Source organism: Intrasporangium sp., from assembly GCF_032907665.1.
Lineage (GTDB): Bacteria > Actinomycetota > Actinomycetes > Actinomycetales > Dermatophilaceae > Intrasporangium.
The window spans coordinates 1-53,708 of sequence record NZ_JAJJPG010000001.1 but is presented as its reverse complement, the minus strand read 5'-3'; the positions used below and the strand labels follow the sequence as shown (position 1 = coordinate 53,708).

Here is a 53,708-nt window from a genome sequence, read left to right as displayed (position 1 = left end):
CAACGCGGTCTATCTCGTCGCGGGGATCTCCCTCATCGTGGCCGCCGTGCTGCCCTCGGCGCTCACCAGGTACGCGGTGTCCGCCCCGATGGTCCTGCTCGCCCTGGGGATGGTGATCGGTCTGGCCCCGCTGCCTGACGGGCTCACCCTCGACCCGATCGACGTGCGGCCGGTCGTCCAGCGGGTCACGGAGATCACGGTGCTCGTCGCCCTCATGGGAGTGGGCCTCGCACTGGACCGGCCCCTCTCCCTCCGCGACCGGTCGTCGTGGTCGGCCTGGTCGGCGACGTGGCGCCTCCTCGCCTTCGCGATGCCGCTGACGATCGCCGGCGTGGCGCTGCTCGGCTGGGGGCTCGGCCTCGCGCCCGCGGCGGCGCTCCTCCTCGGGGCGGCGCTGGCGCCCACCGACCCGGTCCTCGCCGGCGACGTCCAGGTCGCCGGGCCCCAGGTGCTCGCGGAGGACGCCGACGCCACGGACCCCGAGACCGTCGAGGAGATCGACGAGCAGGACGAGGTCCGCTTCGCGCTGACGTCCGAGGCGGGCCTCAACGACGGTCTCGCCTTCCCCTTCGTCTATGCCGCGATCTTCCTGGCGGTCGAGGGACCGCCCTCCGAGTGGCTCCCTCGATGGGTTGCGTGGGAGCTCGTCGGGAAGGTCGTCCTCGGGGTGGGCGTCGGGGTCGTCGTCGGCACGGCCCTGGCACGAGTGGCGTTCCGTGCCCCGAGACGCACCCTCCGGCTCGCCGAGCAGGGCGAGCCCCTCCTCGTCCTCGCCGCCCTCGTCACGACGTACGGGCTGAGCGAGCTCGTCGGCGGCTACGGCTTCCTGGCCGTCTTCGCATGCGGAATGACGCTGCGAGGCGCGGAGCGGGCGCACGAGTACCACCGCACGATGCACGAGGTCGTGCAGAGTTTTGAGCGTCTCCTCGTGCTGCTCGTGCTCCTCCTGCTCGGCATGGCCATGACGAACGGGCTGCTCGCCCCTCTCGACTGGCGGGGGGCCCTGCTCGCCGTCGCCCTCGTCGTCGCGGTGCGTCCCCTCGCCGGCGTGGTGAGCCTCGGGCTCTGGAGGCGCAGGAATCGCGAGCCCGGCGGGATGACGAGGGCTGAGGGCCTGGCCACGGCGTTCTTCGGGGTGCGGGGCGTCGGCTCGCTCTACTACCTCGCCTATGGTGCGGGCCTGTACGCGTTCCCCGAGGAGCGCTGGCTCTGGGCCGTCACCGCGGTGGCCATCGCCCTGTCGGTCTTCGTCCACGGGGCACTCGCGACCCCGGTGATGCGCCACCTCGAGGCCAAGCGGGGGCAGTCGGCGGCTCGAACCCGCCCCACCTGAGGCCGAATGCGGGTATGCCTGACTCATGACACCTGCCACGGGGCTGCGATGAGTCTGGTGCTCGGGCCGATGCTGCGCTACTGCGACGAGACGAGCGCGACGGTGTGGGCCGAGACGGACCGGAGTGCGACGGTCAGCGTGGCGTGCGGCGAGCGCAGCTGGCACGCGCCGACGTTCGCCGTCGGCGGCCACCACTACGCCCTCGTCATCGTGGAGGGACTGGACCCGGCCTCATCGCAGGACTACACCCTGTCCCTCGACGGACGGGCCGTGTGGCCGCCACCCGAGAGTCCCTATCCACCGCCGCGGATCCGGACGATCGACAGGTCGCAGCCGACCCGGCTCGCCTACGGCTCCTGTCGCACCTCCGTGCCGCACGACCGCGAGGGCAACGCGACGAACGGCGTGGACGCCCTGCGTGCCCTGGCCCTCGCCGTGGCCGACGGAGTCGCCGAAACACCCGATCTCCTGGCCTTCCTCGGCGACCAGGTGTATGCGGACCTGACCTCCGAGGCGATGCGTGAGTACATCATGGCCCGCCGCAGCCTCGGCGAGCCGCCGGGCGAGGAGATCAAGGACTATGAGGAGTACACCCATCTCTACTGGCTCGCCTGGACCGATCCCGCGAACCGCTGGCTGCTGTCCACGGTGCCGTCGTGCATGATCTTCGACGACCACGACATCCGCGACGACTGGAACACCTCGTGGACCTGGCACGAGGAGATGAACCGGACGTCGTGGTGGCATGAGCGCCTCATGGGAGGGCTCGCGTCGTACTGGGTCTACCAGCACCTCGGCAACCTCTCCCCGGACGAGCTGCGCCAGGACGAGGTCTACGCCATGGTGCTCGCCCACGAGCGGACGCCCGGGGGCGACGAGCTCGACCTCACGGACGTGGTCCGTGACCTTGCCCGCCGATCGGACCGGCACCCCGAGGCCTACCGCTGGAGCTATGCCCGGGACTTCGGGGACAGCAGACTGGTGGTCGTCGACTCGCGAGCCGCCCGGGTCCTCGAGCCGAGTCGACGCTCGATGCTCGATCCCGCCGAGCTGGCCTGGCTCGACGACCAGCTCAGGGGGGACGTCGACCACCTGCTCATCGGCACGTCCCTGCCGTTTCTCCTCCCGCCCGGCCTGCACGACCTCGAGGCCATCGACGAGGTCCTCGCCACCGGTGCCTTCTCGTCAGAGATGCTGTCCCGACCCGTCTCGCGGGTGGCGGAGCGCCTTCGACAGAAGGTCGACCTCGAGCACTGGGCTGCCTTCAACGAGGGCTTCGACGAGGTCTTCGAGCTCGTCATGGCGGTGGCACGGGGCGAGCGGGGCCGCGCACCCGCGACGGTCACGTTCCTCTCCGGCGACGTGCACAACTCCTACGTCGCCCGGGTCGAGGACGCCGCCCGGCGCCACGGTGCGCGCTCCCTCATCGTCCAGGCGGTGTGCTCGCCGATCCGGAACCCCATGCCGCGGGGGCTGCGCATCCTCATGTCGGCCTCTGCCAAGAGCCTCGTGCGTCCGATGCGCTGGATCGCGAGTCGCTCCCGACGTGTCCCCGACCCCACCTACCCATGGACGGTCACCGACGGGCCATGGTTCGACAACTGCATCGGGGAGCTGCGGGTGGCCGGTGCCGACCTCGAGCTGACGTGGCGGAGAGGCGAGGTGCCGGCCGGCGAGGACGACCCGGTCCTCGCGACGGTCGCCACGGTCCACCTGCAGGGCGCTGAGCAGCCGGTATCGTGACGGCGTGACCGACCCAGCACGCCGATTGGTGATCGCCTACGCCTTCCCGCCGTACTCAGACACGTCGGCGACCGTGGCCGCCAAGCGCGTCTTCGAGCGTGGCGAGCGGGTTGATGTCATCCAGAACGCCATGGACGAGATGCGGTCCGTCGACGAACACCTGGAGGACATTGCCGGTGATCTCGTGGCTCGTCGCAGCATCCTCGAGACGACCGCGCGATTCTCCGGGTGGCAGTCCATCGAGGAGTGGTGTGAGGAGGGACGCGCACAGGTCGAGACGTGGATCGCGGAGTCGGCAGCACAGGGTGAGCTGGTCACCGGACCGGCCTTGCCCTGGACGAGCCTCTACTCGAGGGCCCACTTCGTCGCATCGCATGTGCTCGCGGGGTTGATCAAACTGGATCACCCGGACCTGCACTGGGAGGTGGAGTTCTCCGACCCCTGCTCCCGGGACGTCACCGGCGCCGAGCGGTACTCGCCGGCTGCGCCCGGCGAGCTATTCGACCAGGTCCGCCGTGCGGTGTCCGGCGCGGGATTCATGCCTCCAGACACCGACAACGCCTACGTGTGGGTCGAGTACCTCGGCTACAGCCTCGGGGACGAGATCCACTTCACCAACCAGAACCAAGCGGACTACATGATCGGGCTCATCGAGGATCCTGCGCTCGCGGAGCGGGTGAGGCAGCGGGCACACATTTCGCCACACCCGACACTGCCCCCGGCCTTCTACCACCTGAGCGATGCGCGGATCGCGATCGACCCTGAGCGCATCAACATCGGCTACTTCGGGAACGTCTACGGCACCCGAAGCCTCAGCCCGCTGCTCGACGGTCTCGCCGTCCTTCCCCTGCAGGACCGTGCGCGCCTCATGGTGCACATCTTCACGTCCAATCCGGAGGAGATCGTGGACATCGTCGAAGACAAGGGAGTCGCTGATTCGGTGCGGGTGGGCCCCTACGTGCCCTACTTCGACTTCCTTGCCTTGACCACCCAGTTCGACCTGCTCCTGGCCGTGGACGCGGCACTGCCGGCCACCGCCGAGCGCAATCCGTTCCTCGTCTCGAAGTGGAGTGACTACAAGGGCAGCGGCCGGGCGGTGTGGCTCATGGAGGATCGGACGAGCCCGCTTGGCCAGAGCGAGGATCCCGCGCTGGTCCTCAGGACGCCTGCAGGCCACACCTCGGCCGCTGCGCAAGCGCTCGCCCGGCTTGCCCGGCAGGGGCTTCCGGCCGTCGATCCCGTGGCCGTCAGGGCAGGATGACGTCGACCGTCAGCGCAGGATGACGTCGAGGATCTGTCTGGTGGCGTTGCGTCCGTCGAGGACGGAGCGCATCGACCCCTGGGTGCTGAGCAGTGCGGAGTGGCGGGCGTCGGGGTCGCGCAGCGACCAGATGATGTCGACAGCGTCGTCGACTGTCTCGAAGATGGCCGACTTCGGGAAGAGACCCGAGGCGCCCTGGTACCGGGCGAAGGCCGGCCACTCACGGACGACCGGGACCGCGCCGGCGACGATCCCCTCCATCGCGCCGATGTGGAACGACTCGCGAAGACTGGTGCTCAGGATGAACGCGCTGCCGGCCAGTGCACCGGGAACATCGCTCGTCTGACCCACGTAGTCGATCGCGTCGAGCAGGTCGGGTTCAACGGACCGGCGACGGAATGCCCTGATGTAGTCGTTGACCAACGCACTGGAGCTGGGCCCGAAGTCCGACCCGATGAGACGCAGACGCCACCCGGGCTCACGTTCGAGCAGGCTGGCGAGGATGTCGAGGGCCATGATCGGGTCCTTGACCTTCTGCGCCCATCCGACCATGGCGAGGGTGCGTCCGCCGACCGCGACGGCTGCCCTTGACGGCGTGGCGTTCGAGTCCTCTGCCGGGAAGGGCGCCAGCAGGTTCGGGACCACGTGGACGTTCAGGTGCTGGGCCCGGTCGCCGAGCAGCGCGAGGACGATCTGCCTCAGGTGTTCGCTGACGCAGATGAGATCGTCGACGCGAGACCAGTCGACCAGATGGATGCCCGCGCTGAGGACGTCAGCGCTGTGGACCCGGAGCACCAGCCGTGCCCCAGGGGGGAGATTGACTGACGCCCAGAGGGCGCCCTTGTCGGCCCAGTCGGCGACGACAACGTCGGCGCGTGCCAGCTCGGCGAGCTCCTCGGGACTTGCCGGCTCCCGGAGGTCCCCGCCGACGGCACGCCGGAGCCGGTAGGAGACGAAGAACTCCCCGAGCGCCATGGCCTGGAAGGCCGGCTCCTTGAGCTGGAGCACGGACAGGTCGACCCTGGGATCGGCATCGAGTGCGGAGATCACCCGAGACGCATGCCACGGATACGAACCTGGTAGGTACGTCACCTTGACGGCACGGCCCTCACCCACGGGCGGCGGTGTGTCGTGGACGGCGACATTGCTGCCGGTCGGGGAGGTGAGCAGCTCACCGACGCGGGACTGGCGCAGCGGCGCCGTGAAACGCTGAGGGGACTCGACCAAGGGAGTGCTGGGCACGTCCGTGTGAAGACGGGGGTGGAACATGAGGTCGATCGCGATGGAGGCTCGGCCCGCGCAGTCTCGCATCGCCCGCGCCTCGAGCGCAGCGTCGGCCGAGGAGAAGACAGTCGTCAGGAGCTCGTCGAGCTCTCCAGGCTCGACGAGCTCGTCGTGGAGTCGCAGGTGCATCTCCACTGCCCGGAAGGTGGCCTCCTCGTCACCGACCGGGACATCACGCTCGGCTCGTCGGCACAGCTCCAGGATCTCGCGCGCATCGTCGAGTCGACCTCGGAGGGTCAGGCGGTGCATCGCGCTGCGGGCGTGCCTGTGCAGGTCGCTGGGGGGCGGAAGGAGCCATGGCTCGCGGTGGCCGAGCCAGCGGACGGCCTCCATGAGGCCGTTCGTCCTCAAGGGTCTGAGCAGATTCGTCGACATCTGGTGCAGGCGATGGTCCAGATAACGCCACCAGCGCTCCTCCTCGAGCACGGCGGCCACCTCGCTCGGGCCCCACAGGCGCGCCGAGGGGTTGTGCGCCCGTAGTGATCGCTGGGCGCCCTTCGCCACCTCGTCGAGGAGGAGTACTCGCTCGGCTCCGCTGACCGCGGCGACGAACCAGCTGTCGCGACGCGAGACGAGCTGCATCCGCAGACCGTCGGGAAGAAGGGCTTCCAGGGCACCGGCGGCGCGCCGGGCGCGGCGCGGGACATCGCGCGAGAGGGTGGCGCGTCGACGGCGCACGGGCGAGTCCACGCCGGACGCCTGGCCCTCGAGGTAGGCGAATCGAACGCGGTGGCCCGCTGTCGCCAGCTTGGTCACCCACGGAGCGACGGTCTCGATGGCCTCGGCCCGTCCAGCCACGAACAGCCAGGTGGCCCGGTGGACGGCTCGCCCGTCGAGTGCCGCGAACTCCGGCTTGGTGTACATGCGGTTCCTTCCGCGTCCCTCAAGGTCTCGGCAGACCCTATCCGCAGGGCCGCACGCGCGGCAGTCCCGGCCACCTCGGATCGTCAGAGCCTCGCTCAGCCCACCTCGGGCGCCTGCTCGGGGGGCGGGTTCGAGGCGGGCCGCGTCACGTCGGCGTGTCGCAGCTGCGAGCGGAAGACGACCTGGGTGAGGTACGGCCGCTGCCGACGTCGCCGCCGACCCACCGGCTCGTCATCGGTGCCGTCCCAGTCCACCCGGACGGTGGCGGCCGGGCGGCCGGTGACTCGGTGGATGAGGCGCTCGATGGCATTGCGGGTGTCGTCGCCCCGCACGACGGTGCCCAAACTGCCGTGCACGGCCGCCATGCGAGTCTGGGCGTCGCGGTCGCGCTGTGCTGCATCCTCGCCCAGTGGCTCGAGGAGTGGCGACAAGTCGAGCATCACGCGGTCGCCCCGGTTGAATCGTGGGACGTCCGGGAAGTCCTCCAGCTCCATGCCTCCAGTCTCGCAGGCCGAGGGGCCTGCCCGGGTCGCCGGCCGCACCGTCCGACCCGGGCCTATCGGGATGGGGCCTTCAGGAACTGACGGCTTCCCCCAGGGCCGCTGACCAGTCGTGTTCCTCGGCCCAGCCGCGCAGACTGTGCCACCGCACCTCGGGGTAGGCGGCGCGCAGCCCTTCCACGTCGACCGAGTATCCGCCGGCGCGGAAGAACTCCAGCATGCGCGCCATGTCCTCGTTGCCGGAGTCCCGGAACATCGCGACGCTCAGCTCGACGTACTCGACCGGCCGGCCCAAGGTCTGCGAGAGCTGCTCGACGATCTGCCTTCCGGTCGTCTCCACCGAAGCGAGCTCGACCCGCTTGCCGACGAGGCGCTCGGGCTGCTCCACGGCAAGCGCCACGAAGGACGCCAGATCCGCGAGGGCGACCTGCTGGACCGGCAGGTCGATGGGCACGCCGAAGGGATAGCGGCCCTGCTGGAGCTCGGGAGCGATCCAGGGCATGTCGACGTTCTCGAGGAAGGCCACCGGGGCCACGATGGTGTGCGGGACGCCCAGCCCGCCGAGGTACTTCTCCGCGCGAGCCTTGCTCTCGAAGTGCGGGATCCCGGTCCCGTCGAGGGCGCTGGCGACCGACGAGTAGACGATGTGGCCGATCCCGGCGTCACGGAGCGCGTCGAGGAGCGAGATGACCTGGCGCGCCTCGGTCTCGGAGTCGACCTCGAAGGGGGTGCCGATCGCGAAGGCGGCGTCGAGGCCGTGCGCTGCCTCGCGGATCGAGGCGGGCTGGTCGAAGTCGCCGACGACGACCTCGGCGCCGAGGTCGCGGAGTGCTCTGGCGGCGGGGGAGTCCGGCCGACGGGTGAGTGCGCGGACGGAGTGTCCGCGGGACAGGAGCTCGCGGGCGACTGCCCCTCCCTGTGCCCCGGTGGCGCCGGTGACGAGAACTGAACGGTTCATGGAAGTGTCCTTCGTGGAGGTCGGTTGTGATTGCAAATGTTGCTAACGCAACAATTGCTTGGGCAATTCCCTTGATACGGTCGGAGCGTGCAAGACAGACCTGAGGTCACGTTGGCCTGGCTGGAGCTCCAGCAGGCGGCGTCCCTGTTGCGCACGGCGCTCAGCGCTCGGCTCGAGGAGGCCGCCGGCCTGACCGCAGCCGACTACGACGTGCTGTGGTATCTCGCCAACGCCGTCGACCGGCGCATGACGATGTCCGAGCTCGCCGCACGTGTGCTCCTGTCCCCCAGTGGCACGACGCGGCTGGTCGACCGCCTGGTCCGCCGCGGCTGGGTCACCCGGGAGATCGCACCCGACAACCGGCGACTCACCTTCGCCGTGCTCACCCCCGAGGGGGCGGGCGCGGCCAGGCGCGGCTTCGGAACCGTCCGTGCCACCCGGGACGAGCTGCTCGGCGATCGGCTCTCGGCCTCCGAGCTGGCTGACCTGCGGCGGGTCCTCGGCAAGCTCCTGCGGCGGCTCGACCTCTCGCCCTGAGGTGCCGACCCCGCAGAAGGTGAGACGCTGGGGGCGACGAGTGGAAGGAGGAGCCCAAGGATGTCCCGCAACCGCATCTCCCGCAGGATCGGGGGCGCGCTCGCCCTCGCCACGGCAGGCTGGGGGCTCTGGACAGCCCGCTACTCCCTGCTCCACTGGGGTGCCACCTACCCCGAGCTCCAGGAGCCGCTGCCGGGTGACGACCTGCTGCCGGACGCCCGGCGCGTCGCCACCCGGGGCATCACCATCGGTGCACCGCCCGATGAGGTGTGGCCGTGGATCGCCCAGCTCGGCCAGGGGCGAGGCGGCCTCTACAGCTACGACTGGCTGGAGAACCTCGTCGGGTGCGAGATCCACAGTGTCGACCACCTCGTGCCGGAGTGGCAGGACGTCGGCGTCGGGGACCACGTGCGGTTGCACCCCGATACCGCACTCACGGTCGTTGCGGTCGAGCCCGGCGCGCATCTCGTGCTCCGACCGAGGCCCGTGGAGCGGCACGGGGGGGTGGACCGGTTCCCGTTCGACTACACCTGGGCCTTCGTCCTCCGCAGGCACCCAGGCCGCCGGACTCGGCTCATCGTCCGGGAGCGCTACGCCATCCGGAGCCCGGCCGCCATCGCGATCGTCGAACCCCTCGCCGTCGTCAGCGCCGTGATGGGCATCAAGCAGCTGCGGGGCATTCGGGACCGCGCGACTCGCGTGTCCCGGCGCGGCTGAACCGGAGCGCGGAAGCGGCGCGGGAGCCGTTTCGGAGGTCTGCACAGGGGTATCGGTCGAGCGTCCGAGACGTCCAACCGGAAGGAGATCGCCATGTCGACGACATTTTCCGAGACCGGCACCATCACCGGGACCAGGGACAAGGACTACAACCTGATCTGGTTCGTGCAGAGCTGCCTCGACAATGCCCTGCGGATGGAGCAGTACCAGGCAGACGCGCAACGCGACGGCGACACCGAGGTTGCCGAGCTGTTCGCGAAGGCGCAGGCTGACAGCCGCAAGGGCGCCGAGCTGGGCAAGACCCTGCTCCGCCAGCGTCTGGGCAGCTCCTGAGCACCCGACACGTGGACGTGCCCCCGAGCCGCGAGGCCGGGGGCACGTCCTTTCGTGGTGCCGCCCGCTGGTCGACCGCCGTCTTTCGGGCCGGCGTCCGATATGTGGTGCCCCGTGCACCGGGATCCCGCCGCCTTTCGCGCCAGGGCCCGATAGGTGATGATTCCGCCCGACAGGGGCGACGACGCAGGTGCCAGCCGGTGCGCGGATCCTGGAACAAACCGGAGCGGGGTAAAGTTGAGTCCAGTAGACGCAAGATTTGCGAGCGCGGTTTTGACAAGAGCATGCCGCGACCCGCAGATTGAGCGGGAAGAACGACCAACCCGGCCCGAGCGCGACTGAGCCTTCCCCTGGGAGCGAGCCCAGCAGCATACGGCCACGACTGGAAACCCAAGGAGATCACTCATGGCACGTGCGGTCGGAATCGACCTCGGTACCACCAACTCGGCCGTCGCCGTCCTCGAGGGCGGCGAGCCGACCATCATCGCGAACGCTGAGGGCGGCCGCACCACACCGTCGGTCGTCGCGTTCAGCAAGAGCGGCGAGGTGCTCGTCGGCGAGGTCGCCAAGCGTCAGGCCGTCACCAACGTCGACCGGACGATCCGGTCGGTCAAGCGTCACATGGGCACCGACTGGACGTCGCCCGAGATCGACGGCAAGAGCTACACGGCGCAGGAGATCAGCGCGCGCATCCTCCAGAAGCTCAAGCGCGACGCCGAGTCCTATCTCGGCGAGACGGTGACGGACGCCGTCATCACCGTCCCCGCGTACTTCGAGGACCACCAGCGCCAGGCCACCAAGGAGGCCGGTGAGATCGCCGGCCTCAACGTCCTGCGCATCGTCAACGAGCCCACCGCGGCGGCCCTCGCCTACGGCCTCGACAAGGGCAAGGAGGACGAGCTCATCCTCGTCTTCGACCTCGGTGGCGGCACCTTCGACGTGTCCCTCCTCGAGGTCGGCAAGGACGCCGAGGACGGCTTCGCGACGATCCAGGTCCGCGCCACCAACGGCGACAACCACCTCGGTGGTGACGACTGGGACGAGGTCATCGTCCAGCACCTCATCACGCAGGTGAAGAACAAGACGGGTCAGGACCTCTCGAAGGACAAGATCGCGATGCAGCGTCTCCGCGACGAGGCCGAGCGCGCCAAGAAGGAGCTCTCGACGGCCACGTCGACGAACATCTCGGCGCAGTACATCTCGATGACGCCCGAGGGCCCGATCCACCTCGACGAGAGCCTCACCCGGGCCCAGTTCGAGCAGATGACCAAGCACCTCCTCGAGCGGACGAAGGCCCCCTTCCACCGCGTCATCGAGGACGCCGGCATCAAGGTGTCCGACATCGACCACGTCGTCCTCGTCGGTGGCTCGACCCGCATGCCCGCCGTGACCAACCTCGTCAAGGAGCTCGCGGACCAGGAGCCCAACAAGGGCGTCAACCCCGACGAGGTCGTGGCGGTCGGCGCGTCCCTGCAGGCAGGCGTCCTCAAGGGCGAGCGCAAGGACGTCCTGCTCATCGATGTCACTCCGCTCTCGCTCGGCATCGAGACCAAGGGTGGCCTGTTCACCAAGCTCATCGAGCGCAACACGGCCATCCCGACCAAGCGCTCGGAGATCTTCACGACGGCCGACGACAACCAGCCTTCCGTCCTCATCCAGGTCTTCCAGGGTGAGCGCGAGATCGCCCAGCACAACAAGTCGCTCGGCACCTTCGAGCTGACCGGCATCGCGCCGGCTCCTCGCGGTGTGCCGAAGATCGAGGTCACCTTCGACATCGACGCCAACGGCATCGTCAACGTCTCCGCCAAGGACCAGGGCACCGGCAAGGAGCAGAAGATGACGATCACCGGTGGCTCGGCGCTGTCCAAGGAGGAGATCGACCGCATGGTCAAGGACGCCGAGGCACACGCCGAGGAGGACCGGAAGCGTCGCGAGCAGGCCGAGGTGCACAACCGGGCCGAGCAGCTCGTCTTCTCGACCGAGACCTTCCTCAAGGAGTCCGGCGAGAAGGTCCCGGCCGACGTCAAGACGCCGGTCGAGGAGGCCCTCGCCGACCTCAAGGCCGCCATCGCCGAGGGCTCCGAGGCGAGCGTCGACGACATCGAGGCCAAGATCGACGCGCTCAATGAGAAGTCCCAGGCCATGGGCCAGGCGGTGTATGCCGCTGAGTCGGCTTCCGCTGCGAGCGCCGGTTCCGCTGGTGCCGACGGGGACTCGGCCGGCCCGGGTGCCTCGGCATCGGGTGCGCCTGAGGACGACGTCGTCGACGCGGAGGTCATCGACGACGACACCGCCGAGGACGTGAAGGACGCGAAGTGACCACGACCAACCCCGAGGGTGTGACCCCCGAGGGCGGCGGCCCCGCGCGGGCCGACGCCGGTCAGGGTGCGAAGGGTGCCGGCGGCGACGCCGCCGGCACCCCGCCCCGGGGCGGGGCACCCAAGCACACGTACGTCGAGGGCGGAGCGGGCGCGTCGGCCGAGCCCGGCGGCGAGGACGAGTACGACCACGCACCGGAGCCGGACGAGGAACCGACCGGGCAGTCCGCAGGCAACGCGCGCGCTCAATCGATGGGCGCGTCGGGGGGCGAGTCGGAGGGCGAGTCGGAGGGCGAGTCGGAGGGCGATGCCCTCGCAGAGGAGGAGACGATGGCTGCCACGCTGCTCGCCGACCTCCAGCGGCTGCAGGCCGAATACGTCAACTACAAGAAGCGCGTCGACCGGGACCGCGAGGTCATCCGGCACTCGGCCGTGGGCGGCGTCGTCGAGTCGCTCCTGCCGGTGCTCGACGACATCCACTCGGCCCGCGAGGCGGGGGCCCTCGACGACGGTCCCTTCGCGGCGATTGCGGACAAGCTCGAGGCGACCCTCGGCAAGTTCGGCGTCGAGCGGCTCGGTGCCGCGGGCGAGGAGTTCGACCCGAACATCCACGAGGCCCTCATGCACGTCGAGGCCGAGCTTCCCGAGAGCGCGACCGCGACGACCGTCGTGCAGGTCATCCAACCCGGCTACCGGATCGGTGACCGGCTCGTCCGGGCCGCCCGCGTGTCCGTGGCGGACCCGTCCTGACGCTCACGTGACGGGCAGGATGAGAGAGACGGAGGTGCGCCATGGCTAGTCAGGACTGGTTCGAGAAGGACTTCTACGCGATCCTCGGCGTGCCCCAGGACGCAGACGCCGCGACGATCAAGAAGGCCTACCGCAAGCTCGCCCGCGACCTGCACCCCGACCACAACGTCGGGGATGCCAAGGCCGAGGAGCGCTTCAAGGAGATCGGTGAGGCGTATGCCGTCCTGTCCGACCCTGAGCAGCGCAAGGAGTACGACGCGATCCGGGCCATGTCCCACGGCGGCGCTCGCTTCGCCCCCGGAGGTGGCGGCTTCGAGGACATCTTCGCGAACTTCGGCGGAGGTGGGGAGCGGGTGCGGTTCACCACCGGCGGCGCCCAGCCCAACATCGAGGACATCCTCGGCCAGATGTTCGGCGGCGGGGCGGGCTTCCCCGGCGGTGCAGGCGCCGGCTATCCCGGTGGCTTCGGGTCGACGGGCGGACCGCGTGCCGGGGCCGACGTCGCGGCGTCGACGCGGATCGGCTTCCGGGAGGCCGTCGAGGGCTCGACCGTCACCCTGACCTCGCCGGAACTCGGTCGCATCACGGCGCGGATCCCGCCAGGCGTCAAGGACGGCCAGAAGATCAAGCTGCGCGGCAAGGGACGCAAGGGCGACCCCGGCGCCCCGGCCGGCGACCTGATCCTCACCGTCTCGGTCGACCAGCACCCCGTCTTCGGCCGTGACGGCGACAACCTCACGGTCGACCTCCCGGTGACGTTCGCCGAAGCCGCCCTCGGCGCGACCGTGCCGGTGCCGACCCTCGACGGGGGGTCGGTCAAGGTCAGGATCGCCGCCGGGACGCCGAGCGGCCGCGTGCTCCGCGTCCGGGGCCGCGGCGTCAAGCGCGGCGACAAGGCAGGTGACCTGCTCGCCCGGGTGCAGGTCGTCGTGCCGCAGCGGCTGACCGACGAGGCGCGCGAGGCGATCGAGAAGATGGCGGCCGCGGAGGGCGCCCATGACCCACGAGCGGACCTCTTCCAGCGGGCCAGGCTCTGACGCGGGTCGCGAACCGAGCGCGAAAGGAAGGTGGTGACGGTGGCACGGACGCACCAGCGAACCCCGATGGGGCACGACGACGACACCCCGGTCTTCGTCATCTCCGTCGCGGCCGAGCTCGCCGGGATGCACGCCCAGACCCTCCGACAGTACGACCGGCTGGGACTGGTCTCCCCTTCGCGCACGCGAGGTGGCGGGCGCCGCTACAGCGGGCGCGACGTGTCGATGCTCCGTGAGATCCAGCGCCTGTCCCAGGAAGGCGTCTCGCTCGCGGGGATCCAACGCATCCTCGACCTCGAGAATCACGTCTCGGCGCTCCAGTCGCGTGTCGAGGAGCTGTCGGCCGAGCTGGCGGCGACGAGGGCCGCGCTCGCCCGCTCACGCCCCGGCGAGCGGGTCTTCGCCGCCGGTCCGCACGGTGACGTCGTCGCGGTCCGTCCGGGGCAGCGCCCCCAGCGGACCTTCGCCTCCCAGGCCCTCGTCCTCTGGCGCCCTCACCGTCCCGCCTGATCGAGGACCGAGCCAGCGCGCAGCGAACCACCGAGGATCTCCCGATACACGCCGTCGACGATTCCCACGAGCGATGACCAGTCCCGCTCGGCGCGAACCCACTCGCGGGCGTTGTGGCCGAGGCGGCGGCGAAGCTCGGGGTCATCCAGGAGCCTCGCCAACGTCTGCGCGAGCGAGGACGCCGAGCCCTTCTCGAAGACGAGACCCGTGCGCTCGTGGTCGACGATCTCGGTCAAGGCCGCCACGGACGACACGACGGGCGGCAGTCCAGCCGCCATCGACTCGAACGGCTTGATGGGCGAGATCATCTCGCACACAGGAAGTGGCAGCCGGGGGAAGGGCACCACATCGAAGAGGGACAGGTAGCGGGCGACTTTCTCGTGCGGAACCCGCCCCGTGAACGTCACGACGTCGTCGAGGCGAAGCCGAGCCGAGGTCCGCCGGACCTCATTCGCGTGTGCCCCGTCTCCGACGATGACGACGCGCAGGTCCTCACGGGAACCCGTGAGGACCGCGACCGCCTCGAGGAGCAGGTCGAGGCCCTCGTAGTCGACGAGCGAACCCGCGTAGCCGATGACGGTCTTGCCCCGCAGCCCGAGGTCGGCTTCGAGCGCCCGGTCGCGACCCCGCGGCTGGAACTGCGAGGTGTGCACCCCATTGGGCAGCACGACCAGCTTCTCCTCGGCCACGCCCCGGCTGACCATCTCGCGTTTCAAGGCCTCGGTGATGACGAGCACCCGCTCGGCCCCTGCGCACGACGCGAGCTCCACCTCCCGGAGGAACCGGTCGGAGTCAGTGCCCCGGAAGGCCTCGTCGCGGGAGACCCGGAGCAGGTCCTCGAGTCCTCGCATCTCGTAGATGTAGGGAATGCCGAGGCGCAGCGAAACCTCGCGCGCGGCGAGGCCGTTGACGTGAAAGCTCGAGGCGTGCAGGAGGGCCGCATGGTGGCGCCTGGCGTGACCCTCGAGAGCGTTCGCGTAGCGCCGAACGTAGTCGTCCAACGGGTTCTGGGGATAGGCGCGCCGGCCCGGCTCGAGCACCCGGTGGTAGCGGATGCCGTCAATGGTGTCGTGGGGAGGGACCGTCCGCGACTCCCCGATGGGCCACTGGTCGTAGGGAAAGCCGAGCCGCGTCACCCCCTCGACCGCCCAGCCCCGCTCGAGCAGGCCGGTGAGGATCCCGTGGCTGCGCGTCGCATAACCACCCGTGCGGATCGGCAGCGACTGGGCCAGCACGGAAAGGACGGCACCGGGCCGAACCTGGTGGGCAGGAGAGCCCGGGCCCTGGGCAAGCGGCTGCCACCCGCGGGTCGCCACCGCCACCTGGTCATCGGCACGGGTCAGCGTCTCGCGGGCGAAGCGGTCGTCCGGGGTCAGTTCGAGGGAACGCCGCGCCAGCGCGGCCGCCTCGCCGGCCCGGCCGGCCTTGAGTGCCACCGCGGCGGCCCGACGGATCTCGAGTGCGGCGGCCGACATGCCCCGCCCCGGATCCCCGGCCGCGATCCGAACGAGCCGCTCCCAATCACGCCGCGTGGACAGGGCCCGGACGACGACGGGAAGGGGGTCGGCCAACCCCTCCATCGCCTGGGCGACGGCGTCCTCGACCGCGTCGGGAGCGGCGCGGGCGATCGAGATCTCGGCCCTGAGCCGGGCCACGCCCGACTCCCAGCCCTGGGCACCCCCGTCGCGGAGCCGCCGGTCGAGTTCCGTGACAGTGGCCTCGTCACCGGTCCGCAGGGCGTCGAGGACGCTGTCGAGCTTGTCCGCGGCCGAGGGCGCCGTCGCGACGAGCCGTCGTTCCACGTCGGCGATCTCGTCCGGCTCGCCGTACCTCCCGGCGAGACGGTGGTGGACGAGGAGCGGGTCGACTCGGTCCGACGACTGTGTCGCTCTCCGTGCGGCCTCGAGGGCCTCACGGCCTCGACCCAGTCCTTCGCGGGCCTCGGCCACCAGCGACCACGCCTCCGCCGCCACGCTCGACACCTCGGTCAGCTGCTCGGCGGCCGCAAGGGCGCCCACCGGGTCATGGGCGCCTCGCAACGCGTGGCGCGCGTCAGCAAGCCGAGCCCGGGCACTCACAGCCCGCAGGACCCGGGGACCCCGGTCCGACGGCAGGCGTCGCGCAACCGCCGCCAACGCTCGCCGGGCCCGCCGGCGCAACCGGTCCGCCATCGACATGGCGGCGAGTCTATGCGGCGCGGGCGGCGGTCAGGCATGCCGCTACGCTGTCCGGGGTCGCCGCACAAGGGAGGCATCTGGATGTACCGCGTCATGACCATCTATGGCACGAGGCCCGAGGCCATCAAGATGGCACCACTCGTCGGCGAGCTCCGACGCCACGAGCAGATCGAGGCCATCGTCGCCGTCACGGGGCAGCACCGGGAGATGCTCGACCAGGTCAACTCGCTCTTCGGGATCGAGCCGACCCACGATCTCGACCTGATGACGCCGGGGGCGACCCTTGCCCAGATCACGTCCAAGACCATCCTCGCCACGTCGCACCTGCTCCAGGACGTGCGGCCGGACGTCGTCGTCGTCCAGGGCGACACGACCACCGTGCTCGCGGCCGCGCTCTCCGCGTTCTACGAGAAGATCCCCGTCGTGCACCTCGAGGCCGGTCTGCGCACCGGCGACATCTACTCGCCGTTCCCCGAGGAGGTCAACCGCCGCCTCACCTCGCCCCTCACGTCGCTGCACCTCGCCCCGACCCCGACGTCCAAGGCCAATCTGCTGCGCGAGGGCATCGACGAGGCCACCATCCCCGTCACGGGCAACACCGTCATCGACGCGCTCCAGTGGACGACGACGCAGCCGGTCACCTTCAGCGACCCGCGGGTCGGCCAGATCGTCGATGCCGCCAAGGCCGGGCGCAAGGTTCTGCTCGTCACGTCGCACCGGCGGGAGTCGTGGGGCGACCGCATGACCGAGTCGATGGGCGCCATCCGTGACCTGGCGGTGGCCAACCCGGACGTCCTCGTCCTGCTGCCGATGCACCGCAACCCCATCGTCCGCGACGTCATCGAGCCGATGCTCAGCCCCCTGGAGAACGTCACGCTCACCGAGCCGCTCGAGTACCACCAGTTCGCTCACGTCCTCGCCGCCTCCAACGTCGTGCTCACGGACTCCGGGGGCGTCCAGGAGGAGGCGCCGAGCCTCGGCAAGCCGGTCCTCGTCATGCGCGACACCACGGAGCGCCCCGAGGCTGTCGACGCGGGGACGGTGCGCTTGGTGGGCACCGACGCCGAGACGATCCGGTCCTCGGTTCAAGAGCTCTTCGACGACCGCGATGCCTACGAGGCGATGGCCAATGCCGTCAATCCCTACGGGGACGGCAAGGCGGCCAAGCGCTGCGTGGCCGCCATCGCTGCCATGCTCGGGATTGGTGATCGGGAGCCCGACTTCGCCAGTTGAGCGGCTGGAGGACGGAAGGACTCGTCGTCGGCCGGCGAGCGCGACGGCGCTCAGCGGCATACGGCAGACGGTGGTGTCCTCACGACAAAGGGCCCCCGGCGAGCGTCAGGGGCACTTTTCGGGTCAGCTGGTGCCGGCGCTCAGCGCCAGATCCCGCGCGTGTCGATGACCTTCTTGCCGTCGAGGTCACCCAGCGTCAGTCGCTTGAACGGCTGGTGGTCGACGAGCAGGAGGACGATGTCGGCGTCGCGCACCGCGTGAGAGACCTCAGCGAGCGTGACGTTGGCCCGACCGTCGAGGGACTTGGGCAAGGAGGTCACGTGCGGTTCCACGGCGAGGACGGTGGCGCCGGGGAGCTCCGTGGCGAGCTGCTCGGTGATCTGCAACGCCGGCGACTCACGCAGGTCGTCGATGTCAGCCTTGAAGGCCAGCCCGAGGCACGCCACCGTCGCGCCCTCGCCGTCCGGGCCCTTGCCGAGCTCGCGCATCGCGGCCTTGACCTTCCCGACAACCGTCTGTGGCCGGGCATCGTTGGTCTCGCGGGCGGTTCGGATCAGGCGCGCCTGGGTCGGGGCGGCCGCGACGATGAACCAGGGGTCGACGGCGATGCAGTGGCCGCCGACGCCGGGGCCGGGGTTGAGGATGTTGACCCGGGGGTGACGGTTGGCCAGCCGGATGACCTCCCACACGTCCAGACCGAGCTCCTCGCAGATCTCCGCGAGTTCGTTGGCGAACGCGATGTTGACGTCCCGGAAGGAGTTCTCGGTGAGTTTGGCCATCTCGGCCGTGGTCGCGTCGGTCAGCAGGATCTCGCCCGTGACGAAGGTGCGGTACAGCTCGGCGGCCCTCTCGGCGCAGGCCGGCGTGAGGCCGCCCACCACCCGGTCGTTGGTGAAGATCTCCACCATGATGCGGCCCGGCAGCACCCGCTCGGGGCAGTGCGCGAGGTGCACGTCGGGGTCGGCGTGCTCGTGCGGCAGCCTGAGGTCCGGCCGCAGCTCCGCGAGCCACTGGCTGATCTGCAACGTGGTCCCCGGGGGAGACGTGGACTCGAGGATCACGACCTCCCCTCCCCGCAGCTTGGGGGCGATGCCCTCCGTGGCCGCACGGATGTAGGAGAGGTCAGGCTCATGGTCCCCCTTGAAGGGGGTGGGCACCGCGATGAGGTAGACGGAGGCTTCGGGAGTCTCAGTGCTGGCGCTCAGCAGGCCCTTCGTGACGGCCTCCTCGACGGCCTCGTCGAGGTCGGGCTCGACGATCGGCACGCGGCCGGCGTTGATCTCGTCGACCGTGTGCTGGTTGACGTCGACGCCCTTGAGCGTGAGGCCCTGTCGCGTCAGGGCGGCGCAGGTCGGCAGGCCGATGTAGCCGAGACCGATAACCGCGATTCCGTCGTGGAACATCGAGTTACTCTCCGAAGGTGGTGGGAAACAGGCTCGTCAACTGTACCCGCCTGGTTGCGGTCCTCCGGCCGAGGTGCCGGGGCCGCGGGCTGCCGGTGCGCCGACCCCAGCTGCACCGGCCATGACCGAACGAACCGCCTCGACGAAGGGGCCCCGCGTCGAGCGCCAGTCGTGGTGGACGCGAGCGTAGGCGTGTCCCGCGGCACCCAGCCGAGCGGCGCGCTCGGGATCCTGCCAGAGGTCGACGACGGCGCTGGCCGCTGCCTCTGCGTCGTCGAACGGGACGACGATCCCGCCTCCTGAGGCCTCGACCAGGTCTTGAGCCAGCGGCAGGGGCGTCGTCACGACCGGCACCCCGTGAGCGAGGTACTCGTAGACCTTGGTCGGGGTCGAGTGGCGGTAGTTGGGCTCGTCCCGCAACAGCGAGAGCCCGGCGAGCGACCCCGAGACCATGCCCAGCGCGGTCTCGTTGGCGACGAATCCGTGCACGCGCAGGTCACCACGCGACTGCGCTGCCTCGAGGATGCGGCGGCTCTCCTCGTCCCGGGGTGGCCCGATGATGTCGACGGTGACCGCGCCCTTGGTGCGCTCCCGGACCAGGCGCCCCACGTCCGCCATGACCCTCGCGCCTCGGGCCACGGTCACTGAGCCGAGGTAGACGACCCGGTCCCTTCCGGGGGCAGGCACGGCATCTGGAACGGAGGTCGTGTTGGGGATGACCGGGTGGTTGCCTGTGAAGCGTTCGCGGTAGCCGGGCTCAGCGAGGAGCAAGGCGTGCCGACGCTCCGCGGCGCGTTCGAGGGCTCGGACGGCGGCGGCGGCCGGGCGACGGAGGACGGGCGGTAGCCATCCCTTGACCTCGATGGCCGCGGCAGTGTCCTCGTGGACGTCCCAGATGAGCTGGGGAAGGTGGCGACCGGCTGCGGCCAGCAACAGCTCCGGGTCATGGATGAGCACGGCGGAGTGGCGCGGGGACAGCGTGGCGAGCAGGCGCCGGGCCGCGCGCAGGGCACCGAGACGGCGACGACCCACGGCCCGGGGCAGGTCGATGGTGGTGAGGCCGGACCGCGCCGCAGGGGTGACGCCGTACGCAGAGAACGGTGCGGCGTAGGTGACTGGGTGCCCCGCGTCGAGCAGGGCCTCGATCTCGCGATAGCGGATGCGGGCGTCATCGGGGTGGTGCACGACCGTGAGGACGAGAACAGGTGCCTGCGTCGTCATCGCGCGGGGTCTGCCGGGGTGTGCGTGGCCCCCGACTCGGGCGTCGTCTCAGGCGTCGTCTCGGGCGCGGGTGCCGCGGTGGGGTCCGGAGGGGGGCTCGGCGTGGGGTCCGAAGCACGTCTTGGGGTGGAGTCCGGTGTGGGGCTTGGCGTGGGGGTTGGAGTGGAGTCCGGTGTGGTCCCGGTAGTGGGAGCGGACGGGGCCGCCCCGGTGGCTTGGGGCTGAGGAGCCGGCTTGGGGGGCGCACTCGCCTTCCTCTTCTGCGGGAAGGTCTTCTGATACTCGGCGACGACGTCCGCGGCCGGGCCATCGGCGATGAGGCGGCCCTTGTCCATCCAGAGTGCGCGGCTGCACATGTCCCTGACCGTGTTGTTCGAGTGACTGACGAGGAATACCGTGCCAGCCTCTTCGCGGATCTGTGAGATCCGGTCGGTGCTGCGGACCTTGAAATCGGCGTCACCCGTCGCGAGTGCCTCGTCGACCATGAGGATGTCGGGCGTCTTGGCCGTCGAGATCGCGAACCTCAGACGTGCTCCCATGCCTGACGAGTAGGCCTTCATGGGGAGATACACGAAGTCCCCGATGCCGGAGAACTCGACGATGTCGTCGAAGCGGGCGCGGACCTGCTTCGGGGAGAGCCCCAGTGCCTGGCCGCCGATCATGATGTTTCTCTCGCCCGTGAGATCGCCGAGGAGCACGGCGTTCACGCCGAGAAGCGAGGGCTCGCCGGACAGCCACACCGAGCCGCCGGTGGGGGGGATGAGGCCGGCGATCGCGCGCAGGAGGGTGCTCTTGCCCGATCCATTGCGCCCGATGATCCCGATGGACTCGCCGACGTTGGCGACGAAGGAGACGTCCTTGACGGCGTGGACCTTCTGCACATGCGCGAGCTTGTCGGGTTGGCCGCCGAGCAGGCGCTGGACGATGCGAAGGCCGTTGTCCTCGTCCGGCGGCGGCGCGGGACGACCGCGCTTTGCTCCATAGACCTCGTAGACGATGTCGAGGTGGGAGACGATGACGCTCGGCTTCGGCTCTGGCGTCTGCGAGATGGTGGCCTCAGGAGGCACGGCCGTACCTCGCCTCCGCACGCCAGAAGAAGATGAAGCCGGTGATCGGCAACGTCACGGCCCAGAAGGCAGCCACGAGCCAGTTCGTGAGCTGGATGGGCGACTCCGCGAGTAGGGCCTCGCGGGTGATCGTCAACGGGGCCGAGATCGGCTGGTACGCCATGATCGCGTAGACGACCGGGTGTCCCCCGGCGTAGGCCTCGATGCTGAAGAAGACGCCGGAGATGTAACGGAGCAGGCGCGTTGCAACCGGGATGAGGTTGCCGATGTCCCGAGAGATCTCGACGATCCGCGCAAGGAAGAACGAGATGCCGAGGATGCTGAGAAACATGAGCAGGACAGCGAGTGGCAGCATGAGCCACTTGACTTGGATCGGCTCTCCGGTGACCAGCATGAGGAGGACGAGCACCCCCAGCGCCGGCAGCGTATGGATCATCTGGGTCAGGGTCACGGAGATCGGCAGGACTGCTCGTGGGAAGCGCAGCGAGCGCACGAGCCCGAGGTTGCTCGTGATCGACTTCGCTCCGGTCGTCATCGAAGACGCGATGAAGCTGAACAGAAAGATCCCGATCGTCAGGAATCCGACGTAGTTCTCGGTCCCTCGGTCCGTCTTGAGGAGCAACCCGAAGATGACGTAGTACGAACCGACGAGAAGAAGCGGGTTGAGGACTGACCAGACCTGCCCAAGCAGGTACTTCTGGTGGGCGGCATAGGCCTGGGAGGACGCGAGGGTCCAGATGAAGTTGCGCTTCGCCCAGACCTGCAGAACGTAGTCCCACAGGGGTGGGCGCACCCCGACCTCCATGAGCCCGTGACGTTCGGCGAGCGCCCGCGCCTCCTCAGGCGAGAGGACCGCGGGCTCGAAGCCCGCGATGGGAGTGGGCTCCGTCGGGGTCACAGGCGTTGGATCCTCTCGCCTTCGCTCACGACACCGCGGGTGTCGAAGAACCGCTGTGCAGCGCGGGCGAGGCCGTCGACGTCGTACTCCCGGTGGTTCTGCACCAAGACCGTCAGGTCTGCTTCCGCCACGGCCGCCACGGGGTCGTCAACCCTGGAGACGTCACCGCCGAGGGCACGCCAGTCGGACACGTGGGGGTCGTGGAAGAGCACCGTGGCTCCGTGCGACACGAGCTGGCGGGCGAGCGGAACCGCAGGGCTCTCACGCTGGTCGGCGATGTCGGGCTTGTAGGTGACGCCGAGGATCAGCACGGTCGATCCGCGGAGCGGCTTCGCGTCTTCGTTGAGTGCGTCCTGAACGCGCCGTACGACGTAGCCAGGCATGGTCGCGTTGATCTCCTGAGCGAGCTCGACGAACCGGAAGGGGTAGCCGAGACGAGCCCGCACGTTGTGCGACAGGTAGTTCGGGTCGATGGGGATGCAGTGGCCACCCACGCCAGGACCGGGGTAGAACGCCTGGAAGCCGAAGGGCTTCGTCTTGGCGGCATGGATCACATCCCAGAGGTCGATCCCGAGGTCATGGCAGAAGCGCGCCATCTCGTTGACGAGCGCGATGTTGATGTGGCGGTAGGTGTTCTCGAGCAGCTTCGCCGTCTCTGCCTCGCGCGTGCCTTTGGCCCGCACGACCGTGTCGACGAACTTTCCGTAGAAGTTGGCCGCCGCGTCGGTGCACGCGGGCGTGAGGCCGCCGACCACCTTGGGCGTGTTGCGCGGCCCGAAGGTCTTGTTGCCCGGGTCGATCCGCTCGGGCGAGAACGCGAGGTGGAAGTCGGTGCCGGCCTTGAGGCCGCCGGCCTCGAGCAGCGGCCGCACCACCTCGTCCGTGGTCCCGGGGTAGGTCGTCGACTCCAGGACCACGAGCATGCCTGGCTGAAGCCGCTCAGCAATGGTGGCGACGGCTGCCTTGACCGCACCCAGGTCTGGCCCACCCTCATCGGACAGCGGGGTCGGCACGCAGATGACGATCGTCTGCGCCTCGCGCAGCGCGTCCGCATCGGTCGTCGCGCGGAAGCCGCCCTCCAGCATCTCCGAGATGTGGTCGTCTGACAGGTCGTCCACGTGTGACCGCCCGGCATTGAGCCCATCCACGACCTGGTGGCTGAGGTCGTAGCCGGTGACCTTCAGCCCTGATCGCGTGGCCTCCTGGGCGAGTGGGAGGCCCACGTACCCCAAGCCGATCACGGCGACGTCAACTGGCACGTGTTGCTCCCTCGTCCTCGCTCGGGTCTGGCCCTGCGATGTTCAGCACCCGGGCATAGAGATCTGCGTACGTGCGGGCGGCAGCATCCCAGGTTCGGTTGTCACTGACCCAGCGCCTGGCGGCCTGGCCCATGGTTGCTCTAAGCGCTGGATCATACAGCAGCACTTTCAGGGCTTCCGCCCACGAAGCAGCGTCGTCGGGAGCAGCCACGAGGCCTCGCGCCGGTGATGCGGCTCCCACCAGTTCGACAAGTGGGGGCAGGTCGCTCACGACGACCGGACGCGCGGTGGCCATTGCCTCGACCGGCTTGAGCGGCGGGACGAGGGCCGTCACGGGGGTCCGTCGTCGCGGAACGCAGAAGACGTCCATGGCCGCGTGGTGCTCGCGTGCGAACGCGTAGGGAACCTGCCCGGTGAAGGTCGCTCGTCCGGGAGGGAGGACGTCGGCGGCGAGTCGCTCGAGGTCCCGGCGAGCCGGGCCATCGCCCACGACGAGCACGACGAGGCGTGGATCCTCCACGAGCGCAGCGGCCTGGAGGAGGACGTCCACGCCCTCATAGTCGTTGAGGGTGCTGACGAGCCCGACGACGACGGCGTCCGGGTCGATGCCGAGCCGAGCGCGCAGTGGTCCGGCGTCGGGTGGTGGGGCGAGATAGTCGGCGGAGACGGCGTTGCCGACGATCGTGACCTTGGCTGTCGGGATGCCTCGCGCGACGATGTGGGCGCGCATGGACTGCGAGCCCGTCACGACGGCATCGGCGGCGCGCATGCAGGCGGTCTCCGCCTCGCGCGACATTCGGTAGAAGTCGGTCTCGGGTCGACCGCCCCTGCTGCGCCACGTCTCCTCGAGGAAGCCGCGGGCCTCGTACACCACCGGGATGTCGAGCCGGGCACCGGCGAGGAGTGCCACCTGGCCGTTCTCGTGCCTGCTGTGGGCATGGAGCACGTCGGCGTCGATCCGGCGGGCAAGTCGAACCAGCTCGTCCACCCCTGCAGCGAGGCGGTCGTCGGCCCGCACCGGTATGCCCCGAAAGGGCAGCAGGCGGTGACTGGGAACGCCGTCGTGCGTGAAGTCCATGGACCGTGCGGTGCGACCCATGTCCACAGGAAAGCCGAGGCGGGTCACGACGTGGGCGTCGAGGCCGACAGCGCGCTGCCCTGCCGCGATCCCCTGGGTGCGGATGGTGTAGCCGGCCTGGACCTCCGGGAGAGCGTTGGTCACGATGTGCAGGACGGTCGCCGAGACCGCCCGCGACTGGTTCGCCTCCTCGTGGCGCGCGTGGCGCGCGTGGGGCAGGTGGGGGGCGGGCGGGGCGGCGCGCTCTGGAAGACGGTGCACCAGACGGGCCTCGAGGACCTGGACCTCTCCGCGGAATCCCTCGGTGAGGTGATCGCGGCGGCCGTGCCGGGCCTTTTCGGCAAGGGAGACCGCCTCCTGCAAGCGCCCGTCGGACCAGGCGGTGAGCGCACGAAGGCGCAAGCGTGCCGGGTCATCCTCGGGGAGGCGCTGGACCGCTGCGGCGGCCAGGTCAGACCTGTCCAAGGCGGCGCCGACGGCCGCCGCGGCCCGGAGCTGCCGAGGGTTCCCCTCGGCGATGAGCTCCTGAAGTGCAGTGGCCGCCTCGTCGCGCCGTCCAGCAGCTCCATCGGCGACCACCGCCAGAAGCGGAAGTCGATCTCGCACCCGCCGCGACCGCAAGAGCGTGCGAATCGGCTCCGGTGCTGCTCGCAGTGAGACGGAGACGGCCTTCCACGGATCCCGGCGCAGGTGTCGCGAGACGATCGCCGCGTAGGCGGGCAGATGGGCGAGGATGGCGGTGACCTGGATGCCTCGGTGATGGCGCCCTCGCGGGGTCGAATCGGAACCGGCGGGCGCCATAGGGGCATCTTGGCACACGTCACGAGCATGCCCGCGCTGCTGTCACACTGGTGGCCATGACCTCACGCAACGCCGGTCTGCGACGCGAGCTGGACCGGGCGACAAAGGCCGTTCGTGAGGCAATGAGTGACAGTCGGGCCCGTGGTGACCTGCCGCGCAAGCTGCGCAAGGAGCTGCACCGCCGAGTCCCCGCGCTCCGACCCAAGATCAGGCTGCGCACCTCGTTGCCCCATGTCGTGCTACCCACCGGCCCGATCGTCCGTCCTGAGATCCGGGCTGCCGTGATCCTCGACCCCTTCTCCTCGCTCGCCCTGCGATACGAGTGGGACCAGGTCGACGTCCTGCCCGATGCCTGGCGTGACCAGCTCACGTCACCCCGCCTGCCGGACCTGCTCTTCGTCGAGTCCGCCTGGAATGGCAACGATGGTGCGTGGCGCCTGGCCATGACGAGCACGGAGCCGATTCGCGACGAGCTGCTCGAGCTGGTCGAGTGGTGCCGAGGGCAGGGGGTGCCCACCGTCTTCTGGAACAAGGAGGACCCGCCGAACTACGAGCGCTTCATCGAGACCGCACGATGGTTCGACCACGTGTTCACCGTCGATGCGGATCGTCTCCCGGACTACCGTCGCGACCTCGGTCACGATCGCGTGGGGTTGCTTCCCTTCGCTGCCCAGCCCCGACTCCACAACCCGGTGCTGCGCGACCGTGGCCGGGAGCACGATGTCGCGTTTGCCGGAACCTACTTCGCGGACAAGCACGAGCAGCGCCGGGCCCAGATGGACACGATCGTCCGTCCCGCGCTCGAGCACGGGCTCCACATCTACTCCCGCATGGCGCTCGAGGATGAGCGCTACCAGTTCCCGCCGGAGTACCGCTCCTCGGTGGTGGGCTCCCTTCCGTATGAGCGGATGCTCGCCGCGTACACCTCGTACAAGGTGTTCCTCAACGTCAACTCGGTCACCACGTCGCCGACGATGTGCGCCCGACGGCTCTTCGAGCTCTCCGCTGCGCAGACACCCGTGCTCAGCGGGCCGGCCGCCTCGATCGAGCCGTTCTTCGGCGACACGATCACCGTCGCCCGCGATGCCGAGGAGGCGCGAAGCGCACTCTCGGTCCTCCTCCGACACGCGGAGTACCGCGACCGGATCGGGCTCCGTGCCCACCGCCGCGTCTTCGACGAGCACCTCTACCGTCACCGCGTCTCGGCGGTCCTCGAGAGCGTCGGGCACCCGGCGTCGGACGTCGACCAGTCGATCACTGCCGTCGTGCCCACGATGCGGCCGGACCGACTCGACTCGGTCCTCGACTACATCGCCGAGCAGTCCCACGGTGACGTCGAGCTGGTCCTGGTGACGCACGGGTTCGAGGCGGACCCGGCGGACGTGGCACGCCGCGCGGCCGACCGGGGCATGCCCGTCCCCGTCCTCCGGTCGGCGGACGCATCGATCACCCTCGGCGCCTGCATGAACCTCGGTGTCGAGGCGGCATCCGGTCGATACGTCGCCAAGATGGACGACGACAACGTCTACGCCGCTCACTACCTCCGGGACCTCGTGCGTGCCTTCGAGTACACGGAGGCCGTGGTGGTGGGCAAGTGGGCCCACTACGCCCATTTGTCCGCTTCCGGCGCCACCCTGCTGCGCTTCCCTGATGCGGAGCACCGGTATGTGTCGCTCGTCCAAGGTGGGACCATCCTCGTGCCGCGCGAGGTGGCCGCTAAAGAGCGGTTCGAGGACCTCCCGCGTCGCGTCGACACCACCTTTCTCGAGAAGATCCAGCGAGCCGGAGGCAAGGTCTACTCGGCCGATCGGTTCAACTTCGTGTCGATGCGCTCGGCGACGACGGATGGGCACACGTGGCCGATCACAGACATGGAGCTGTTGGCTCGCCGGTCCGAACTGGCGTTCTACGGAGATGCAACCACCCACGTGACCGTGTGACCATTGGTCACGATCCTCCGCCCGCGTCGCTGTGCACCGTCGTCGAGTCGGCCCCGCGCCGGCCCTCGAGGCGCCCGTCGCGGCCTGACCACTCAGGTGGACGTGTCACCATTGACGTCTGCCCCCCGACAGCACGAGCCGACCCCGGCCACACGACCAGAACATCCGAGGAATCCCTGACCCATGAGCTCTGCCAGCCAGGACCCCCGGGCACCGATGAGGGGCGACATCGAGGGCCTGCGGTCGGTGGCTGTCCTCTTCGTCCTCGTGTATCACCTGGGTGTCGACCGGCTGTCCGGCGGATTCGCCGGGGTCGACGTCTTCTTCGTCATCTCCGGCTTCCTCATCACGGCCGGTCTGTTGACCGAGGCGGAGCGGTCCGGCACCGTCTCCCTGACCAAGTTCTATGCGCGTCGAGCCCGCCGTCTCCTGCCGGCCGCCACGGTGGTGCTCGTGTTCACAGCACTCGCCGGTTGGCGAGTGCTGCCGAGCGCTCACTGGGAAGCCCTTTCGAGCGACATCGCGGCGGCGGCGTTGTACGTCGTCAACTGGGCCCTGGCGTTCCGCTCGGTGGACTACCTCGCCGAGGACGAGGGCGTGTCTGCGGTGCAGCACTACTGGTCCCTCTCGGTCGAGGAGCAGTTCTACGTCGTCATCCCGATCATGATGATCGCGCTGGCCTGGCTCGCCCGACGACGTGGCTGGGGCGTTCGCAGGTCGATCACCGTGGCCATCGCCGCCATCGTGCTGGCCTCGTTCGCGTTCTCCGTGGTCCACACCGATGCGTCGCCGCAGACCGCCTACTTCTACTCCACGACCAGGGCCTGGGAGCTGGGGATCGGCTCGCTGGTGGCGTGCGCCGTCCCGCTGCTGAAGCGGCTGACGGTCCCGGTCGCCTCCGCCCTGGCCATGGCTGGTGTCGCCCTCATCGCCGCAGCCGGCCTCGTCATCACCACGAGCACACCCTGGCCGGGCTCGGCGGCGTTGGTGCCGACCGTGGGCACCGCTGCGGTCATCGCTGCAGGCGTCGCCCACTCGCGCACCCTCGTCGGTCGCCTCCTCGGGCTTCGGCCGCTCGTCTGGATCGGTGGCCTGTCCTACTCGATCTACCTCTGGCACTGGCCACTGATCATCCTGTCGGGCTATGTCGTCGACCTGACACGCTGGCACAAGGTCGGTCTCGCGATCGCCTCAGTCGGTTTCGCCTGGTTGTCGAAGAAGCTCGTCGAGGACCCGATCCGGTTCGGTCCGACCTTCGCTCGCCGTTCCCGGCCGACCCTCGTGATGGGGGCGGCGGGGATGGCTCTCTCCCTCGTCGCTGCCGGACTGGTGTGGACCCAGGCGCCCCGCCTGACGGACCGGCCGGCGAGTGCGGTCGGCGCGGCGGCGCTCCCGGAGCCGGGCACCACCTCGAAGACCTACGCAAGGACGCCGAGACCACAGCTGGGCCCGGAGATCACGCGCAGTGGCATGGTCTACCCCGTCCCCGCCGCTGCCCCCAAGGACATTCCGGCCTACTACGCTGACGACTGCCAGATCCAGCAGGGCGACGAGTCACTCCGGCTGGACTGTGTCTACGGCGACCCCGAGGGCGACGTCACGGTCGCACTCGCGGGCGACTCGAAGGCTGGGCAGTGGTTCGATGCACTGGACCGGATCTCCAAGGCGCACGGGTGGCGACTGGAGCTCTACCTCAAGAGTGCGTGTGGACTGAATCCGGAGCAGCCGAAACCTGACTGTCGCGCCTACAACGACAAGGTGATGGACCGGCTCACCTCGCGCGAGCACCGGGTGGACTACGTCGTCACATCCGCGGGCAGAGGCACCAGTGGCCGCGAGGACCCGTCGGAGGAGCGGGCCTTCGTGGAGGGCTATGACTCCTATTGGCGGCGGCTCGAAGCCGTCGGCACGAAGATCATCGCACTGAGCGACAGTCCACAACCGGGTGGCAAGGGCACGCGCTACGAGTGCGTTGAGGAGAACCCCGATGACTTCCTCAAGTGTGCGTTCGGCGCGAACGATGGGCTGGGCACGGACTCACTGCGTCGCGCCGTCGAGCTCGACAGCTCACGCACCTGGCTGGACCTCAACACGTGGGTCTGTCCCGAGACACCCCAAGGACAGTGCCCCGTCGTCATCGGCAATCTCCTCGTCTACCGCCAGGGGAGCCACGTGACGAGCACCTACGTCGAGTCGATGACTCCCATCATCGAGAGGCTCTTCGTCGAGGCGGGGATCCTCTCGTCGCGTTCGCCGAGCCTTGGGGCCAAGGGCTCCTGACGATCTCCGTGGGGAACCCGCTCGTGGGCCTCGGTCCGGCAGCTGACGACCGGGCTACGCCGCGAGCCCGAACTGACCTGAACACTTCCATCCCGTACGGTTGGAAGGCCCTGATTGCGAGCAGAGGAGGACCTACATGATCCGATCCCGGAAGCGTCTTGCCGTGCTCGGCGTCGCCCTGCTCGGCGTCTTCGCTGCGCTGGCCGCGCTGCTCCAGTGGTGGGGTATCGCGCTTGCCCTGCTTGCCGTCCTCAACGGGGCGGGGCTCTCTCTTCTCCTGCTGGGACTCGCGCACGGGCAGGATCTGCGACGCGTGGACAAGCAGTTGCGGGACCTCGAGAAGCGTGTGGAGAAGGTGGCGTCCCGGGTGGTTGCCACGGGGGAGGCAACCCGCGTGGAGCTGATCGACCTTCTCGGGGACCGTGGCTGAGCCGGCCCTCCTGCCGAGGAGCCGCACCGTCCGGGACCTGGGTTTCGCGGCACGAGACGCGGAGCGCCTGTCGCACGCCGAGGGTGCGTCGTTCGCAGCCTTCGCGCTGCGCACGCGGAGTGCCGGTGCGCGCGAGGTGCTGGCCCGGGCCGCCACCCGCGGTGCACTGGACCGCGGCTCCCTTCTGGCGGTGCTCGGGGAGCTGAAGCCGCACGATCTCGGGCTCGACCCGGTCTGGGTCGCCTGGCTCGCCTACGTTGAGGCGTTGTCACCAGACGTCCCGGCCGACGTGGCGCTGGACCTCCTCGAGCTGGCCGCGATCACGAGCCGCGAGGCCGGACTGCCCACCGAAGTCGCGGACGTCCGCGCACAGCGCCTGCTCCGAGCCGGTCGTCGACAAGCCACGTTCGCCGCCCTGGACGAGAGCACGGTCTCCGCTGAGACGCGGTGGGCGGTCGAGTGCGACCTCGCCAATCCGGCCCTCTGGCAGGGCGAGGAGCTTGACGAGCGGCGCTGGCTCGATCTGTTGAGCCGACCGTTCGTGGATGGGCGCGTGGAAGCCGTCACCCTGGAGGGTGCAGGTGAGACGCCATTCGCTCGGCTTCGCGCCAGCGCCCCCAGACTGGACGCCGAGGCGATGAAGGCGGGTGGGATGGTGTCGGTGGTCATGTCGGCCTTCCGGCCCGACCGCGACATCTTCGCAGCGGCGCGTTCCATCCTCGACCAGACCTGGGCCAACCTCGAGCTCCTCGTGGTCGACGATGCCTCCCCGCCGAGCTATGACGAGGTACTCGCCGAGGTGGCACGCCTCGATCCGCGTGTCCGCGTGCTGCGGGCACCCTCCAACGGGGGGACGTACCAGGCCCGCAACCTTGCCTTCCGTGAGGCCAGCGGTGAGTTCATGACCTTCCAGGACAGCGATGACTGGTCGCATCCCCGCCGGATCGAGGTGCAGGTGCGTGCGCTCTTGGACGATCCCTCGATCCTCGCCACGCGCACGCCTGCGATTCGCGCCTACCCGGACCTCAGCCTGACATGGCCGGGCTACCCTGCCCAGCGTCCCAACGCGAGCTCGCTCCTCTTCCGCCGCCTGCCGGTCCACGACCTCATCGGGGACTTCGACGCGGTTCGCAAGTCCGCGGACATGGAGTACCCCCGCCGGTTGCAGGCGGTCCGTCCGAAATCCGTCAGGGACGTGGACGGCTTCGGCCCGATGGCCATCACCCAATTGCGGGGTGGCTCCCTGTCGCGGAGCGATGCGGTGCCCGGCTGGATCAGGTGGACTCGGCTGTCCTACCAAGACGCCTACCTCGAGTGGCACGAGCGGATCAAGATGGGGTCTGCCGATCCCCGGGTCACGAGTGACGGGCCGCGACCCTTCCCCCTGCCGGACCCGACGTGGTCACCGTGGCGGGCTGGCACGGAGGTTCCGCGCGGGCACTTCGACGTCGTCGTGCTCGGCGACTGGCGGTCCGGTCGCGGACCTCACCGTGAACTGCTCGACGAGATGCGACTGCTGGCTTCGGCCGGACTCCGGGTCGGGATCGCCCACGCGGAGGCGCCCTTCCCCCTGCCGCGCAAGCGACAGCCCCGTGCCCGCCCGGTCCAGCGCCTCATCAACGCGGGCATCGTCGAGCTGACCCATCTCGACCGCCCCTCAGATGTCGGGGTCCTGCTCGTCGTGGACCCCGACGTGCTGAGCTACCTGCCGCGCGTGGACGTCGGCCTGGTTCCGCGGACGATCGTTGTGGTCGTCGACGACGCTGCGGCTGGCGTGCACGTGGAGGAGTCGGACCGCGCGGTGCGCCAGGTGTTCGACACAGCACCGTTGTGGACCGCCCGTCACCGGACGCTTCTCGAAGAGCTCCGTGCCTCGGCGCCCAAGGCTGTCGTGGACGAGGAGGTCCTGCCCTTCGCCGTCGACGTGGCAGGACTGCGCGTCACTGATCGACGTCTGCTCGGACCGCAGCCCGTGATCGGCCACCACCTGCCCGACGAGGGTTCACGATGGCCGCGCAGCCCGGCGCACCTGCTGGTCGCCTATCCAGCCGAGGGAGTCGATGTCCGGCTCCTCCACGGCACGACGGCTGCTGCCCGTCTCCTCGGGAAGCCGACCCATCCCGTGGGCTGGCTGTCGTTCGACGGCGTCGACCTGACCACCCGGACCTTCCTGTCCCGGCTCGACTTCTTCGTCTATCTGGGTGTGAGAGACCATGTCGCCGACCATGCCCTCCTCGAGGCCATGGCCGCGGGATGCGTCCCTATCGTCACCGAGGAGTTCCGGCCGCTCGCCGGCGACGGGGCGCTCTATGTCGCCACACCGGGAGGTGAGGTCGCCGAGCTCGTCGCCGAGCTCTCAGCAGACCGCGCCCGATACCGGGCTGTCCAGGAACGCGCCATGCGTCACCAGGACCTCGGCGGAGGCTTTGTCCACCGCATCGAGAGGCTTTGCGGCGTGACGGTGCCCGGCGCCCGCGACCACCGACCGACACCGCTGGTCGATGATCCGACCGACCGACGTAGCCTGCTGGCCACTGAGGAGCAGCGCGGCTGATGATGAGGTTCCTTCGATGAGTTCCCTGACGCGCCGCCTCAGAAGTACCCTGCGCAAGGCAGCCCGGCCGGTGGCCCGTCTGGCCCCCTCCCGCGGGCCGTTCGGCCGCCGCCCATTCGTCGTGCAGGCCAAGGCGCAACAGGCGATCGACCGTGGCAAGGACCACCCCGACTCGGCACTGGCGTTGGCGGATCAGCTGATCGCACAGCGGCCCGACCTGACCTACGGGTGGAAGGCCGCCATCTCGATCAGCAAGGCGGCGAAGGACGACGAGCAGGCGCTCGACTACGCCCGACGCTGTGTCGAGGCCGGGTCGGCCTCGACCGACATCCTTCTCCAGTATCGAAAGCTCGCGGTCAAGCTGCGTGACGATGTCGCTGCACGCCACGCAGATGCCGAGCTGGTGCGGCTCACCCCGACCTCGCCGAAGCAGATTCAGCAGGTGGCCCGGGCCTTGCGCTTCAGCTCCCTGCAGGTGGCTCGGGAGTTTCGCGACCGGCTCGCCGGCAGCTCTCTCGACCCGATGCCCGTCGATGACGTCATCGCCGAGCTGGACATCCTGGAGTCCGCGCGAGCGGGCGACGGCGCAGGGCCGTCGGGATCCGGGTCGCGAACCGACAGCCCCGCCTTGGCCGCCGCCAGACGAGTCGCGACGGAGCGTCCCGGAGGACTGGCGATTGCCGTCACGGGTCTGCAGCGTGGCCGGGCGTGGCATGACCTGGTGGCCCTGCTCGAGGACCGGGCCGGCCCCGACGGGGGCCCCCTGGCCGACGCGGGACTTCCAGCGAATCAGCTGGACCAAGCTGCCTCTCGGGCCTTCGCTGACGGCTGGACTGGGGAGGCTGTCACCCTTGCGCGCTGGGCCCTCGCCCAGGATCCCTCCAAGGACCAGATGAAGGGCATCGTCGCGGAGGGTGCTGAGCAGGACCGGCTGATGCGCGACGGATGGCCCGTGCCTCGGCACGCGCCCCCTGCCTACGATGCGGCGCCGCGGTCAGTCCTGTCCCTTCTCGGGCAGTCCCTTCCGATCCGCTCTGGAGGCTATGCCACTCGCTCCCACGGCATCCTCACCGGAGTGGCTGACCGTGGGTGGTCAGTGCGGGCTGCCACCCGTCTCGGCTTTCCCTACGACCTGTGGTGGTCGGCCGACGACGAGCGGACCGTGGCCCCGGTGGACGTCGTCGACGGCGTGCCCTACCACCGACTCCTTCATGACGGTGTCCGCGACTACCCACGCTTCCCGCTGCCTGACTACGTGGCTGATGGCGCCAAGGCGGTCGAAGAGTTGGCGCGGATCCATCGCCCCGCGCTCCTGCACGCTTCAAGCCTCTACGACGTCGGCCTCACAGGACTGACGGCGGCACGCCACCTCGGCATCCCCTTCATCTACGAGATGCGTGGCCTCAAGCAGCTCCTCGAGGAGGCCCGCCTGCCGCACTTCAGGCAGACCCAGCGGTCCCAGTACCTCGACCTGCTCGAGGCGACGGTGGCCAAGGAGGCAGACGCCGTCTTCGTGATCACGGAGGCGCTCGGTCACGCGATGGTGCGCCTGGGGGTTCCGGAGGAACGAATCGTCGTCGTTCCCAACGGCGTGCACGCAGACCGCTTCGCACCGCGGGCCAAGGACGCCGAGCTCGAGCGCGCGCTCGGGTTGTCCGGCAAGATCGTGATCGGCTATGCGGGTGGGTTCGTCGGCTACGAGGGGCTCGAGCTGCTGCTGACCGCTGTCGCCGGGCTCAAGGCCGAGCGCGACGACTTCCACGTCGTCCTCGTCGGTGACGGGGCCCGCGACCGCGCACTCCGAGCGCTCGCGCGGAACCTGCGAATCGAGGACGTGGTCACGTTCACCGGCCGGGTCGGCCACGATGTCGTCGAGCGCTACATCTCGCTCTTCGACATCACGCCCTTCCCGCGGCTGCCAGTGCCGGTCTGTGAGCTGATCTCGCCGATCAAGCCATTCGAGGCGATGGCCATGGCCAAGGCGGTCGTCGTATCCGACGTCGAGGCGCTGACCGAGATCGTCACCGACGGCCGGACCGGCCGGTCGTTCGCGAAAGGCGATCCCGATGACCTCCGCAGGGTGCTCGGCGAGTTGATCTCCGATCCGGCGCAGCGGGCGCGCCTCGGTGAGCAGGCCCGAGCGTGGGTCGTCGCCGAGCGAGACTGGGCAGCGATCACGGCGACCGTGGCCGAGGCCTACGACCGAGTCGTGCCCCGGGCCGCACGCACCGCGTCGTAGATCTCGCGGTAGCGCTGGCCGTTGGCCGACCACTGTCGCTCTGCGACCACCCAACGGCGCGCCGCCTCGGCAAGCCGCAACCGCTCGTCGGGGGCCTTGTACAGGTCAGCGAGCACGTCGGCCAGGGAGGTGGCGTCCCCGGTGCGGAAATAGCGCCCCCTCTGCCCGTCGCCGGTCACCTCACGGAGCGCCTCGAGGTCAGACGTGACGAGCGGGATGCCCGCTGCCATCGCCTCGAAGGGTTTGAGTGGGGTCACGAGTCGGGCGGCTCGCTCGTCGACCCTGGGGATGACGAAGACGTCGAAGAGCGCGTAGTGGTCGAGCACTCGGTCGTGCGGCACCTTGCCAGTGAAGACGACGACGTCGCGGGCACCGAGCTCGTCGACCAGGGCCTCGAGTCTCTCCCGCCGCGCCCCGTCCCCCACGATGAGCGCCGTCGCCGGGACGCCGCGGTCGCGCAGGTGAAGGGCCGCCTCGACGAGCAGTTCGTGACCCTCCCGGTAATGATCCAGATTCGAGACGTAGCCGAAGACGTAACGTCCCCCCAGACGGAGGCGCTCGACGAGCTCAGGATCGCGGGGCGTCGGAACGAAGATGTCGGTCTCGACGCCGTTGGGCACGACGTGAACCCGCTCCGCCGGTACGCCGCGACGCACGATCTCGGAGCGCATCGACTCGCTCAGAGTGACGACGGCGTCCGCGGCGAGCATGCACCTCGTCTCCGTGTCGAACCGCCGCTGGAACATCTCCGACTGCTCGGCCCAAGAGGCGTCGGACGTCCACAGGGACTCGAAGAAGCCTCGGACCTCGTAGACCAGCGGCAGCCCGGTGGCCTGGGCGACGGCGAGCCCGACGAGAGCGGCCTCATAGCCCCTGGAGCCCGAGTGGACGTGGACGATCTCCGGCTGCTCCCGGGAGACGACTGGCGCGAGCGCGGTCGCCCAGTCATCGAGATAGGCATCCCAGGGCTGGTTCTTCGGGACGTCGTCGCGCTGGAGGCGCAGGTGTCGGATGCCCCGGACGTCCTCCTCGGCCGGCGCTCCGGTGACGCCAACGACGGCGGGGAAGTCCAACGCCGTGACCGCGAGCGGGTCGAGTCCTGCAGCCCTCTGGCCGACCAGGGTGTAGAGGCTTCGCATCGAGTAGCCACTCTGGCGATGCGGCATCGAGATCTTGAGCATGTGGAGCACTCGCCCGGGGACAGGGTGCTCGACAGGGGACAGCGGCACATCGATCGTCGGCGTCCACGTCGCGTCGGTCTCACGCCAGCGGCCGAGTTGAGCGCGCGCCTGCGCCTCCACCTTCGGGTCCGGCCAGGTTGCGAGCTCGAGCTGGGTGGCTCGGCGTTGCAGGCTGATCGCGCCGGCCTTCGCCGCGCTGATGCGCACCTGGCGCACGAAGGCGCGGTCATCGGAGTGGGCCTCGAGGTTCTGCTCGGCCAGTTCGAGAGCCGAACGGTGGTCGCCCGCCTCGCTGAGGGCAGCGAGTGACTGCGTGAGGCCACGAGCCGCGCCGTTCGCATCCGGCTGCCTCCGATCGGCGCCTGTCAGGGAGGCGCGGCGAACGATGCTCTTGACGATCCTCTTCAACGGCACCCGCCCAGACTAGACGTGACCTCACTCCGATGAACCGGCCGACAGCGCAGCACGCGCCAAGTTGAGTGGAATAGACTCAACTTTGGTGAGGTTGGAACCGATGAACCCCGTCCTGCCCAGGAGAACGCATGGATCTGCAGCTGACCACCAAGGCTCAGGAGGCCTTCGCGCAAGCCGCGACGACCGCCGCGGCGAAGCACAACCCGAACATCGAGCCGGCTCACCTGCTGCTCGCGTTGGCAGCCCAGGCCGGCACGACGACTCCTGCACTGCTCGAGAAAGCGGGGTCCTCCGTCGGTGCCGCCACGTCCGCGGCCGAGAAGGCGATCGCGACGCTGCCGCAGGTCACGGGCGGGGCCCAGCAGCCGCAGCTGTCGCGCACCGCGCTCGCCGCGGTCCAGCAGGCGCAGCAGTACATGACCGCGATGGGCGACTCCTATGTCTCCACCGACCACCTGCTCCTCGCCCTCGCACGGAGCGGCCAGTTCGGGCTCGACGCCGATGCGATCGAGCAGGCCATCCCGGAGCTGCGCGGCGGCCGCAACGTCACGTCCGACAACCCCGAGGGGACCTACGAGGCCCTCGCGAAGTACGGCACCGACCTGACGGCCGAGGCCCGCGAGGGCAAGCTCGACCCCGTCATCGGCCGGGACGCCGAGATCCGTCGCGTCGTCCAGGTGCTCAGCCGCCGCACGAAGAACAACCCGGTCCTCATCGGCGAGCCGGGCGTCGGCAAGACGGCCGTCGTCGAGGGGCTCGCCCAGCGGATCGTCGAGGGTGACGTCCCGGAGAGCCTGCGCGACAAGACGCTCTACGCGCTCGACCTCGGTGCCATGCTCGCCGGCGCGAAGTACCGCGGCGAGTTCGAGGAGCGGCTCAAGGCGGTCCTCGAGGAGATCAAGGCGTCCGACGGACAGATCGTCACCTTCATCGACGAGCTCCACACCGTCGTCGGCGCGGGCGCCGGCGGCGAGGGGGCGATGGACGCGGGCAACATGCTCAAGCCGATGCTCGCCCGCGGTGAGCTGCGACTCGTCGGCGCGACGACGCTCGACGAGTACCGCAAGCACATCGAGAAGGACGCCGCCCTCGAGCGCCGCTTCCAGCAGGTCTTCGTCGGGGAGCCCTCGGTCGAGGACACCATCGCCATCCTCCGCGGCCTCAAGGAGCGCTACGAGGCACACCACAAGGTGACCATCGCGGATGCCGCCCTCGTCGCGGCCGCGTCCCTGTCCGACCGTTACATCTCCGGGCGCAAGCTGCCCGACAAGGCCATCGACCTCGTCGACGAGGCGGCATCGCGCCTGCGCATGGAGATCGACAGCTCGCCCGTCGAGATCGACGAGCTCCGTCGCGCCGTCGACCGGCTCAAGATGGAGGAGTTCGCGCTCGAGCAGGAGCACGACGAGGCGTCGCGGGAGCGGCTCGAACGCCTCCGCAAGGACCTCGCCGACCGCTCCGAGGAGCTCGCCGCGCTGACCGCACGGTGGGAGGCGGAGAAGTCCGGCCTCAACGCGGTCGGCGAGCTCAAGGCTCGAGTCGACGACCTGCGCACCCAGGCTGACCGGCTCCAGCGCGAGGGCGACCTCGCCGGCGCGTCGAAGATCCTCTACGGCGACATCCCCACGCTCGAGAAGGAGCTCGCCGCCGCCCAGGAGCGTGAGGCGGCCGCCGTCACGGGTGGGGAGGCGCCGATGGTCAAGGAGGAGGTCGGCGCGGACGACATCGCCGACGTCATCTCGGCCTGGACCGGCATCCCTGCGGGGCGCCTCCTCGAGGGCGAGACCGAGAAGCTGCTCCACATGGAGCAGCACATCGGGGCCCGGCTCATCGGCCAGACCGAGGCCGTGCGCGCGGTGTCCGACGCCGTGCGCCGCACCCGGGCCGGCGTGTCCGACCCCGACCGGCCGACGGGTTCGTTCCTCTTCCTCGGCCCGACCGGTGTCGGCAAGACCGAGCTCGCCAAGAGCCTGGCCGACTTCCTCTTCGACGACGAGCGCGCCATGGTCCGCATCGACATGTCGGAGTACTCCGAACGGCATGCGGTGGCCCGGCTCATCGGCGCGCCTCCGGGGTACGTCGGCTACGAAGAGGGCGGCCAGCTCACCGAGGCGGTCCGGCGCCGGCCCTACTCGGTCGTCCTCCTCGACGAGGTCGAGAAGGCCCACCCGGAGACCTTCGACGTGCTCCTGCAGGTGCTCGACGACGGGCGCCTCACCGACGGGCAGGGCCGGACGGTCGACTTCCGCAACGTCATCCTCGTGATGACCTCGAACCTCGGGTCGCACTACCTCGTCGACCCGCTGCTCAGCCCGGAGCAGAAGCGTGAGGAGGTCCTCGGGATCGTGCGCGCCGCCTTCAAGCCGGAGTTCCTCAACCGGCTCGACGAGATCGTCGTCTTCGACGCGCTGACCCAGGCGGAGCTCGCCGACATCGTCGACCTCCAGGTGCGCTCTTTCGGGACGCGTTTGGCAGATCGGCGGATCACGTTGGAGGTCAAGGACGCCGCCCGCTCGTGGCTGGCTGAGCGCGGCTACGACCCCGCCTATGGCGCACGCCCGTTGCGACGCCTCGTCCAGCGGGAGATCGGCGACCGCCTCGCGCGGGCCCTGCTCGCGGGCGAGGTCCGCGACGGCCAGACCGTCCACGTCGGCGTCGATCCCTCAGGGGACGCGCTCGTCCTCAGCTGACCGCCGAGTGCCCCTCTCACGGGGAGCGAGCTCAGCGGCATACGGCATCCCGTATGCCGCTGGGCTGAGGCCCAGCCGCCCCGACCCGCCGGGTCGCTGGGCTCACCGGGTGAACAGCTCTGCGTCCCAACCGAACCGGCGGGCAGCCTCCACGTTGTCAGGTCGGTCGTCGGTGAACCACACGTCGTGGCGGCCGACGTGGCGGCCGAGGTCGCTCTCGATGATCCTGTGCGCGGCGGCGAACGCAGCGGGATCGGGCTTGGCGATGCCGAGGTCGGCACTGTTGAGCACCCGGTCGAAGAGGGGTGTCAGCCCGAGCAGCTCGAGCTCCTGCGGGATGTAGTCCGTGCCGTTGGTGAAGACGTAGGTGCGGTGACCGTCCTCGCGCAGCGTCCGCAGCCGTTCGACGGTCTCCTCGATGGGGGAGCCGCGGTGAGCCCGCCACTTCTCCATGTGCTCCTTGACCCGGTCCGGCTCGGGAACGGCGGACTCGATCGCGAGGCAGATGGCGGCATACCACTCGTCGAAGGTCTGCTGGCCGGTGATCGTCGGCTCGAGCAGGTCGGGGCGGAAGGCGGTGGCCGCGACCGTGCCCGGAGGGAGGCTCAGGGCCGCCTCGATGACCGGGTTCTGGTCGCCGGGGGCGAAGTCGCGGACGACGCCGTCGAGGTCGAAGACGTAGGCGGCGTGCTCGGTGACTCGTCGGGACACGGCCCGTCAGGTGGTCGGGTCGCCGTCGGTGCGGTCGGTGGTCGTGCGCGGATCGGTGTCGGCGCGCTCCCGCGGTGTCGTGTGCGACCAGTGCGCCGTGCCCTCGGTGACGCTGCCCTCCGCCCGGCCGGCGACGACGTCGGCGACGGACGGGTTGACCTTCTCGCGGTAGGCCTCCTCGAGTCGGGCGACCTCTCGCTCTCTCGCGTCGAGCTCCTGCGCCCACGTGTCGAGGTTGCTCTCGCGGCGCCGGAGGTCCTCGTCGCGCAGGGAGGCCTCCTCGAAGCGGCGTTCCTGCTCGAGCCGGTCGGACTCGGCGGACCGCTCGATCTCGGCGATGCGGGAGGCCTCGCGCTCGTCGCGGCGGACCCGGGCCCGACGGCGCGCCGACGCGGCGACGAGGGCCCAGCCGAGGGCGAAGAGGAGCATGGCGCCGATGCCGATGCCCACGAGCTCCAGGGGCTGCGAGTCGCGGCTGAACCCGAGAGCCTCGAGCTGGACCGTCCCCGTCTCGTCCCGCACGCCGAGGAAGGCGGCTGCGCCGAGACCGGCACCGAGGAGCAAGAGGATGATGCCGAGCAGGACCATGTCAACTCCTTCGTCGCGAGCGGGTCGCTCGTGTGCTGCCTGCTGTCGACCCTAGCCCTACCCAGTCCGCTCGTGCTGCTCGACGGTCGACCAAAAGGACTCCGTTAGCCTGACGCCCATGCGAATCCCGGTGAAGCTCGCCGCCGCCGTCCTCTCCGCGCTCTGTGCGACGGGACTGGCCGCGTGCACGAGCGATGACGACAGCACTCCGGGTCCGACCGAGCCGTCCCCGGCGCAGCGGCTCGCGGCCGCCAAGGCGAAGGTTGACGAGGCGCCGACCGTCCACCTCGAGCTGGCCAGCTCCGACGTGCCCAAGGGCGCGAGCGGCGTCACGTCTGGGGAGGGCTGGGGTGCGCACCCGCCCGCCTTCAAGGGCACCCTCAAGGGGACCTTCTCCGGGATCCCCGCCGACGTGGAGATCGTCTCGGTCGAGGGCGAGGTGTGGGCCAAGCTGCCGCTCATCCCGGGGATGAACAAGATCGACCCGAAGGCCTTCGGTGTCCCCGACCCGGCCACCCTCTTCTCGACTGATCGCGGCCTCTCGTCACTCCTCACGGCGACCGAGAGCCCGGCTGCCGGCGACAAGATCCGCAACGGCGCCGAGGTCCTGACGACGATCAAGGGCACCATCCCCGGCCCGAACGTCGTCGACCTCTTCCTCATCGGTGACCGCAACGGGTCCTTCCAGGCGACCTACGGCCTCACCGACGACGATGAGCTGCGACAGGTCGCGGTCACGGGACCCTTCTTCGGCGCGGGCTCGACCTCGACCTACACGCTCACCCTGGACCAGTACGGCACGCCCGTCACGATCACGAAGCCCTGAGCGAGCTGATCACGGTGCCCGCCCCCCGCCGGCACGCGCTGCTCGCGACGGCCGCTGCCGGTGTCGCCCTCGCGGCGGCCGACACCTATGTCGTCGTCCTCGCCCTCACCGACATGATGGCCGGGGTCGGGATCGGCGTCGACGCCCTGCAGCGGGCGACGCCGATCATCTCCGGCTTCCTCCTCGGCTACATCGCCGTGCTGCCGCTCATCGGACGGCTCTCCGACCTGCTCGACCGGCGGCGCGTGCTGCTCGGCTGCCTCGTCGTCTTCGTCGTCGGCTCGGCGGTCACGGCACTGGCGACGGATCTCGGCGTCCTCGTCGGCGGGCGGGTCCTCCAGGGTGTCGGCGGCGGCGGACTGGTGCCGGCGACGCTGGCCCTCGTCGCGGACCTGTGGCCGCCGCATCGCCGTGGCACACCGCTCGGCGTCGTGGGCGCCGTCCAGGAGCTCGGGTCGGTCCTCGGCCCGGTGCTCGGTGCGGTGATCCTCGCCTGGTCGGGGTGGCGGGCGATCTTCTGGGCCAACGTCGTCGCCGGACTTGTCCTGTATGCCGCTGTGCACGTCCTCGGGTCACGCTCGCTCCCAGCCCTCCCGCAACCCGCCCACTCGAGTGGCCCGGCTGTGCACAGGGCGGGTGTGGAGGGTGGGGCCACTCGAGTGGGGGCGGGGTCGAGTGGCCCGGCTGTGCACAGGGCGGGTGTGGAGGGTGGGGCCACTCGAGTGCTGGCGTGGGTGCTCGCCGTGCTCGGGCTCGGCCTCGGCTGGCTGGCCCTCGCCGCCCCGGACGCCCTCGTCACGGATGTCACGCTGGGCCTGCCGTTCGTGCCGTTCGTGGGAAACTCGCTCCTGCTCACGCCGATCGGGGTCACGGCGTTGGGGCTGCTCGCCCTCCTCGCGGTCGTCACCGGCCCCCGGTGGTGGGCCGTGCTCCGTCGCGTCGACCTCCTCGGCGCCCTGCTCGTCGCGGTCGCCCTCGGCAGCCTCGTGCTCACGTTCGCGTCGTCCGACCCCGAGACAGAGGTCGTCGGGCCGTGGGGCTATGCCCTGCTGCCGCTCGGCGGTGCTGCACTCGTCGCCCTCCTGTGGTGGCATCGCCGCGCAGCCGACCCGCTGATCCCACGGCGCGTCGTGGGCGCACGCGGACTCCGGTCGTTGCTCGTCAGCCTGCTCGTCGGCGCCGCCCTCGTCGCCGTGGTCGTCGACGTCCCGGTGCTGGCCCGGCTGACCGACAGCTACGACGAGACCGGCGCGGCGCTCGTCCTCGTCCGGTTCCTCCTCGCCGTGCCGGTCGGCGCCCTCCTCGGCGGGTGGTCGTTGCACCGACTGGGCGACGGGGTCGTGGCCGGGGTCGGCCTCCTCCTCGCCGCAGCGGGGATGCTCGTCATGTCGCGGTGGACCCTCGAGTCCATCGAGGACACCGTCCCGGCGACTGCCGCACTCGTCGTCGTGGGCTTCGGGCTGGGGCTCGCCCTGGCGCCGGTCAACAACGCCGCGCTCGCCGACTCACCCGGCCACGCCCACGGTGTCGCGAGCTCGTTGGTCGTCGTCGCCCGGATGATCGGGATGGTCGTCGGTCTCGCGCTGCTCACGTCGATCGGGCTCACCCGGTACTTCGAGGCGGTTCGCCAGCTGCCGGACCCTTTCGACACCGAGGCCCTTGTGGCCGCCGGCGTGGTCCAGGTCCAGACTGTCTTCCTCGGCGGTGCGGTTGCCGCGCTCCTCGGCGGCCTCGTGGCCTTCACCCTCGGCAGTCGTCGCGTGGCGATCGACGTTCCCGACGAGCCGCGGTTCGTCGGACTCTGACACGCACAGACCTGGACCCTGCCAGACCAGAGGTGCACACTCCTCGACCCGCAGACGACAACCTGATCGGTTGGGGTGGGGGCGGGGCGGCAGATCCGAGGGGCGGCGGCGGGATCCAGCAGCGTCAGAGGAGGCTGCGGATGGCGTCGACCACGGTGTCCGTCGCCTCGTAGGTCAGCATGTGCCCCGCGCCCGGGATCTCCTTGAGCGTCGCGTGGGGCAGCCCCTCGCCGATGGCGTGCGAGAGTGCAGGGGGCGTCAGCTTGTCGCGACTGCCGACGAGAACGGTCACCGGGACGTCCTCGAGCGCGGCGAACGCAGTGCGGACGTCCAGCCGCGAGATCGCGCCGTAGAACGCGCCGATCGTGGTCAACGGCGTGTGCGCCACCTGCCAGACCGTGTCCTTCACATGTCGCGGGTCGGCGACGTCGCCGAAGAGGAAGGCCCGCTGGGAGCGCGGGCGGATCACCGGGCCGCCGATGACGGGAAGACCGCGGGCGAGGAGCCGCATGAGGCGGGTCTCACCCGGGCGAGCGCCCATCGGGATCGCGTGGGATGCGGTGGACACGAGGGCAACCCCGCGGACGCGTGCCTTGACCACGGAAGGGAACTGGGCGGCATACGACAGGACGGTCATCCCGCCCATGGAGTGCCCGCCGAGCACGAGCGGCGACTCGGCGGGGACGACGGTGTCGACCACGGTCGCGAGGTCACGTCCGAGGTGGTCGATCGAGATCGTGCGGGCCTCTTTGCGCACCAAGGCTTTCCGAGAGCCACCGTGCCCGCGTTGGTCCCAGCTGACGATGCGCACGGGATCGTCGGCCAGCGCCTCGACGACGGGGGTCCACGTGCGGTGACTCAGCGTCCAGCCGTGTGCGAGCACCAGCGTGGGGGTCTCCGGGCCGGCGCCGACCGGCGTGTGCACGTAGACGGCGAGGACGACGCCGTCAGGTGTGGTGATTCGGCGGCTCTCGTGACGCACCGGTCAGTCCTCGATCTCGACGACGACGGGCGCGTGGTCGCTCGCGCCCTTGCCCTTGCGGGCCTCGCGGTCGATGGCGGCCCCGGTGACCCGGGCCGCCAGCGCCGGGGAGCAGAGCGCGAAGTCGATCCGCATCCCGCGGCCCTTCTGGAAGCGCAGCTGTGTGTAGTCCCAGTACGTGTAGACGCCGGGACCGGGCGCATGGGGGCGGACCACGTCGGAGTACCCCGCGTCGACGACATCCTGGAAGGCGGCCCTTTCCTGCGGCGAGGTGTGGGTGCGTCCCTCGTAGTACGCCACGCTCCACACGTCCTCGTCTCGCGGCGCGATGTTCCAGTCACCGAGCAGCGCGATCTGCGCAGTCGGGTCGTCGGCCAGCCAGGCCCGCCCGGCGTCGGCGAGGGCGTGCAGCCAGTCGATCTTGTAGAGCAGGTGGGGGTCCTCGAGCGTTCGGCCGTTGGGGATGTAGAGCGACCAGACGCGGACGCCGCGACAGGTGGCGCCGATAGCTCGCGCCTCCGCGGCGACGGGGTCGCCCCAGCCGGGCATGCCGTCGAAGCCGACCTGCACGTCCTCGATTCCCACGCGCGACACGACGGCGACGCCGTTCCACTGGGACAGCCCGTGGTGGGCCACCTCGTAGCCGAGTTCCCGGAACCGGTCGTGGGGGAACTGGTCCTCGCGTGCCTTGGTCTCCTGCATGGCGAGCACGTCGACGTCGGAACGGGCCAGCCAGTCGGCTACTCGGTCGATCCGGGAGCGAATGGAGTTGACGTTCCAGGTGGCGATACGCACGGTTCCCCACCCTAACCAGAGGTGCCCCGGGTCGCCCCGGCCCGTGTGTCAGGGATCATGGAGCATGCTCAACGACCGGCTCACGACCGTCCACCACCTCGGCCTCGTCTTCGACGTCACGGACGGGGGCCCGGCGGACGGCACGCCGGTGGTCCTCCTCCACGGCTTCCCCGCGGACCGGACGAGCTGGGACCCCATCAGCGAGCGGCTCCATGCTGCTGGGATGCGGACCTATGCGCCCGACCAGCGGGGGTACAGCCGCGGGGCCACCCCTCCGGGCACGGCGGCCTACCGGCTCGAGCACCTCGTGGGCGACGTCATCGCCCTCATCGACGCCACCGGGCACGAGAAGGTCCACCTCGTGGGGCACGACTGGGGAGGCGCCATCTCCTGGCTCACCGCCGGCAACCACCCGCACCGCGTCGCCTCCGTGACGGTGCTGTCGACGCCTCACCCCGCGGCGCTGTCGCGGGCCCTCAAGACGCCGGGCCAGCTGCGCCGGTCGTGGTACATGGCCCTCTTCCAGGTCCCCGCGCTCCCGGAGCGGGTCGTCGCGGCCGGGTTCCGCTCCCTCATGGTGGGGACCGGCCTGCCGCTCGAGGACGCCGAGCGCTACGCCGCTCGCCTGGCGACACCCGCGGCGCTCCGTGGGCCGATCAGCTGGTACCGCGCGACGCGGTCCTCACACGTCCGGGCCCGCCGCGTCACGGTGCCCGCCACCTACGTCTGGGGTTCGCGGGACGCGGCCCTGGGGCGGCGCGCGGCAGAGCTGACCAGGGACCACGTGACCGGCCCCTACGAGTTCGTCGAGCTCGACGCCACGCACTGGTTGCCGGAGACGCGCCCCGACGAGTGCGCGGCGGCGATCGTCCGCCGGGTGGAGAGCACCGGCTGACGCCGCGCCACGCCTAGGGTGAGCCTCATGACCTCCCGCCCCGTCGCGCTCGTCACCGGCGCCACTGCCGGCATCGGCCGTGAGTTCGCCACCCAGCTCGCCCAGCGGGGGCACGACCTCGTCCTCGTCGCGCGCGACCGGGCGCGGCTCGAGGGTGTGGCTGCCGAGCTCAGGACGACGTATGCCGCTGAGTCCGAGGTCCTCGTCGCCGACCTCTCCGACCGGCTGGCTCTCCAGGCGGTCGCGGACCGGCTGGGCGACGCAGACCGTCCCGTCGACGTGCTCGTGAACAACGCCGGCTTCGCGCTGCGCCGCAGCTTCCTGCGCAACGAGGTCGCAGACGAGGAGGCGGCCCTCGACGTGTTCGTCCGAGCTGTGCTCGTCCTCTCCCACGCCGCGGGCCGGGCCATGCGCGGGCGGGGCAGGGGCAGGATCATCAATGTCTCGTCCGTGGCAGGCTTCCTCGCGTCGGGGTCCTACTCGGCCGCCAAGGCCTGGGTGACGGCGTTCAGCGAAGGCCTCGCGGCGGAGCTGGAGGGCTCCGGTGTCACCGTGACTGCGCTCTGCCCGGGTTTCACCCACACCGAGATCCAGGAGCGGGCGGGGCTGTCCAAGCGGGGACCTGACTTCATGTGGCTCGACCCCGCCGACCTCGTCGCGGACTGCCTGCGCGACGTCGACAAGGGCAGGGTCGTCTCCGTGCCGGGCCTGCAGTACAAGGCGATCGTCGGGCTGCTCGACATCACACCGCGCCCGCTCATCCGCAAGGCAGGGCAGATCTCACGCCGCCGCAGCCGACGTCGGTAGGAGCGGCGGGACCGTGGCGCCGGGAGCGAGCCCAGCGGCATACGATGACGCCTTGTGACCCAGCCCCGGACCGACGTCGCCACCGCCCGCACCCGACTGCTCGAGCTCATCAGGGAGCGCGCCATCGTCCACGGGCGCGTCACGCTCAGCTCGGGCCGGGAGGCCGACTACTACGTCGACCTGAGGCGGATCTCGCTCGACGGGGAGGCGGCCCCGCTCGTCGGGATCGTCATGCGAGACCTGGCCAGCGACCTCGACTACGACGCGGTCGGCGGGCTCACCCTCGGTGCGGACCCGGTGGCCACCGCGATGCTGCATGCCGCGGCGGCAGCGGGGGAGCGGCTCGACGCCTTCGTCGTGCGCAAGGCGGGCAAGGCGCACGGCCTCCAGCAGCGCATCGAGGGCCCGTCGATCCACGGCCGCAACGTGCTCGTCGTCGAGGACACGACGACGACGGGCAACTCGCCGCTCGAGGCCGTCCAGGCGGTGCGCGACGCGGGAGCCACACCGGTCGCCGTGGCGACGATCGCGGACCGTGCGACGGGCGCGGGGGAGCGGATCCGCCGCGAGGCCGGGGTCGACTACCGCTTCGCGTACTCACTCGAGGACCTCGGCCTGGCCTGACGAGTCGCCGAGCTGGACCGGGTAGCCCCGACGCAGTGCCTCCACCGTGGACGGAGGAGTCACGAGGGTCGCCGTCCCGGACCGGGGCCGGGACACCTGCTCGCCATAGCTGTTGTCCGGCCGCCACACCGTGAGGTGGTCGGTCCGCACCAGGGCCGGCCCGGCATCGACGAGCACGAAGCTGCCCTCCGGCAGGTCCTGCCACCGTGCGGTGTGCAGCCGCCGGGTGCGGTGGCGCCTGTCCCAGCGCTCCTCGTGGAGCAGCCGGTCGAGCTCGGGTGCGAGCAGGCGAGGGGTGCCGAGGCCTGCGGCGACGAGGCCGCGGAACCGCGTGTAGTCCGGGCGACGGCACTCGGCGCAGGGCCGGTGACCGGCGGCGAGGGCAACCGCCTCGTCGAGGAAGAAGAGCGGCGTGTAGTGGCCCGGCTCCCACTGGGCGGCGCGCCGATCCCGGAACGTCAGCCGGCAGGTGATCCACGCCCGGGTCTGGTGGTTGCGCACGACCTCGCGCGTGTCCCGTCCCTCGTGGAGACGGCCGCGGTTGCCCATCCACGCGCCTCGCCCTGGGGCGGCGATGACCTCACCGAGCGGGCTGACCCGGTTGCGAGCGGGACCGCGCGTCCCCGAGCCCGCGGTCACTCGAGCACCTCCAGGCGGATCTCCACCGGGTCACCCGCCTCGAGGTCGTGCGCGGTCCGAACCTTCCTCTTCACGGGCAGCACGTAGCTGCCGCTCCCCGAGTCCGGGAAGACCGACGTGTCCCAGACGGTCGCGGGACCGGGACCCTCGACGTGGACCCGGACGCGGACCGAGCCGAAGCCCCGCGGCGGGCGCGGCCGCTCCCGGACGAGCGTCGACGCCTCCTCGGGGAGGGTCACGAAGAACCAGCCGTCCTGCGCCTTCCAGCGCCACAGCTCAGCGGTGAACCGGCACGACTCCATGGCCTGAGGCTAGGGCCGGGCACCGACAGGCCCTCGGTCCCGTTGCATCGGCCCGGCCGGACTAGGATCGAACCACTGACCACTGACCAGGGGAGCGCTCATGCCCACCGTCGTCTGGATCCTGCTCGGACTCGTCGTCATCCTCGCCATCTGGGGTGTCACGGCATACAACGGCCTCATCGCCCTGCGCAACAAGGTGGAGGAGGGGTGGCGCCAGATCGACGTCGAGCTCAAGCGCCGGCACGACCTCATCCCCAACCTCGTGGAGACGGTCAAGGGCTACGCGACACATGAGCGCGGCACGCTCGAGGAGGTCATGCAGGCCCGCTCGGCCGCGATGGCGGGCGGCCAGTCGCCGGCCCAGGCGGCCCAGTCCGAGGGGATGCTGAGCCAGGCGCTCGGCCGGCTCATCGCCGTGAGCGAGGCCTACCCGGACCTCAAGGCCAACCAGAACTTCCAGGCGCTGCAGACCGAGCTGACGAGCACCGAGGACCGTATCGCCAGCTCGCGGCGCTACTACAACGCGCTCGTGCGGGACCTCAACACGAAGGTCGAGTCGCTGCCGACGAACGTCATCGCCAACATGGCCGGCATCAAGCGCGCCGAGTACTTCGAGACGTCCGCGGTCGAGGCCCAGGTGCCCAACGTCAGCTTCGGCAACCAGGCCCCGGGGACCTTCGGAAACGCCCCGACACCTCCCGTCGTCGGCGGACCGTCGACCCAGCCGGGCTCGGTGACCGGGCCGACGACGCAGCCGGGCCAGAGCCAGAGCGCCAGCGGGCTCCCGCAGGCTCAGGCCCCTGACCCGACGGTGGACCGCCACACGTCGAACGACTGATCCATCGCCCGGGCCAAGGGGCTGCCTGTCATGGCAAGGCGATTCACCGTTCCGGGCATCGACGAGCTCGCGAGCCGGATCCCACTCGACCGGTTCAAGCCGCCAGTGAACCTCCAGGTGAGGCGCCCCCCGGGGATGCCACCGAAGGTTCCGCCGTGGTTCTTCCGCGAGATCGCCTACTTCTCCTATGCCATCCCCATCGGCGGGCCGGTCGACGGGGAGACCACCACGCAGGAGGACATCTTCACGGTGTCGGTCCTCACCGGTGCGGTCCGGCGGATCACCGACGACCGCTCCCTGCCGATGATGAAGAGCGACCGCGACCCGGCCTGGTCGCCGTCGCGCACCTCGCTCGCGATCCACACCGGGACCGACAGTGGCGACCCCGTGCGGATCGTCGTGATCGACCGCGCCAGTGGGTCCGTGATCCAGGACCTCGTGCCCGGGCACAGCCCGGAGTGGCTCGACGCCGGGACGATCCTCTTCCTCGACGTCGTCGACGCCGGGACGGACGCCGCCCGGGCAGACGTCTTCTGCGTCGACACCGCCACGCGCTCGGTCAGCCGGATCACCGATGTCGGCGTGGGCGGCACCATCGGGAGCCTGTCCTGGCACCACAGCGCCGGGCTCGCCCTGGGCTACGCGGAGGAGGGCGGGTCCAGCCCGCGGTACTCCATCGCGGTCATCCCCGCGGCAGCGGTCGGCATGGCCCGCTCGTCCGGCACGCCCGTTCCCCGAGCGGGCCTCACCTTCGTCACCCCGGCGGTGACCCGCGCCGCGACGCCCGACTGGTCCCCCAGCGGCGACCGCATCGCGGTGTCGACCTGGACCGACGGGTCCCCGAGCCGCGTCGGGGTCCTCTCCGTGGCCACGGGTTCACTCGACCTCGTGCCCGGCCCGAGCGCTGCGGAGCCCGGACTGGGCGACTCGGGCCCGGTCTTCTCCCGAGACGGGCGCCTCCTCGCCTTCACGCGGGGACAGGAGGACGAGTGGTCCGAGATCTGGCTGCACACCATCGCCTCTGGTCGCAACCGCCAGCTCACCGACGACCTCCGGACCCGCTTCAAGGGCGCCCTCGACTGGTGATCGTCCGCAGGTGACCGTCGCGGGAATCGCATCCCACCGTGTCCCGTTTCACGGGAATGACCGATGACGAGGCCCTGGACGCCTACTCCAGCATCGTCACGAGCGTGGCCGCGCACCTGACCCCGCGCGTCGCGTCGGTGCGCACACGCCGTGGAGCCGGGTCCGCAGTCGTTCTCAGCGACGAGGGGCACCTGATCACCAACGCCCACGTCGTCGGGGAGGCGAGCCGGGGCGAGGTCGCCTTCGGGGACGGCACGGCCGGTCCCTTCGCCGTGGTGGGCCGCGACCCGCTGTCCGACCTCGCGATCATCCGGACCGGCGTCGACGTCCCGGTCGCGCCGGAGTTCGGCGACGCAGATCGGCTCCTCGTCGGCTCGCTCGTCGTCGCCGTGGGCAACCCTCTCGGTCTCGAGGGCAGCGTCACCGCAGGAGTGGTCAGTGCGCTCGGCCGGTCCCTGCCCGCCCGCGGCCGCACCGCGAGCCGGCTCATCGAGGACGTCATCCAGACCGATGCCGCGCTCAACCCCGGCAACTCCGGCGGGGCGCTCGCGGACGCCCGGGGCCGCGTCGTCGGGATCAACACCGCGGTCGCGGGAATCGGCGTGGGCCTCGCGGTGCCGGTCAACGCGACGACGCGCCGCATCCTCCGGGCCCTGCGAGAGGACGGTCGGGTGCGCCGGGCCTACCTCGGCCTCGTCAGCGTGCCCACCCCACTCGACGAGGCGTCGGTCGAGCGGACCGGGCGGCGTCAGGCCCTCCGGGTGGCCGAGGTCGTCTCCGGCAGCCCGGCCGCGGCGAGCGGCATCCGGCCGGGCGATCTCATCGTCGCGGTCGACGGCACTCCGGTCACCGACGCCCAGTCGCTCCAGCGGCTGATGTTCGAGGACGCGATCGGGCGGCGCACCGAGGTCACGGTGCTCCGCAACGGCGCGATGGTCGACGTCGTGACGCAGCCCGCGGAGCTCATCGACTGACGGCAGTCTCCCCGACCGCAGCCCCTCCAGCGGCGGGTGGGCTCAGCGGCCGGTCCCCCGGTCACGCCCGGCGTGGTCCCGGTCGTCGCCGTCGGTGATCTCCTCGATGATGTCCTCCGCGGCCTCGCCGATCTCGTGCACGATGGCGGTCGTCTCGCGGCGGTGCTTGAGGTACTCGAAGACCATCGGCAGCACCGACACCCCGATGATGAGCAGGATCGCGATCTCGAGCTTGTCCTGCAGGCCCGGGAACGACCTGCCGAGGAAGTAGCCGACGAGGGTCAGCCCCGCGGCCCACAGCACCGCACCGACCGCGCTCCACGTGAAGAAGCGCCGCCGGTCCATCCGGCTCACTCCGGCGACCACGGTGATGAAGGTGCGCACGATCGGAACGAAGCGGCCGATGACGAGGGCCTTGTTGCCGTGCTTGTCGAAGAAGGCGGTCGTCTGGTCGAAGTACTTCTTCTTGAGGATGCGCCCGTCGCGCTCGTAGAGCGGCGTGCCGATCGCCCGGCCGATCTCGTAGCCGGTGACGTTGCCGGCGAACGCGGCGATGCACAGGGCGACGATGGCGACCCCGAGGTTGATGTCGACCTGGCCCGTCGCGATGAACAGGCCCACGGCGAAGAGGAGGGAGTCGCCCGGCAGGATGGGGAACAGCAGGCCGCACTCGACGAAGACGATCGCGAGGGAGATCCAGAAGAAGGCCTCGCCGTACTGGGCGAGCAGGTAGGCGGGGTCCATCCAGTCTGGGCCCAGCGCGGCGACGGCATGCATGCGGTCAAGGGTAAGGGCCGGGGGCGCCCCGGCAGAATCGGGCGGGCCGGGCCGGGAGCGCCCACTAGCCTGACGCCGTGACGAAGGACGAGCAGGGCGGCCGCGACCTCGGCGCGGGGGGCGTCGGCGTGGGCCCGTGGGAGGGGGCGTGGCCGTCGGGCGACCACTGGGACCCGGAGCTGCTCGAGCACGGGGACCGCCGCAACGTCGTCGACGCCTACCGCTACTGGCGGCTGGAGGCGATCGTGGCCGATCTCGACACTCGGCGCCACGACTTCCACGTCGCTGTCGAGAACTGGGGTCACGACTTCAACATCGGCTCGGTCATCCGCACGGCCAACGCGATGAACGCCAAGGCTTTCCACATCGTCGGTCGGCGCCGCTGGAACCGGCGCGGTGCGATGGTGACCGACCGCTACCAGCACGAGCACCACCATCCTGACCCCGGGTCGCTCGCCGCCTGGGCGCGCGGGGAGGAACTGGCCATCGTCGGGGTCGACAACCTGCCCGGATCCCTGCCGATCGAGACCTATGACCTGCCACGCCGGTGCGTGCTCGTCTTCGGCCAGGAGGGTCCCGGCCTGTCGGCGGGGATGCGCGCGGAGTGCGACGTCGTGCTGCACATCGAGCAGTTCGGGTCGACTCGCTCGATCAACGCAGGCGCGGCCGCCGCCATCGCGATGCACGCGTGGGTGCGTCGCCACGTCTTCGGGCAGGTGCCCTGACGGTCACGGCTGATGCCGTATGCCGCTGGGCTCGCTCCCCGTCGCTGGTGCGGTTTCGGGGTGGTGAGCTCTCAGGCGATCCGGGCCGTCCCTCTGCCTGGCGACGGGACAGGGCGGTGGTCGTTGCCGGCTCAGCCGCTGGACTCCTGGCCGCGCCAGCGCAGCGGGGTCTCGGCGTACTCCTCGAGCACGTGGGCCACGACACCGAAGGAACGCGCCACCTGGAAGACGACCTCCCCGGCTTCGGCAGGCAGACGGAGCGCGCTGAGGGCGACGGCGCTGGCGAGGTCGATGTTGGGCCGGGCCCCCGAGTGGCTCTCGACCACGTCGGCGAGCGCCTCGAACCGGCGGCGGAGGCGACCCGTTCCCCGGCGACGCCACACGGCGTCGAGCACGATCTCGGCCCGGGGATCCCCGGAGGGGTAGAGGAAGTGGCCGAAACCGGGGACGTCCCCGTGCCTGCGCAGTGCAGCGGCCACCGCGTCCGAGGCCGGCGCAGGGTCGTCCAGCAGTGCCCGGGCAGCGATCGGGGCGGCACCGTGCAGGGGCCCGGCCATCGCGGCATACGCGGCGCAGAGGCAGTCGTGCACGCCGGCTCGGGTCGACGCGGCCACCCGCGCGGCGACGGTGGACGCGGTGAGCCCGTGGTCGAGGAGCGAGATGAGAAGGACCCGGACGATGTCGGTGTCGGCGCGGGGCGTCGGCCCGCCGCGCAGGGCGCGCAGCACGAGGACCGGGAGGTCGTCGAGGTCCGCCCTGCGGTCTGCCGTCGGCGACGAGGCGCCCTCTGCCGCCACCGATGATCCCTCGTCGAGGGCGAGGACGGCCTCGAGGACCGAGAGCGCGGCAGTGCGCCTGACGGTCGCCGGACGCACGTCGACCGCAAGGGGGTTGCCTGCGGCGAGCAGTTGCATGGCGACCGGCAGCCGGCGCTCGATCGGGAGGGCCCGGAGTACGGGCCCGAGCGACGGGGGGCCGAGCCGTGGGCCCTCGAGGTCGGCGGGCGAGCAGCCGAGCACGAGTGCCGCCGCCGTCGCGAAGCGGGCGTCACTCACGAGCTGCGCGAGGGCGACGCCGCGATAGGAGAGCTCGCCGCCGGCATGGCTGGTCACTGCCGTCGCGACACCCCGGAACCGGAGCAGTGGCTGCGCACCGCCCGATGGGCGGGTCGTCGATGCGAGGGCATCCACCTCGGCGCGTGCGAAGAGGCTCTCCTGCTGGCCCGGTCGTCGGACGCTCCGGATCAGCCCCCTGCTGACGTACGCGTAGAGAGTCGCCCGCTTCACGCCGAGGCGCTGGGCGGCTTCGCTCGTCGTGATCCACC

General features: G+C 70.4%; 45 protein-coding genes. 26 read left to right on the top strand and 19 right to left on the bottom strand.

Going from position 1 to position 53,708, the window contains the following annotated elements; translation table 11 throughout:
* The 3 genes from LOY02_RS00225 to LOY02_RS00215 form a co-directional block, all read left to right on the top strand.
* Nucleotides 1–1,333 (top strand): cation:proton antiporter (locus tag LOY02_RS00225; RefSeq protein ID WP_317180294.1); only part of this gene is annotated, 1,333 nt, incomplete at its 5' end.
* 48 nt (nt 1,334–1,381) lie between these two features.
* Nucleotides 1,382–3,076 (top strand): alkaline phosphatase D family protein, encoded by a 1,695-nt coding sequence (locus LOY02_RS00220; protein WP_317180293.1) that lies wholly within the window; start codon nt 1,382–1,384, stop codon nt 3,074–3,076.
* A gap of 4 nt (nt 3,077–3,080) precedes the next feature.
* Nucleotides 3,081–4,337, top strand: a complete 1,257-nt coding sequence (locus tag LOY02_RS00215) for a hypothetical protein (RefSeq protein WP_317180292.1) — start codon at nt 3,081–3,083, stop codon at nt 4,335–4,337.
* Between the two features lie 9 nt (nt 4,338–4,346).
* Here the strand turns inward: LOY02_RS00215 and LOY02_RS00210 are convergent, their stop codons facing one another.
* From LOY02_RS00210 to LOY02_RS00200, 3 genes are all read right to left on the bottom strand, one after another.
* Nucleotides 4,347–6,485 (bottom strand): hypothetical protein, encoded by a 2,139-nt coding sequence (locus LOY02_RS00210; protein ID WP_317180291.1) that lies wholly within the window; start codon nt 6,483–6,485, stop codon nt 4,347–4,349.
* Nucleotides 6,486–6,580: 95 nt separating this feature from the next.
* Nucleotides 6,581–6,979 (bottom strand): hypothetical protein, encoded by a 399-nt coding sequence (locus LOY02_RS00205; RefSeq protein WP_317180290.1) that lies wholly within the window; start codon nt 6,977–6,979, stop codon nt 6,581–6,583.
* Nucleotides 6,980–7,058: 79 nt separating this feature from the next.
* A complete protein-coding gene (locus LOY02_RS00200; protein WP_317180289.1) occupies nt 7,059–7,943 on the bottom strand; it encodes an NmrA/HSCARG family protein in 885 nt (294 codons plus the stop codon).
* 87 nt (nt 7,944–8,030) lie between these two features.
* On the opposite strand from LOY02_RS00200, the gene LOY02_RS00195 reads away from it, so the two are divergent.
* From LOY02_RS00195 to LOY02_RS00165, 7 genes are all read left to right on the top strand, one after another.
* Nucleotides 8,031–8,480 (top strand): MarR family winged helix-turn-helix transcriptional regulator, encoded by a 450-nt coding sequence (locus tag LOY02_RS00195; RefSeq protein ID WP_317180288.1) that lies wholly within the window; start codon nt 8,031–8,033, stop codon nt 8,478–8,480.
* Nucleotides 8,481–8,540: 60 nt separating this feature from the next.
* A complete protein-coding gene (locus tag LOY02_RS00190) occupies nt 8,541–9,197 on the top strand; it encodes an SRPBCC family protein (protein ID WP_317180287.1) in 657 nt (218 codons plus the stop codon).
* A gap of 93 nt (nt 9,198–9,290) precedes the next feature.
* A complete protein-coding gene (locus LOY02_RS00185) occupies nt 9,291–9,530 on the top strand; it encodes a hypothetical protein (RefSeq protein WP_317180286.1) in 240 nt (79 codons plus the stop codon).
* Nucleotides 9,531–9,935: 405 nt separating this feature from the next.
* Entirely contained in the window at nt 9,936–11,849 is a 1,914-nt protein-coding gene (dnaK, locus tag LOY02_RS00180; RefSeq protein ID WP_317180285.1) for a molecular chaperone DnaK, read from the top strand.
* A complete protein-coding gene (locus LOY02_RS00175) occupies nt 11,846–12,598 on the top strand; it encodes a nucleotide exchange factor GrpE (protein WP_317180284.1) in 753 nt (250 codons plus the stop codon). The genes dnaK and LOY02_RS00175 overlap by 4 nt, the downstream gene beginning before the upstream one ends.
* A 41-nt stretch (nt 12,599–12,639) precedes the next feature.
* Nucleotides 12,640–13,635, top strand: a complete 996-nt coding sequence (locus tag LOY02_RS00170) for a DnaJ C-terminal domain-containing protein (protein ID WP_317180283.1) — start codon at nt 12,640–12,642, stop codon at nt 13,633–13,635.
* A gap of 66 nt (nt 13,636–13,701) precedes the next feature.
* Entirely contained in the window at nt 13,702–14,145 is a 444-nt protein-coding gene (locus LOY02_RS00165) for a heat shock protein transcriptional repressor HspR (protein WP_317180331.1), read from the top strand.
* On the opposite strand, the gene LOY02_RS00160 is transcribed toward LOY02_RS00165, so the two are convergent.
* The gene (locus LOY02_RS00160) at nt 14,130–16,322 is read right to left on the bottom strand and encodes a glycosyltransferase family 4 protein (RefSeq protein ID WP_317180282.1); all 2,193 of its coding nucleotides are present in this window, start codon (nt 16,320–16,322) and stop codon (nt 14,130–14,132) included. The genes LOY02_RS00165 and LOY02_RS00160 overlap by 16 nt on opposite strands.
* 81 nt (nt 16,323–16,403) lie before the next feature.
* On the opposite strand from LOY02_RS00160, the gene wecB reads away from it, so the two are divergent.
* Entirely contained in the window at nt 16,404–17,555 is a 1,152-nt protein-coding gene (gene wecB / locus LOY02_RS00155) for a non-hydrolyzing UDP-N-acetylglucosamine 2-epimerase (protein WP_317180281.1), read from the top strand.
* Between the two features lie 140 nt (nt 17,556–17,695).
* Here the strand turns inward: wecB and wecC are convergent, their stop codons facing one another.
* The 6 genes from wecC to LOY02_RS00125 are packed head-to-tail and all read right to left on the bottom strand — an operon-like array spanning nt 17,696 to nt 25,282.
* Nucleotides 17,696–18,958 (bottom strand): UDP-N-acetyl-D-mannosamine dehydrogenase, encoded by a 1,263-nt coding sequence (wecC, locus tag LOY02_RS00150; RefSeq protein ID WP_317180280.1) that lies wholly within the window; start codon nt 18,956–18,958, stop codon nt 17,696–17,698.
* A gap of 36 nt (nt 18,959–18,994) precedes the next feature.
* Entirely contained in the window at nt 18,995–20,179 is a 1,185-nt protein-coding gene (locus LOY02_RS00145) for a glycosyltransferase (protein ID WP_317180279.1), read from the bottom strand.
* Nucleotides 20,176–21,246, bottom strand: a complete 1,071-nt coding sequence (locus LOY02_RS00140; protein ID WP_317180278.1) for an ABC transporter ATP-binding protein — start codon at nt 21,244–21,246, stop codon at nt 20,176–20,178. The genes LOY02_RS00145 and LOY02_RS00140 overlap by 4 nt, the downstream gene beginning before the upstream one ends.
* Complete coding sequence (locus LOY02_RS00135) at nt 21,236–22,144, bottom strand: ABC transporter permease (RefSeq protein WP_317180277.1); 909 nt, start codon at nt 22,142–22,144, stop codon at nt 21,236–21,238. The genes LOY02_RS00140 and LOY02_RS00135 overlap by 11 nt, the downstream gene beginning before the upstream one ends.
* A complete protein-coding gene (locus LOY02_RS00130) occupies nt 22,141–23,403 on the bottom strand; it encodes a nucleotide sugar dehydrogenase (RefSeq protein ID WP_317180276.1) in 1,263 nt (420 codons plus the stop codon). The genes LOY02_RS00135 and LOY02_RS00130 overlap by 4 nt, the downstream gene beginning before the upstream one ends.
* Entirely contained in the window at nt 23,393–25,282 is a 1,890-nt protein-coding gene (locus LOY02_RS00125; RefSeq protein WP_317180275.1) for a glycosyltransferase family 4 protein, read from the bottom strand. Before LOY02_RS00125 ends, LOY02_RS00130 begins: the two co-directional genes overlap by 11 nt.
* A 56-nt stretch (nt 25,283–25,338) precedes the next feature.
* Here LOY02_RS00125 and LOY02_RS00120 point away from each other — a divergent pair, with 56 nt between their 5' ends.
* The 5 genes from LOY02_RS00120 to LOY02_RS00100 all read left to right on the top strand — a co-directional run bounded on the left by LOY02_RS00120 (nt 25,339) and on the right by LOY02_RS00100 (nt 34,725).
* Entirely contained in the window at nt 25,339–27,222 is a 1,884-nt protein-coding gene (locus LOY02_RS00120; protein ID WP_317180274.1) for a glycosyltransferase, read from the top strand.
* 183 nt (nt 27,223–27,405) lie between these two features.
* Complete coding sequence (locus tag LOY02_RS00115; protein ID WP_317180273.1) at nt 27,406–29,502, top strand: acyltransferase family protein; 2,097 nt, start codon at nt 27,406–27,408, stop codon at nt 29,500–29,502.
* Between the two features lie 136 nt (nt 29,503–29,638).
* Nucleotides 29,639–29,932, top strand: coding sequence for a hypothetical protein (locus tag LOY02_RS00110; RefSeq protein ID WP_317180272.1), 294 nt, complete (start codon nt 29,639–29,641; stop codon nt 29,930–29,932).
* Nucleotides 29,925–32,486: a glycosyltransferase gene (locus LOY02_RS00105; RefSeq protein WP_317180271.1), complete on the top strand. Its 2,562-nt coding sequence runs from the start codon at nt 29,925–29,927 to the stop codon at nt 32,484–32,486. Before LOY02_RS00110 ends, LOY02_RS00105 begins: the two co-directional genes overlap by 8 nt.
* A 16-nt stretch (nt 32,487–32,502) precedes the next feature.
* Nucleotides 32,503–34,725, top strand: coding sequence for a glycosyltransferase family 4 protein (locus LOY02_RS00100; RefSeq protein ID WP_317180270.1), 2,223 nt, complete (start codon nt 32,503–32,505; stop codon nt 34,723–34,725).
* Here the strand turns inward: LOY02_RS00100 and LOY02_RS00095 are convergent.
* A complete protein-coding gene (locus LOY02_RS00095) occupies nt 34,683–36,320 on the bottom strand; it encodes a glycosyltransferase family 4 protein (protein WP_317180269.1) in 1,638 nt (545 codons plus the stop codon). The genes LOY02_RS00100 and LOY02_RS00095 overlap by 43 nt on opposite strands.
* Nucleotides 36,321–36,448: 128 nt before the next feature.
* On the opposite strand from LOY02_RS00095, the gene clpB reads away from it, so the two are divergent.
* Nucleotides 36,449–39,010 carry an ATP-dependent chaperone ClpB gene (gene clpB / locus LOY02_RS00090; protein ID WP_317180268.1) on the top strand — a complete coding sequence of 854 codons (2,562 nt, stop codon included), beginning with the start codon at nt 36,449–36,451 and terminating at the stop codon, nt 39,008–39,010.
* A 102-nt stretch (nt 39,011–39,112) separates the two neighbouring features.
* Here the strand turns inward: clpB and LOY02_RS00085 are convergent, their stop codons facing one another.
* Nucleotides 39,113–39,721, bottom strand: a complete 609-nt coding sequence (locus tag LOY02_RS00085) for an HAD family hydrolase (protein ID WP_317180267.1) — start codon at nt 39,719–39,721, stop codon at nt 39,113–39,115.
* Nucleotides 39,722–39,727: 6 nt separating this feature from the next.
* Nucleotides 39,728–40,309 (bottom strand): hypothetical protein, encoded by a 582-nt coding sequence (locus LOY02_RS00080; RefSeq protein ID WP_317180266.1) that lies wholly within the window; start codon nt 40,307–40,309, stop codon nt 39,728–39,730.
* 118 nt (nt 40,310–40,427) lie between these two features.
* Here LOY02_RS00080 and LOY02_RS00075 point away from each other — a divergent pair, with 118 nt between their 5' ends.
* Both LOY02_RS00075 and LOY02_RS00070 read left to right on the top strand, forming a co-directional pair.
* Nucleotides 40,428–41,135, top strand: a complete 708-nt coding sequence (locus LOY02_RS00075; RefSeq protein WP_317180265.1) for an LppX_LprAFG lipoprotein — start codon at nt 40,428–40,430, stop codon at nt 41,133–41,135.
* An 8-nt stretch (nt 41,136–41,143) separates the two neighbouring features.
* Nucleotides 41,144–42,940, top strand: coding sequence for an MFS transporter (locus LOY02_RS00070; protein WP_410505891.1), 1,797 nt, complete (start codon nt 41,144–41,146; stop codon nt 42,938–42,940).
* A 124-nt stretch (nt 42,941–43,064) separates the two neighbouring features.
* Here LOY02_RS00070 and LOY02_RS00065 read toward each other — a convergent pair whose 3' ends face one another.
* Together LOY02_RS00065 and LOY02_RS00060 are read right to left on the bottom strand one after the other, a co-directional pair.
* Nucleotides 43,065–43,922 (bottom strand): alpha/beta fold hydrolase, encoded by an 858-nt coding sequence (locus tag LOY02_RS00065; RefSeq protein WP_317180263.1) that lies wholly within the window; start codon nt 43,920–43,922, stop codon nt 43,065–43,067.
* Between the two features lie 3 nt (nt 43,923–43,925).
* On the bottom strand, nt 43,926–44,717 hold the full coding sequence (locus LOY02_RS00060; RefSeq protein ID WP_317180262.1) for an exodeoxyribonuclease III: 792 nt from the start codon (nt 44,715–44,717) through the stop codon (nt 43,926–43,928).
* Between the two features lie 64 nt (nt 44,718–44,781).
* Between LOY02_RS00060 and LOY02_RS00055 the strand changes: the two genes are divergently transcribed.
* From LOY02_RS00055 to pyrE, 3 genes are read left to right on the top strand one after another with little or no spacing between them, the layout of a single operon-like run.
* Nucleotides 44,782–45,612: an alpha/beta fold hydrolase gene (locus LOY02_RS00055; RefSeq protein ID WP_317180261.1), complete on the top strand. Its 831-nt coding sequence runs from the start codon at nt 44,782–44,784 to the stop codon at nt 45,610–45,612.
* A 27-nt stretch (nt 45,613–45,639) separates the two neighbouring features.
* Nucleotides 45,640–46,419: an SDR family NAD(P)-dependent oxidoreductase gene (locus LOY02_RS00050; protein WP_317180260.1), complete on the top strand. Its 780-nt coding sequence runs from the start codon at nt 45,640–45,642 to the stop codon at nt 46,417–46,419.
* 54 nt (nt 46,420–46,473) lie between these two features.
* Nucleotides 46,474–47,043: an orotate phosphoribosyltransferase gene (gene pyrE / locus LOY02_RS00045; protein ID WP_317180259.1), complete on the top strand. Its 570-nt coding sequence runs from the start codon at nt 46,474–46,476 to the stop codon at nt 47,041–47,043.
* Here the strand turns inward: pyrE and LOY02_RS00040 are convergent.
* A complete protein-coding gene (locus LOY02_RS00040) occupies nt 47,017–47,682 on the bottom strand; it encodes a hypothetical protein (RefSeq protein ID WP_317180258.1) in 666 nt (221 codons plus the stop codon). The genes pyrE and LOY02_RS00040 overlap by 27 nt on opposite strands.
* Nucleotides 47,679–47,984, bottom strand: coding sequence for a DUF1905 domain-containing protein (locus LOY02_RS00035; RefSeq protein WP_317180257.1), 306 nt, complete (start codon nt 47,982–47,984; stop codon nt 47,679–47,681). Before LOY02_RS00035 ends, LOY02_RS00040 begins: the two co-directional genes overlap by 4 nt.
* A 100-nt stretch (nt 47,985–48,084) precedes the next feature.
* On the opposite strand from LOY02_RS00035, the gene LOY02_RS00030 reads away from it, so the two are divergent.
* From LOY02_RS00030 to LOY02_RS00020, 3 genes are read left to right on the top strand one after another with little or no spacing between them, the layout of a single operon-like run.
* Complete coding sequence (locus LOY02_RS00030) at nt 48,085–48,822, top strand: LemA family protein (protein ID WP_317180256.1); 738 nt, start codon at nt 48,085–48,087, stop codon at nt 48,820–48,822.
* 30 nt (nt 48,823–48,852) lie between these two features.
* Nucleotides 48,853–49,908 carry a hypothetical protein gene (locus LOY02_RS00025; RefSeq protein ID WP_317180255.1) on the top strand — a complete coding sequence of 352 codons (1,056 nt, stop codon included), beginning with the start codon at nt 48,853–48,855 and terminating at the stop codon, nt 49,906–49,908.
* Between the two features lie 56 nt (nt 49,909–49,964).
* Nucleotides 49,965–50,882, top strand: a complete 918-nt coding sequence (locus tag LOY02_RS00020; protein ID WP_317180330.1) for a S1C family serine protease — start codon at nt 49,965–49,967, stop codon at nt 50,880–50,882.
* A gap of 42 nt (nt 50,883–50,924) precedes the next feature.
* Here LOY02_RS00020 and LOY02_RS00015 read toward each other — a convergent pair whose 3' ends face one another.
* Nucleotides 50,925–51,659 (bottom strand): DedA family protein, encoded by a 735-nt coding sequence (locus tag LOY02_RS00015; RefSeq protein ID WP_317180254.1) that lies wholly within the window; start codon nt 51,657–51,659, stop codon nt 50,925–50,927.
* A 77-nt stretch (nt 51,660–51,736) separates the two neighbouring features.
* On the opposite strand from LOY02_RS00015, the gene LOY02_RS00010 reads away from it, so the two are divergent.
* Nucleotides 51,737–52,384: a TrmH family RNA methyltransferase gene (locus tag LOY02_RS00010; protein WP_317180253.1), complete on the top strand. Its 648-nt coding sequence runs from the start codon at nt 51,737–51,739 to the stop codon at nt 52,382–52,384.
* 131 nt (nt 52,385–52,515) lie between these two features.
* On the opposite strand, the gene LOY02_RS00005 is transcribed toward LOY02_RS00010, so the two are convergent.
* The coding region (locus tag LOY02_RS00005) for a citrate/2-methylcitrate synthase (RefSeq protein ID WP_317180252.1) at nt 52,516–53,708 on the bottom strand (1,193 nt) is incomplete at its 5' end.

What these genes read in the sequence shown, in the direction of transcription:
- LOY02_RS00220 (WP_317180293.1), top strand. Translation starts at nt 1,382, where the DNA reads ATGAGTCTGGTGCTCGGGCCGATGCTGCGCTACTGCGACGAGACGAGC.
- LOY02_RS00210 (WP_317180291.1), bottom strand. Translation starts at nt 6,485, where the DNA reads ATGTACACCAAGCCGGAGTTCGCGGCACTCGACGGGCGAGCCGTCCAC.
- LOY02_RS00205 (WP_317180290.1), bottom strand. Translation starts at nt 6,979, where the DNA reads ATGGAGCTGGAGGACTTCCCGGACGTCCCACGATTCAACCGGGGCGAC.
- LOY02_RS00200 (WP_317180289.1), bottom strand. Translation starts at nt 7,943, where the DNA reads ATGAACCGTTCAGTTCTCGTCACCGGCGCCACCGGGGCACAGGGAGGG.
- LOY02_RS00190 (WP_317180287.1), top strand. Translation starts at nt 8,541, where the DNA reads ATGTCCCGCAACCGCATCTCCCGCAGGATCGGGGGCGCGCTCGCCCTC.
- LOY02_RS00185 (WP_317180286.1), top strand. Translation starts at nt 9,291, where the DNA reads ATGTCGACGACATTTTCCGAGACCGGCACCATCACCGGGACCAGGGAC.
- dnaK (WP_317180285.1), top strand. Translation starts at nt 9,936, where the DNA reads ATGGCACGTGCGGTCGGAATCGACCTCGGTACCACCAACTCGGCCGTC.
- LOY02_RS00170 (WP_317180283.1), top strand. Translation starts at nt 12,640, where the DNA reads ATGGCTAGTCAGGACTGGTTCGAGAAGGACTTCTACGCGATCCTCGGC.
- LOY02_RS00165 (WP_317180331.1), top strand. Translation starts at nt 13,702, where the DNA reads ATGGGGCACGACGACGACACCCCGGTCTTCGTCATCTCCGTCGCGGCC.
- LOY02_RS00160 (WP_317180282.1), bottom strand. Translation starts at nt 16,322, where the DNA reads ATGTCGATGGCGGACCGGTTGCGCCGGCGGGCCCGGCGAGCGTTGGCG.
- wecB (WP_317180281.1), top strand. Translation starts at nt 16,404, where the DNA reads ATGTACCGCGTCATGACCATCTATGGCACGAGGCCCGAGGCCATCAAG.
- wecC (WP_317180280.1), bottom strand. Translation starts at nt 18,958, where the DNA reads ATGTTCCACGACGGAATCGCGGTTATCGGTCTCGGCTACATCGGCCTG.
- LOY02_RS00145 (WP_317180279.1), bottom strand. Translation starts at nt 20,179, where the DNA reads ATGACGACGCAGGCACCTGTTCTCGTCCTCACGGTCGTGCACCACCCC.
- LOY02_RS00125 (WP_317180275.1), bottom strand. Translation starts at nt 25,282, where the DNA reads ATGGCGCCCGCCGGTTCCGATTCGACCCCGCGAGGGCGCCATCACCGA.
- LOY02_RS00120 (WP_317180274.1), top strand. Translation starts at nt 25,339, where the DNA reads ATGACCTCACGCAACGCCGGTCTGCGACGCGAGCTGGACCGGGCGACA.
- LOY02_RS00115 (WP_317180273.1), top strand. Translation starts at nt 27,406, where the DNA reads ATGAGCTCTGCCAGCCAGGACCCCCGGGCACCGATGAGGGGCGACATC.
- LOY02_RS00110 (WP_317180272.1), top strand. Translation starts at nt 29,639, where the DNA reads ATGATCCGATCCCGGAAGCGTCTTGCCGTGCTCGGCGTCGCCCTGCTC.
- LOY02_RS00100 (WP_317180270.1), top strand. Translation starts at nt 32,503, where the DNA reads ATGAGTTCCCTGACGCGCCGCCTCAGAAGTACCCTGCGCAAGGCAGCC.
- clpB (WP_317180268.1), top strand. Translation starts at nt 36,449, where the DNA reads ATGGATCTGCAGCTGACCACCAAGGCTCAGGAGGCCTTCGCGCAAGCC.
- LOY02_RS00080 (WP_317180266.1), bottom strand. Translation starts at nt 40,309, where the DNA reads ATGGTCCTGCTCGGCATCATCCTCTTGCTCCTCGGTGCCGGTCTCGGC.
- LOY02_RS00075 (WP_317180265.1), top strand. Translation starts at nt 40,428, where the DNA reads ATGCGAATCCCGGTGAAGCTCGCCGCCGCCGTCCTCTCCGCGCTCTGT.
- LOY02_RS00055 (WP_317180261.1), top strand. Translation starts at nt 44,782, where the DNA reads ATGCTCAACGACCGGCTCACGACCGTCCACCACCTCGGCCTCGTCTTC.
- LOY02_RS00050 (WP_317180260.1), top strand. Translation starts at nt 45,640, where the DNA reads ATGACCTCCCGCCCCGTCGCGCTCGTCACCGGCGCCACTGCCGGCATC.
- LOY02_RS00035 (WP_317180257.1), bottom strand. Translation starts at nt 47,984, where the DNA reads ATGGAGTCGTGCCGGTTCACCGCTGAGCTGTGGCGCTGGAAGGCGCAG.
- LOY02_RS00030 (WP_317180256.1), top strand. Translation starts at nt 48,085, where the DNA reads ATGCCCACCGTCGTCTGGATCCTGCTCGGACTCGTCGTCATCCTCGCC.
- LOY02_RS00025 (WP_317180255.1), top strand. Translation starts at nt 48,853, where the DNA reads ATGGCAAGGCGATTCACCGTTCCGGGCATCGACGAGCTCGCGAGCCGG.
- LOY02_RS00020 (WP_317180330.1), top strand. Translation starts at nt 49,965, where the DNA reads ATGACCGATGACGAGGCCCTGGACGCCTACTCCAGCATCGTCACGAGC.
- LOY02_RS00015 (WP_317180254.1), bottom strand. Translation starts at nt 51,659, where the DNA reads ATGCATGCCGTCGCCGCGCTGGGCCCAGACTGGATGGACCCCGCCTAC.